Source organism: Nonomuraea sp. AD125B (assembly GCF_041402765.1).
Taxonomy (GTDB): Bacteria; Actinomycetota; Actinomycetes; order Streptosporangiales; family Streptosporangiaceae; genus Nonomuraea; species Nonomuraea bangladeshensis.
In genome coordinates this window covers 393,487-450,447 of the sequence record NZ_JBGLOU010000005.1, presented here as the reverse complement: position 1 = coordinate 450,447, position 56,961 = coordinate 393,487, and the positions used below count along the sequence as shown (strand labels likewise).

The following is a 56,961-nucleotide window of genomic DNA, read 5'->3' as shown; positions in this document are numbered from 1 at the left end:
GACCCTGACCAGCCGGGTCTTCCCGATTCCCGCCTCGCCCTGCACGAGGATGACGGCCGGCGGACCGCTGATGGCGTCGAGGAGCACGTGTAACTGGGCGTCACGTCCGATCAGGCCAGGAGAAGCGAGGCGTGTCATCGGGGTCTCCGTAAGAGCGCAGGTTGACTCCCCCTGTCGGAATACTGTTATCCACCACGGGTCAGGGGTGGTCAACCCCCGCCGGAGGCCGCCCCGTCGGTCCGGGGGCGACGGGCGCCTTGTCGCCGGTCGGCTCCGGCGTCTCGGCCAGGTCCACGCTGTCGCGGAGCTTGGCCGGCTTGAGGAACAGGATGGCGATCACGCCGACCACGGCGATGCCCGCCGAGATCAGGAAGATGTGGCCCCGCCGGCGGCACCGGCCCGGGGTCGGGCAGGTAGATCAGCCGCCGCTGGGCCGGCCACAGCAGGCCCAGCAGCTGGAGCACGACCGCGAGGACGACGAGCGCGGCGCGCGTCAGCGACGTCATCCTCACACCGTACGCGCCGCCGATCAGGCCACCACGTCGCCCGCCTGCACCACGTGGCGCAGGTGGCGGCCGGGCTCGGCCAGCACGCCGACGTCCTCCAGCGGGTCGGCGTCGAGCACCAGCAGGTCGGCGTGCGCGCCCACGGCCAGGGTGCCGATCTCGCCCGCCATCCCCACCAGCTCGGCCGCGCCCGTGGTGGCCGCCCGCAGCACGTCGAGCGGGCTCTGCACCTCCCGGCGCAGCCGGAACTCGTGGTTCTGGTGCCGCTGCATGCCGCCGAGCAGGTCCGTGCCGTAGGCCAGCTTGACGCCGCCGCGCGCGGCCCGCTCCAGCGCGGTCAGCCCGGCCTCCAGCACCGCGTCCACCTTGTGCCAGCTCGCCGCCGACAGCCCGAACGCGCGGCCCTCCTCCTTCAGCGCCCAGTACGTCACCAGCGTCGGCACCAGGAACGCCTCGCGCTCCAGGAACAGCTCCACGCTGCGGTCGTCGATGAGGTTGCCGTGCTCGATCGAGCGCACCCCCGCCTCCAGCGCCCGGTTCACGGCGCGGGCGGTGTAGGCGTGGGCGGCCACGTACCGGTTGGCGGCCTCGGCCTCCTCGACGATCGCGCGCAGCTCCTCCGTCGAGTACTGCGTCGAGTCGATGCGGTCGGTCGGCGAGGCCACGCCGCCGGAGGCCATGACCTTGACGTGGCTCGCGCCCTTGCGCAGCTCGTCGCGGGCGGCCGCGCGGACCGCGGCCACGCCGTCGGCGATCCGGCCGACGCCCGCGCAGCACGGGTGGTCGTCCGTCAGGCGCTCGCCCCGGCCGCGGAAGTCGGCGTGGCCGCCGGTCTGGCTCAGCGCCTTGCCGCAGAACAGCAGCCGCGGGCCCCGGATCAGCCCCTCCGCCTGCGCGTCGGCCAGCCCGAAGTCGGCGCCGGAGTTGTCGCGTACGGTGGTGAAGCCCCGGGCCAGCGTCTCGCCCATGATGCGGGCGGCGTGCGCGGTCACGTACGACGGCGACATCGCGGGCAGCGCGCCGAGGTCCGCGGTCAACGCCGTGACGTGCACGTGGGCGTCGATGAGGCCCGGCACCACGTACGCGCCCGCGCCGTCGATCACCCGCGTCCCGTCGGGGGCGCGCAGGCCGGTGCCCGTCTCGGCGACGCGGCCGTCGGCGCAGCGCAGGTCGCCCTCGGCGTACTCGCCGGTCTCGACGTCGAGGACGCGTACGTTCCTCAGCAGCAGGCTCAACGGACGGCGTCCCGGAGGGCGGGGACGGCCAGCGGGGCCAGCTTCTCGGCCGCGGCGACGGAGGCGTCGTCGTAGGCGCCCTCGGCGTCGAGCAGGTTGAGCACGCCGACGACCTCGCCGTCCTCGACCACCGGCACGTTGATGACCGCGCCGCAGCCCAGGCTCTCGATGAGCGCGTGGTCGGCGAAGATCCCGCGCACCGCGGCCCGGTCCGGCCCGAGGTACGGCCTGCGCCCCTCGATGCACGTGGCCAGCCAGCCCTGCGCGATCTCCACGCTCTTCTCCCCGCCCACCGGGTACTGCTCGGGGTGGCTGGTGTGCACCCGGCGCAGCGCCCGCCGCTCCGGTATCCAGGCCAGCACCGTGAACAGCCGCACGCCGACCTCGTCGCGCACGCGCTCCTGCAGCTCCTCGAACGTCATCTCGTCGTCCCCTCCTTGTCGATCGCGCAGCAATTTATAGTGCAGAACAATGCAATTGCAATGGTCTTTGCAGATTGCTCGCGTGCGGAGGGCGTAGCATGATCGGCGGATCTGGAGGCCGGGGAAGAGGGAACTCGTGAGCGAGCGCGCCACCGACGATCTCGAAGGCTGGCTGCGGAGCCGCACCCCCGAGCGCGGGCTGCGCGGCAAGTCGGCCGCGGTGCTGGAGCTGCTGCTGTCGCAGCCGCGGCGGGCCTCGTACGGGTCGGCGGGGGAGCTCGCCCAGCTCGCCGGCGTCAACGTCGCCACCGTCACCCGCACCGCGCAGGCGCTCGGCTTCGCCGGCTGGCCCGCCCTGCAGCAGGAGCTGCGCGCCCGCTACCTGTCCTCGCTCAGCGCCGGCCAGGTCGCCGCCGAGCACCGCGCCGAGCACCGCGCCGAGAGCCGGGTCGAGGACCGGGTCGAGGGCCGGGTCGAGGGCCGGGTCGAGGGCCGGGTCGAGGGCCGGGCCGGTCGGGTCGCCGCCGACCGCCGCGGCACCGGCTCACCGGGCGCGCGCTCGCTCCGCCGCGACCTCGACGGCCTCGCCGTGCTCAACCGGCGGCTCGACGAGCGCGTGCTGGCCACGATCGCCGAGGCCGTCGCCGCCGCCCGCCGCACCACGATCGTCGCCGACGGCAGCTACGCCGCCGTCGGCCTGGCCCTCGCGCACAACGCCCGGCTCGCCGGCTACCCCGTGCGGGCCGTCACCGCCGGCTCCGAGCTGGCCAACGCCATGGCCGACGTCGGCGAGGGCGACGTGCTCATCGCCGTCAGCTTCTGGCGCCTGTACGAGAACACGGTCCTCGCCGCCAACGAGGCGCGGGGGCGCGGGGCGCGCGTCTTCGCCGTGACGGACGCGGCCAGCCCCGCACTGGCGGCCGCGGCCGAGGAGGTGGTGCTGGTGCCGGCCGAGGGGGAGGCGTTCTTCCCGTCGCTGACCGCCGGCATCGCCGTGGCGCAGGCGCTGGTCACCCAGCTAGCGGCGGTGGACCCGGCACGTACGGGCGCGGCGATCGAGGCCGCCGAGTCCATGTGGACCCGCTTCGGCCTCCTCCACCGCCACCCGTCCCCGCCTGCCCACTGACGCGACGGCTCGACGCGACGGCGGGGTCAGAGCCAGCTGGCGCGGAGGCTGGTGGCGGTGGTGGCCTCGTCGGGGGTGGCGGTGGCGCGGACGCGGTCCAGGAGGCGGCCGACGACCTCGACGATCTCCGGGGCGCGTTCGCGCAGGCCGGTCACGTCGGCCGGGGTCGCCTCGCCCGGGTCGGCGCCGACCTCCTTCAGCACGCCCTCCAGGTCGGACAGCCGCTCGGCGAGCCACTGCAGCGGCTCGCCCGACAGCGCGTGGTCGAAGACGCGCCGGCCCGGCTCCCAGCCGTTCATGCCCGGGTGGTGGTGGGTGCGGTCGAAGCTGCCCGGCGTGCCGGACACCGACTCCAGCAGGTCCACGCGCCACAGCGGGCGCTCGACGGTGATCGGCCGGGCCGAGTAGATGGAGCCCTTGAGTTCGCTCTGTTCGAGCCGGCGCAGCTCCAGGCGTACGCCGCGCTCGGCGCCCTCCTGGCCCCGCTCCGGGTTGGGATCGACGAAGTAGATGTCACTCACGGCCACGCCGATCTGCTCGAAGCCGAACAGGTAGAGCATGGGGAACCACTTCCTTCGCAGATGACAGCCAGGACGCCTCCCGCCCAACGTAACCCGGCGCGCAGGGCCCGGCCAGCCCGGCCCGGCGCCGCTCGCCGACAGGTCGTACATGATCATTTTCCGATACGCTCTCCTGTCCGTCGCCGCACAGTGAGGAGAGGCACATGCCGAAGCGGTTCGCTCGCGTCCTGGCCGTCCTGATGTTGTCCGGCCTTTCGGCCGTCGCCTGCGGGGGCGCCGACGCCCCGCCGCCGTCCCCCGAGCCGAGGCCGGCGCCGGAGAAGGCGGAGATCCGGGTGGGCTTCGTGCCGCTGGCCGACTCCGCGCCGTTCTTCATCGCCCTGCGCAAGGGCTATTTCGCGGAGGAGGGGCTGACCGTACGCGCCGTGGGGGCCACCGGCAGCGGCATGGCGGTGCCGACGCTGGAGACGGGCGGCCTCGACGTCGCGCAGACCGACTACGTCACCACGTTCATGGCCGACGCCGCGGGCAAGTCGCTCCAGCTCGCCGGGGTCATGGCGGAGGCGGCCGAGGACAGCTACGGGCTCGTGGTCCCCTCGGACTCCCCGATCACGTCCGTACGGAAGCTCAAGGGCAGGACCGTCGCGGTCAACAACCTCAACGGGCTCGCCACGCTGACCGTCCAGCGCATGCTGAAGGACGCGGGGCTGGACGCGCATGACGTCCGGTTCGCCGAGGTGCCCTTCCCCGAGATGAGCGGGCGGCTGAAGTCCGGGGACGTGGACGCGGCCTGGGCGGGGGAGCCGTTCCTCAGCGGCCCGGAGGGCCTGCGCCGGCTGACCGACCCCGTGCCCGGCCGCCTCCGGGGCTGGCCGACCAGCGGGTGGATGGTCACAGAGAAGTGGCGGACGGAGAACCCGCGCACCCTCGCCGCCTTCCAGCGGGCGCTGGCCAGGGCGCAGCGGGTGGCCGCCGACCGCAAGGAGGTCGAGGCGGTGCTGCCGACGTACACCAAGCTCTCGCCGCAGGCCGTCGCGCGGGTGTCGGTCGGGACCTTCCCCACGGCCGCCGACCCCGGCCGGCTGCAGCAGGTGGCCGACGTCCTGGAGAAGCACGGCTACCTCAAGAGCCCTCTCGACGTCACGTCCCTGCTGGCCACCACCGGCTGAGCGACCCCTCGGTGCGATCTTCGGCCGCCGGATGTGATGATGACGAAGAGCGTCGGAGCGGGGAGGAAACGATCGTGGCGTCTTTCGCGGGCGGCGCGCTGCCCCCGGACCACGTCATCGTCACGGCCCTGCGGGCGGGCGACGAGGCGATGTTCGCCGCGTTGCTCGACACCTGGTCGCGGGGCATGCTACGGGTCGCCAGATCCTACGTCTCGACCGACGACTCGGCCGAGGAGGTCGTGCAGGACACCTGGCTGGCGGTGATCGGCGCGATCGACGACTTCGAGGGCCGCTCGTCGGTGCGTACGTGGGTCTACCGGATCCTGGTCAACGCCGCGAAGAAGCGCGGCCTGCGGGAGAGCCGTACGCTGCCGTGGAGCGCGCTCGAATCCGACGGCGGGCCGGGCGTGGACCCGTCGCGCTTCCATGCCTTGGACACCGGCCTGCCGGGGAGCTGGAAAGTGCCTCCGGCGGCCTGGCCGACGCCGGAGAACCAGGCGCTCGCCGCCGAGGTACGCGGCCTCATCGCCGAGGCGCTGGCCGAACTGCCGCCCCGGCAGCGCATCGTGATCACTCTGCGCGACGTGGAGGGGTGCACGTCCGAGGAGGTTTGCGACATCCTGGACATCTCACCGGCCAACCAGCGGGTGCTGCTGCACCGTGCCCGGTCAGTGGTCCGGGACCGGCTGGAGGGCTACTTCCGGTCGGTGATGGCGGCAGAATAGGTGAAACGGTTCATGGGCACAGAGGGTAAGGCGGGCAGCGTCGTGAAGCGGTTCACGTGCGGCGAACTGGTGGAAGTCGTCACCGCCTACCTCGACGACGCGCTCGACGAGCAGGACCGCGCCGCCGTAGAGGGCCATCTCGCCTGCTGCGCCGACTGTGGCCGCTACCTCGACCAGCACCGCGCCACCGTGCGCGCCGTCGCCGACCAGCCGCGGGAGCAGCTCTCGCGGCCCGTCCGCGACCGGTTAATGGCGGCCTTCAAGGCCCGGCGCCCGTCGTCCTGAGACTCCCGGAACCGTTCGTCCTGAGATTTCCGGAAGGTCGTCTGTAACGTTCGCGCGGCTCGCGGATCTGTAGCTCCATGCGCCATGCGAGGGGAGCCCGATGACCGCCAGGCCCGCCGCACGCTCACGTCCGCCCGCGATCCCGCCCCTGCCCGCACCCATGCCCGCGCCCCTGCCGGCGGACCTGCCCGGGGACCCGGCGTCTTTCGAAGCAGTGGCCGAGTTCGCCCGCGACTGCTTCCGTGAGCCCGCCCGGGACGGCGGCGGGGGCGGGCGCGTGGGGGTCGAGCTGGAGTTCCTCGTCCACGACCGGGCCGCGCCTGAGCGGCACGTCCCCATCGACGAGATCGCGCGGGCCCTGCCTCCGCTGCCCGGCGGAAGCCGGGTGACGTTCGAGCCCGGCGGCCAGCTCGAACTCTCCGGGCCCGCGGCCCCGCTGGCGGAGGCCGTCACCGCGATGGCCGGCGACCTCGGCCTGGCCCGCCGGGCGCTCGCCGGCGCCGGCCTCGCCCCGGCCGGAGTAGGCCTCGATCCGGTGCGCCAGCCCCGCCGTCAGCTCCGCCTGCCGCGCTACGACGCGATGGCCGAGTTCCTCGGCGGCCCGTACGGCCCGCTGATGATGTGCTCGACCGCCTCCGTGCAGGTCAACCTGGACCTGGGGGAGCGGCCCGGCGTGCGGTGGGAGCGGGCGCACCTGCTCGGCCCCGTGCTCGTCGCCGCCTTCGCCAACTCCCCGCTCGCCGGAGGCCGCCCCTGCGGCTGGATGTCCGGCCGGCAGGCCGTCTGGGAACGCCTCGACCCCACCCGTACGGCCCCCGTCCCCGCCACCGCCGACCCCGCCGAGGACTGGGCGGGCTACCTGCTCGACGCCCGCCTCATGCTGGTACGGGACGGCCCGGACCGCTGCCGCCCGGCCCGCGGCGGCGTCACCTTCCGCGACTGGCTCGCCGGCCGCCCCGGTGCGCCAGGCCGGCCGCCCACCCTCGGCGACCTGGCCTACCACGCCACCACCGTGTTCCCGCCGGTCCGGCCTCGCGGCTGGCTGGAGCTGCGCTACCTCGACGCCCAGCGGCCGGACGTCTGGCCGGTGTGCGTGGCGGTCACGTACGCGCTGATCACGGACGACCGGGCCGCCGACGCCGCGCTCCAGGCCGCCGAGCCGTGCCGCGACCTCTGGAGCGAGGCCGCCCGCCACGGCCTCGCTGTGCCCCGGCTGGCCCGCGCCGCCGAGGCGTGCTTCCGCGCCGCGCTGGAGGCGCTGCCCCGCCTCGGCGCGGGCCCCGTACTGACCGGCGAGGTGGCGGCGTTCGCCGACCGGCACGTGAGCCGGGGCCGCTCGCCCGCCGCCGACCTGATCGAGACGGTGACACGAGGACCGGGCCACCCGCCGGCCTGGCTGACCGAAGGGAAGGACGCATGACCGACCTCAAGGAACGCATCGCCGCCCAGCTCACCGCGGTGCGCGACCGGTCGCTCGCCTACACCGCCGCCGAGGACGACCTGCTCGTCCGCCAGCACTCGCCCCTCATGTCCCCCCTGGTGTGGGACCTCGCGCACGTCGGCAACTACGAGGAGCTGTGGGTGCTGCGGGCGGCCGCCGGGATCACCCCCTTGCGTCCCGAGATCGACGACATCTACGACGCGTTCAAGACCCCGCGCAGGGACCGCCCGTCCCTGCCGTTCCTGGGTCCGGCGGAGGCCCGCGACTACATCGGCGGCGTACGCGGCCGGGTGCTCGACGTCCTCGACGCGGTGGACCTCGCCGACCCGAGCCCGCTGCGCCGCGACGGGTTCGTGTTCGGGCTGGTCATCCAGCACGAGCACCAGCACGACGAGACGATGCTGGCCACGCTCCAGCTCGCCGGCCGGCCGGGCGTGGTCCGCGACGGGGACCTGCCGCCCGGCCTCTCTGCGGGGCCCGAGGAGGTGTACGTGCCGGCGGGGGAGTTCCTCATGGGCACCGACAGCCTGCCCTGGGCGTACGACAACGAGCGGCCCGCCCACCGGGTGGACCTGCCCGCGTACTGGATCGACCGGCTGCCCGTCGGCAACGCCGCCTACGCCGCGTTCATCGAGGACGGCGGCTACCACGACGCCCGCTGGTGGACGCCGGAGGGCTGGCGGTGGCGGCAGGAGAACGGCGTGTTCGGGCCGCTGTTCTGGACCAGGGAGGGCGGCACGTGGTGGCGTACCCGCTTCGGGCGGACCGAGCCGGTGCCGATGGACGAGCCCGTGCAGCACGTCTGCTGGTACGAGGCCGACGCCTACGCCCGCTGGGCGGGCAAACGGCTGCCCACCGAGGCCGAATGGGAGAAGGCCTGCGGCTGGGACGCCGCCGCCGGGCGGGCCCGCCCGTACCCGTGGGGCGAGCAGGACCCGACGCCCGAGCTGGCCAACCTCGGCCACCGGGCGGCCCGGCCCGCGCCGCTCGGCGCCTATCCGGGCGGCGCCAGCCCGTACGGGGCCGAGCAGATGGTCGGCGACGTGTGGGAGTGGACCGCCACCTGGTTCGACGGCTATCCCGGCTTCCGCGCCTTCCCCTACCGGGAGTACAGCGAGGTGTTCTTCGGCCGCGAGTACCGGGTGCTGCGCGGCGGGTCGTGGGCGGCCGACCCGGCCGCCGTCCGCACCACGTTCAGGAACTGGGACTATCCGATCCGGCGGCAGATCTTCACCGGCTTCCGCTGCGCGCGTACCGCGGCGCCGGAGGAGCGCTGATGTGCCGGCACGCCGCCTGGCTCGGCGCTCCCCGCACGCTCGCCGAGCTGATCCACGAGCCCGAGCACGGACTGCTCAGGCAGTCGTACGCGCCGCGGCGGCAGCGCCACGGGACGGTCAACGCCGACGGCTTCGGCATGGGCTGGTACGACCCCGGCCTCGCCACGCCCGAGCCGATCCGCTACCGCCGCTCGATCCCCATGTGGGCCGACGCCAACCTGCCGGGCCTCGCCCGGGTCGCCCGGTCCGGGTGCCTGCTGGCGGCCGTACGGTGTGCCACGGTCGGCATGCCGGTCGAGGAGAGCGCCACCGCGCCGTTCACGGAGGGGCGCTGGCTGCTCAGCCACAACGGGCGGGTCGAGCGGGACGCGCTCCGCGACCTCGCCGAGGGGGCGGAGAGCGCCTGCGACAGCGCCTGGCTGGCGGCGGCCGTCTTCCGCCGCCTCCGCGCCGACTGCAGCCCCACACCGGCCCCCGCCACAGCCAACGCGCTGGGGGAAGCGCTGGCCGAGGTCGTGACCAGCGCCGCCGCCAAGGACCCCGTGGCCCGCCTCAACCTGCTCGCCTGCGACGGCGTCACCCTCGCCGCGACCGCCTGGGGCGACACGCTCTTCCACCGGCCGCACCCGGACGGCGTCCTGGTGGCCAGCGAGCCGCTCTGCGACGGCCCCGGCTGGCAGGCCGTGCCCGACCGGAGCCTGCTGCTCGCCACCGCCGACGGACTGCGCGTCCAGCCGCTCTGACTTCCGCTCACGCCTGGGGAGACCTCGTGCCCGTCAGCCACCAGTCCACCGTCCAGCTGATCAACCACCTCGACCGCGACTACCTGCGCCTGGCACTCGAACAGGACGTCCGCGCCGGCCTGGCCGCCACGCCCAAGTGGTTGCCGCCGAAATGGTTCTACGACGAGGCGGGCAGCGAGCTGTTCACCCGGATCACCCGGCTGCCCGAGTACTACCCGACCCGCCGCGAGCTGGCCATACTCCGCGCCGAGGCGGCCGGGCTGGCGGCGGCGAGCGGCGCGGACACCCTGGTCGAGCTCGGGTCGGGCACCAGCGAGAAGACCGTGCTGCTCCTCGACGCGCTCCGCGAGGCGGGCACGTTGCGTACGTACACACCGGTGGACGTGGACGCCGTCACCCTCCTCGCCGCCGCCAGGCGGCTGGCCGCCCGCTGTCCCGGGCTCGTCGTACGGGCGGTGTGCGCCGACTTCGAACGTCACCTCTCGCTGCTGCCGCGTACCGGCCGCCGGATGGTCGCCTTCCTCGGCGGCACCATCGGCAACCTCGGCCCGGACGCCCGCCGCGCCTTCCTCAAGGAGCTGCGCGGCAACCTGCGGCCGGGCGACACGTTCCTGCTGGGCGCGGACCTGGTGAAGGACCGGGACCGGCTGGTCGCGGCCTACGACGACGCGGCCGGGGTGACCGCCGCCTTCAACCGCAACGTCCTGCGGGTGCTCAACCGCGAGCTGGACGCCGCCTTCGACCCCGACGCCTTCGCCCACGTCGCCCTGTACGACGAGCGCCACCAGTGGATCGAGATGCGCCTGCGCGCCACCCGCGCGATGCGCGTCCCCATCGCCGCGCTCGACCTGACCGTGGACTTCGCCGAGGGCGAGGAGCTGCGTACCGAGATCAGCGCCAAGTTCCGGCCGGCCGGGCTGCGGGCCGAGCTGGCCGCCGCCGGTTTCACGGTGCGCCGCTTCCACACCGACCCGGCCGGCGACTTCGCCCTGCTCCTCGCCCAGGCATGACCTCGCCGCCCACCACCGGTACGGCCTGCCCGGGCGCGGCGTGGCGGGCGGCCCGCGCCGTCCTGCCGCCCGGGCACCTCGACGCGGCCGGCTGCAACGTGCCCGGCGACCGTACGCTCGACGCCGTCATCGGCCACCTCCACCTGGAACGGGAACGCGGCGGCTACCCAGCGGAACCAGACCTCACGGACACCCGCACGGCCCTGGCAGCCTTGACCGGCGCGGCCCTCGGCACGGTGGCGGGCGCAGTGCCGGGCGCGGCCCTCGGCACGGTGGCGGGCGCGGTGCCGGGCGCGGCCCTCGGCGCGGTGCTGGGCGCGGTGGTGGGCGCGGTGCCGGGTGCGGGCCCCGGTGACGTCGCCTTCGCCGAGAGCGGGACCGCCGCCATGGCCGCGCTGCTCGGCGGCTGGCGGCTGCCGCCGGGCAGCCGCGTCGGCCACCTCCGCACCGAGTACGGCAGCACCCTCATGCTCCTGCGCCGCCTCGCCGCCGACCGCGCATGGACCCTCGTCGAGCTGCCCGCCGACGCCGACGGCCGGGCGGACCTGGACGGCCTGCGCGAGCGCCTGTCCGCGGGCCTGAGCCTGGTCACCGTGCCCCACATCGCCTCCCACCACGGCGTCGTACAGCCCGCCGCCGCGATCGGCGCGCTGTGCCGGGCCGCCGGGGTCCCGCTGGTGCTCGACGCCTGCCAGTCGTTCGGCCACGTGGACGTCACCGGCGCCGGCGCCACCGCGTACGTCGGCACGTCCCGCAAGTGGCTCGCGGGCCCGCGCGGCGTCGGCTTCCTGATCGTCCCCGGCCTCACGCCCGCCATGGACGCCCCTTTCCCCGCCCTCCACGGCCACGCCGACGGCGTCCCGCTGCCGGGGGCCGCCCGCTACGAGGGCGCGGAGGCGGCGATGGCGGCACGCGTCGGTCTCGGGGAAGCCGTACGCGAGCACCTGGCACTCGGCCCCGCCGCCGTCCACGCCCACCTGGCCCACCTGGGCCGGACCGTCCGCCGGACGCTCGACGGCGCGGGCGGCTGGCGCGTACGCGAACCACTCGACGAGCCGTCCGCCCTCGTCACCCTCCGCCCGCCGCCCGGGGACTCGGCGGCGGCCGCCAGAGCCCGCGCCGCCCGCGCGAACCTCCTCGTATCCGTGGTCCCGACGGCGAGAGCCCCACTCGACCTCACCGAGCCCGTCCTACGCCTCTCCCCGCCCCCAGGCACGCCCCCGGAGACCTTGACCGCCCTCGCCCGCGTCCTGTCCGAACGCTGATCGCCCTGTCTCAAAGGTCGGCAAGCCGCCCGATCAAGGCGGACCGCCGCTTGTGGCGTTCGCGCAGCCCACCGAGGTAGGCGGCGAACCCGGCCTCGTCGCCCAGCCCTTGCTGCACCACCCGGAGCCGGATCAGCAGCTCCGCCGCCTGGTTGTAGCGAATGTGCTCCGTGTCGGCGAGATAGTCGTCGATGAGCCGCTGGTAGGGGCCGACGACATCGGCGGGCCGTTCGCGCTCCCTCCGCGCGATGAGCGTCAGCCACTGCTCGCCGGGCACCTCGCCGGGAGCGGCGGCCAGCGCCGCCTGCCACGCCTCCTCGTGCGCCCCCTCCGCCGTCAGCACGGTGACCACGTACGACACCTGCCCCTTCGCCCGGAGATGATCGAGCGCTCCGGGCCGCGACGCCTCCCACACCCCGGCCTGCTCGGCGGTCTCCCGCAGCTTCCCGTACCGATCCGGGTCGGGAACGTGCTCGAACGCGGCCTTACGCACCGCGACGGCCTCGCCGGCGTCCCCCCGCTCCAGCAGCAGCCCGACCAGCAGATCGCGCAGCTTCGCCGCGGCGACGGGATCGACCGGCTCGGCCGCCAGCCCGCGCCGCGCCCACTCCTCGGCGTCGGCGGCCCGCCCGTGGTCACGCAGCACGGTGGCGACGGCCAGGAACCGGGCCGTGCTCCGCAGGTCCTCCGCCAGAACGGCCACATAGGCGTCGAGGTCGCCCGCCAGCTCGGCAAGCTGCTCGCGCAACTCCCGTACGCCCCGCTCCGCCGCCGGCGAGCCCTGTCCGTCGCCGGAACACCGCTCCTCCACCAGCCGCGCGCACGCGTCCAGGCCATCGGGCCCGAGCGCGGGCGCGAAGTCCCGCACCGCCACCCGGAGCAGGCCGGGGCCGTCGAGCCACATCCCCACCAGCCAGGCGGCCAGCGCCTGCGGCGGCGGGGGCGCGTCCGCGCAGGCACGCGCGTACAGCCTCATGAGCTCGGCCAGATCGTCGCCGACGATGCCGGAGGAGCCTCCGAGCGCCTCGGCGACCCGCTCGATCGCGCTGCGGAGCCCATCGCGCACGGCGCCCGCCTGCCCGTTCCGCAGAGCCCGCTCACCGTGCTCGATCACCTCACGCACCCGCCGCGGATCGGCCCCCGGCTCCCGCCACAACCCGTCGACCAGCTCACGCAGCTCTTCGGCATCGGCCGCCCGCAGGTAAGCGACCAGCGCCTCCAGATCCTCGTACGGGTGCCGACGTAGAAACCGCCCCAGCCCCCCGGCCAGCTCCGGATACTCCCGCCGCAGCCTGCGCCCACGTTTTACGTCCACGGCGCGCCCTCCCATCTGACTACCGGGAGCATAGAGGTGTCACACGCTGCGTGTTTGCCGTACCCTGAGAGGGCCTTCCAGGACGGCGAAAGACTACTCCGGGGCTTCGGCCCCCCAGAGAGCGTGATCGCAAGATCGCGCTCTCTGTCTTTCCGCAGCATCCCGGTCGCCGCAAGTCTTTTCCGGGCCTCGGCCCCCAGAGGGCGTGGTCCTTGTGATCACGCCCTCTGTTTTGACGCGGACATGGGATGTATGCCGGGGGCAGAGGTCCCGATTCGCGGAAGCCTCGTCCACTCTGGCCGAGACATGGGATGTCTGTTACGTTGCCGCTCATGGACCGCATCGACGCACATCACCACGTATGGGACCTGGCCGCCCGTCCGCACGACTGGCTCGACCCGGAGCCCATGGCCCCCGTGCGGCGGACGTTCACCCTCGACGACCTGGCCGGGCCTGCCGCCGCCGCGGGAGTGAGCCGGACGGTGCTCGTGCAGGTGCTGGCCGACCTGGACGAGACGCGTGAGTTCCTCGGCTTGGCCGCCGCGTCGGAGTTGGTGGCGGGGGTGGTCGGATGGGTGGACCTGACCGCGGACGACGTGGCCGGGACGCTGGCCGCGCTGCCGCCGGGGCTGGTGGGGGTGCGGCACGGGGTGCAGTCGGAGCCGGACCCCGCCTGGCTCAACCGGCCGGACGTGCGGCGGGGCCTCGCCGCCGTCGAGGACGCCGGGCTCGCCTACGACCTGCTCACGCTGCCGCACCAGCTTCCGGCCGCCATCGACACCGTACGGGCGCTCCCGGGGCTGACGTTCGTGCTGGACCATCTGTCGAAGCCGCCGATCGCCTCGGGCGAGCTGGAGCCGTGGCGGAGCCGGGTACGGGAGCTGGCCGCGTCGCCCAACGTGTACTGCAAGCTGTCCGGGATGGTGACCGAGGCCGACTGGGCGGGCTGGCGGGTGGGTGACCTGCGGCCGTACGCGGAGGTGGTGCTGGAGGCGTTCGGGCCGGAGCGGGTGATGTTCGGCTCCGACTGGCCGGTGTGCCTGCTGGCCGCCGAGTACGCGCAGGTGGCCGAGGCCGCCGAGGAGCTGTGTGCGGGGCTGACGGAGGGCGAGCGGGCCGAGGTGTTCGGCGGTACGGCACGGCGGGCGTACAAGCTGCCTGAGGCGGCGGCCGGCTCGCGTTGAGACGCCCCCTGGTACGCCCCCTGGTACGCCCCTTGGTACGCCCCTTGGTACGACGGCTGGAGTAGGCCGGTCGTCTCCCCACGTCCGATGACCGCCGCACGCTTCCGGGACACGGTGGAGTCCTGGCCGTCGCCATCGGAAGGGGAGGCATCGTGATTTATCCGGATTTAAGAGGCAAGGTGGCCCTGGTCACCGGCGGGTCCGGCGGCATCGGCGGAGGCACCGCCAGGCTCCTGGCCGAGCAGGGCATGCGCGTCGCCGTCAACGGCCGCGATCCCGCCGCCATCGCCGCCGTCGTCGAGGACCTCGGGGACGCCGCCATCGGGGTGCCCGCCGACGGCACCGACTTCGCCGCCGTCGAGGCCATGCGCGCCGAGGTCGAACGGCGGCTCGGACCGGTGGACGTGCTGGCGGCCTTCGCCGGGGGCGGCACCGGGCGGCCCGTGCCGCTCGACCGGCTGAGCGAGGACGACTGGCACGCCACCCTGGACGCCAACCTGACCTCGACGTTCCTCGTGCTCAAGAGCGTCCTGCCGGGCATGCGCGAGCGCCGGGCCGGCTCGATCGTCACCATGGCGTCGCTGGCCGCCCGCCTGCCGACGGGGGCCTCGGTCGCGTACACGGCCGCGAAGGCCGGCGTGATCGCGCTCACCCGGCAGCTCGCCCACGAGCTCGGCCCGGCCGGGATCCGGGTCAACTGCGTGTCGCCGTCCACGATCATGACCGAGCGGCTGGCCGGGCGCCTGCCGGAGGAGCACGTACGGCGCCTGCTGGCCGGGCACCCCCTCGGGCGGCTCGGCACGCCGCTCGACGTGGCCCACGTGACGGCCTTCCTGGCCTCCGAGGCCTCGTCCTGGCTCACCGGGCTCACCATCGACGTCGCGGGCGGCACGTGGATGCCGGCGTGACCAAGGTCCCTGCCCAAGGTCCCGCGGGCTTCGGGCCCTAGTGCTCTGCGATCCCGGCGGCGGAAACGGTGTCATAGAGGTGTCAGAGCGACACCGGACCGCAAGCCGGATCCCCCAGAGGAGCCCACGATGGCGACCATCTTCCACCCCCGCACCGTCCACCCCGAAATCGTCGCCACCACCGACACCCCCGCCAAGAACCCCGTCCAGTACGTCTGGGCCGCCGCCCGCGTCGCCCTCGGCTGGGTCTTCCTGTGGGCCTTCCTGGACAAGACCTTCGGCTGGGGCTTCGCCACCCCGGCGGCCAAGGCCTGGATCAACGGCGGCAGCCCCACCACCGGCTTCCTCAAGGGCACCGGCGAGAACGCCCTCGGCGGCCTGTTCACCGCGCTGGCCGGACAGGTCTGGGTGGACTGGCTGTTCATGCTCGGCCTCCTCGGCGTCGGCGCCGCGCTCGTCCTCGGGGTCGGCATGCGGATCGCCGCCGTCGCCGGCGCCCTGATGATGGCCCTGATGTGGGCCGCCGAACTGCCCCTCACCACGAACCCGTTCATGGACGAGCACATCATCTACGCGATCGTCCTCGCCGGCCTGGCCCTCGCCGACGCCGGTGCCACCCTCGGCCTCGGCAACCTGCGGATCGTCCGCGAGCACGAATGGCTCAAGTGACGCCCCGCCCCACCGGTGCCCGGCCCCTCGAAGGGGCCGGGCATCACTGCTGTCCGGGGTCAGCGCAGGGTGGTGACCAGGCCGTACGCGCCGTCCGCCCGGCGGTGGACCACCTGGCCGGCGCCGCTGCCGGCGTCCGCGAAGAACACGTACGGGAAGCCGCCCAGCTCCAGCCGCTCGACGGCGGCCGCGACGCTCAGGCGGGGCGCGGCCTCCGTGGCGACCGAGACGGCCGCGCAGGTCGGCGGCGGCAGCTCGGGCCCCGGATCGAGGCGCACCAGCCGGTAGCCGCCGCCGGTCCGGTGGACGAGGCAGTCCCCGCCGGTCACCGGGTCGACGAAGAGCAGGAAGTCGTGGTCGAGCTGGTCCATCTCCACGACCGCCTCGTCCGGGTCGGCGCACACCGCCGACAGGACTCGGACGATCCGCGGCTCCCCGGCGCTCCGGCCGGCCCGGGGCTTGTCGTGGTGGTGGCGTCCCCGGCGGTTCTCCCAGTCGCGGGTGCTCTCCAGCAGCCGCGTACGCAGCCGGTCGCCGAGCAGGTGGATGGCGGCGCGGGTGGAGGCCGCGCCGGCCCTGGCCCTGATGAGCCGTCCCTGGACGTCCAGCACGGCCTCCGCCGTGCGGCGCTCCTCGGGGCCGGGCGCGGCGGCGAGCGTGACCTTCGCGCCGAGCACCGGCTCGTGCGCGAGCCGGGACAGCTCGGCGACGGTCTGCCTGGCGCGCCTGACGTCACCGGGGCGGACCCCGCCGCGGATCTTGATCTGCACGTCGGCGGGGTCGAGGGCGATGGGCCTGTGCCTCATGGGCGAGCACCTTCTTCGCGTTGATCGCGTTCGGTTGGTGCTACCACCCTCTGACCGGGGATGATCACGCGGCCAGGGACTTTCGTCCCGCCAGGGACGGGACCTTGGCCCCGCCGCGACGGCGGGGCGGGCGCCTTCAGGAGGCGTCGTCTCAGGAGGCGTCGTCGAGCGGGACCAGCTCGAAGCCGTTGACGATCTCCGGCTGGATGCTGATCACCTGGTCCATGCCGCCCCGCACCCACGGCTGGAGCAGCTCCTTGAACCGCTCCGCCTCCTCGGGGTCGGTCACCGGCCTGGCGATGCCGGTGACGATCACGCTCCAGCCCACCCGCTCGTACGGGTCCAGGTCGTCGGCCTCGAACGCGACCACGGCCGCGGCGGGCGCGACCTCCTTGCTCAGCACCGTGCCGGGGTTGGTGCGGATGACCACCCGGCCGTCGGCCACGACGTGATTCACCGGGCGGACTGCGGGGAGCGCGTGCAGGGTGAAGACGACCCGGCCGAACGGCACGGACGCCAGCCGTCGCAGGGCCTCGGCCTCGGACAGTTCCTTGAGATCGCGTGCCGCCGTCATCCGGAACCGCCCATCGCGTTACACATCACCCCTCCATCGTGCCGCCCCGCCTGGGATGCCAGGTAGGGACCAAAGACCCTATCTGGACGGCCCGCCGCCCACGGGAGGAGCCGGGCCCCTTGAAGGGCGGCACGGGCGGGATCACAATCGCCGGCCGTGGGCCCTCGCGTGGATCACTTAGGCGGCCCGCCAATTCATGTCCGGATTCTGTGACACAACTCATGCCGGACGCCCTTTGGCGCACCTAAAAGGCCGACGTTTCCGCAGCTCACAGGGGGTGTGGAGCAAGTGTCCAAGGACTGTCACGATCTATTGTTGGTGATCTGACCGTTATGTGACCTAGTTTCTGACTGTTATATTTTTGGCCATATTCTGCGCCTTGATCGCCGTCTGCACGGTCAGTGTCATTTCCCGATCGCGGACGGCTTTACGTTGCGGAGGCGCCTCTCCACCCCGAGGTGCGCCCCCCGTCAGCGCGAACGGAGAGTAATGGGCAAGTACCTGCTACGCAGGTTGGCGATAAACGTGATCCTGGTCGCCGTGGCGGCCAGTCTCGCGTACATGCTCGCCGCCAGCACGATGAGCCCTCGGGCCGCGTACCAGGGCCGCCAGCCTCCGATCCCCGAAGCGACGATCGACGCCACGCTCGACATGTACAACCTCAACGACAAGGTTCCCGTGCTCCAGCGCTACGCGACCTGGGCCACGGGCGTCGTGCAGGGGGACTTCGGCAAGACCTGGAACGGCGGCTCGGTCAACGACGAGATGGGCCGGCGGATCTTCGTCAGCCTCCGGCTGCTGCTGATCGGCACGCTGCTCGGCTTCGCGATCGGCATCGGGCTGGGAGCCATCTCGGCGGTCAAGCAGTACAAGGCCACCGACCGGTTAATAGGCGTCTCCTCGTTCGTGGTGCTGGCGATCCCCGTCTTCGTGCTGGCGACGCTGCTCGCGATCGCGACGTACAACCTGAACCGCGGGCTCGGGTTCACGCTCATCGAGTACACCGGTGAGTACAACCCGCAGCTGTCGGGCTGGGACCAGTTCCTCAACCGGCTGAACCACCTGATCCTGCCGACGATCTCGCTGAGCCTCGGCTCGATCGCCTTCTACAGCCGCATCCAGCGCAACATGATGCTCGACGTGCTCGGCCAGGACTTCGTCCGCACCGCGCGGGCCAAGGGCCTGCGCCGCAGGACGGCGCTCACCAAGCACGCGCTGCGGACCGCGCTGATCCCGTCCGCGACGTACTTCGCGTTCGCGTTCGGGACGATGTTCACGGGAGCGACCTTCACCGAGAAGATCTTCGCCTGGCACGGCATGGGCGCCTGGCTGGTCGACTCGATCAACGCCCAGGACGTCAACTCCGTCGCCGCGGTGACCTTCTTCACCGCGATCTGTGTCCTGTTCGCCGCCTTCCTGTCGGACCTGCTGGTGGCGGCGCTCGACCCGAGGGTGCGGGTGAGCTGAGATGCGTACCAAGGTCGTCCTGCGGCGGCTGGTGGCCAACCGGCAGGCCCGCTACGGCTCCATCGCCCTGCTGCTGCTGGTGCTGGTCGCCTACATCGGCCCGTACTTCGGCGCGTACGCCTGGACGGAGAAGGACTTCCTGGCCTTCCTGTCGCCGCCCGACGGCGACCACTGGTGGGGCACCACCTCGATCGGCCAGGACATGTACGCGATCACGCTGCGCGGCATGCAGAAGTCGATCGTGATCGGCCTCCTGGTGGCGCTGATCTCGACGGGGCTGGCCGCGATCGTCGGCGCGTTCGCCGGATATTTCGGTGGATGGGCGGATCGGATCCTCATGTGGGGCGTGGACCTGCTCCTCGTCCTGCCCAGCTTCCTGATCATCGCCATCATCTCGCCGCGCCTCAAGTCGGGCTCCTCGTGGCTGTGGTTCGTCGTGCTGCTCGCGGCGTTCTCCTGGATGATCACCTCCCGGGTGGTGCGGAGCATGACGATCTCGCTGCGCGAGCGCGAGTACGTCCTGGCCGCCGTCTACATGGGCATCCCGCGCTGGAAGATCATCTTCCGGCACATCGTGCCCAACCTGTCCTCGCTGCTGATCATCGACGCGACGCTCAACGTCTCCTCGGCGATCATCGGTGAGGCGGCGCTGTCCTTCTTCGGCTTCGGCATCCAGCCACCGGACGTCTCGCTCGGCACGCTGATCGCCGCCGGCTCCGGCAACGCCACCGGCTACCCCTGGCTGTTCGCCTTCCCGGCGGGCGCGCTGGTGCTCCTCGTGCTCAGCGTGAACCTCATCGGCGACGGCCTGCGCGACGCCCTCGACCCCGGGAGCAACTCGTGAGCATCTTGGAGGTCAAGGACCTCACCGTCACCTTCCCCGGCGGCGTCCAGGCCGTGCGCGGGGTGTCGTACGAGGTCGAGCGCGGCGAGGTGCTCGGCATCGTCGGCGAGTCCGGCTCGGGCAAGTCCGTGACCTCGCTCGCGGTCATGGGCCTGCTCCCGCCGAACGCCGTCGTCAGCGGCTCGGCCAAGCTGCACGGCCGCGAGCTGCTCGGCATGGACGACGACGAGCTGGTCAAGATCCGCGGCAAGTCCATCAGCATGATCTTCCAGGACCCGCTGTCGGCGTTCACGCCCGTCTACACGATCGGCGACCAGATCGCCGAGGCCGTGCGCATCCACCAGCGGATGCCGAAGGACAAGGCCGCCAAGCGGGCCGTCGAGCTGCTCGACCTGGTCGGCATCCCGCACCCGGACGTGCGGGCCAAGTCGTTCCCGCACGAGTTCTCGGGCGGCATGCGGCAGCGCGCGATGATCGCCATGGCCATCGCCAACGACCCCGACCTGCTCATCTGCGACGAGCCGACCACCGCGCTCGACGTCACCATCCAGGCCCAGGTGCTGGAGGTGCTGAAGACCGCGCAGCAGGAGACCGGCGCCGGCATCGTGATGATCACCCACGACCTCGGCGTCATCGCCGGCATGGCCGACCGGGTGCTCGTCATGTACGCGGGCCGGCCGGTCGAGCAGGGGCCGGTGGACGACCTCTACTACCGGCCGCGCATGCCGTACACGATGGGCCTGCTCGCCTCGATCCCGCGGATCGACGGCGAGGAGGGGCCGCTGGTGCCGATCGAGGGCAACCCGCCCTCGCCGTCGTCGCTGCCGCCCGGCTGCCCGTTCGCGCCGCGCTGCCCCATGCGGGTGGACATGTGCGACGACGAGGAGCCGCCGCTCATCCCGTTCGGGCCCGGCGGCGGGCGCAGCGTGGCCTGCATCCGCTCCCACGAGATCGAGCACAAGGGCCTGACCGGGGCCGACGTGTTCCCCGTGCCGGTGATCCCGCCGAGCGAGGTGGTCCGGGTGCCGCGCGCCGAGCGCGCGACGGTCCTGGAGCTGGACGACATGATCCGGCACTACCCGCTCATGAAGGGCGCGGTGTTCAAGCGCCGGGTCGGCACGGTCTACGCCGTGGACGGCATCACCCTCGACATCGCCGAGGGCGAGACGCTGGCCCTGGTCGGCGAGTCGGGCTGCGGCAAGACCACCACGCTGCAGCAGATCATGCAGCTCGCGCCGCCGGAGCGCGGCCGGGTGGTGGTGCTCGGCAAGGACAGCGCCAAGATCGACAAGGCGCTGCGCCGGGAGCTCCGCCGGGACGTGCAGATCGTCTTCCAGGACCCGATGGCCGCGCTCGACCCGCGCATGCCGGTCCAGGACATCATCGCCGAGCCGCTGCGCGCCCACGGCCGCAAGGACGTGCGCGCCAGGGTCGCGGAGCTGCTGGAGCTGGTCGGGCTGTCGCCGGAGCACGCCGAGCGCTACCCGAGCCAGTTCTCCGGAGGCCAGCGCCAGCGCATCGGCATCGCCCGCGCGCTCGCGCTGGAGCCGAAGCTGCTCGTCCTGGACGAGCCGGTCTCGGCACTCGACGTCTCCATCCAGGCGGGTGTGATCAACCTGCTGGAGGAGCTGAAGAACACCCTGGGGCTGTCGTACCTCTTCGTCGCCCACGACCTGGCCGTGGTCAGGCACCTGGCCGACCGGGTGGCCGTGATGTACCTCGGCAAGATCGCCGAGATCGGCACGGTCGAGGAGGTCTACGACCGCCCCGCGCATCCCTACACGCAGGCGCTGCTGTCGGCGATCCCGCTTCCGGACCCCGAGATGGAACGCACCCGGAAGCGGATCCTGCTCGAAGGCGACCTGCCCAGCCCGGCGAACCCGCCCACGGGTTGCCGGTTCCGCACCCGTTGTCCCAAGTTCGCCACCCAGCTCAACGAGGCGGAGCGGCAGCGGTGTGTGGACGAAGAGCCCTCGGTTGCTCGGCTGGCGAACGCCGTGGATCACGGCGCCGCCTGCCACTACGCGGAGGAGATCGAGGTCATCACGGCCTCGGACGATCAGGAGGAAAAGTGAAGGTTCGTTACCGGGCGACCGCGGGGCTCGCGGTTCTGGCCCTGGCCGTCGCGGCTTGTGGCGGGGGTGGCGGCGAAGCCAAGAAGCCGAGCACCGAGCAGTCGCAGCAGGCTCAGCAGCAGATGTCGCAGACTCCGGCCATCAGCATCAACGCGGTGCCGTACGAGCAGGTCAAGGACGGCGGCACGCTGACGCTGGCCGTCGGCCAGTGGCCGCAGCAGTGGAACGGCAACCACGTGGACGGCAACCAGTCCGACACGGCGGACATGCTCGACGTGATCATGCCGCAGCCGATCGTGTTCGACGAGCAGGCGCAGTGGTCGGCCAACCCGGACTACCTCTCCGACGTCAAGAACGAGCTGAGCGCCGACAAGCACGTCGTCACGTACACGATCAACGACAAGGCCAAGTGGTCGGACGGCACGCCGATCACCTGGGAGGACTTCGAGGCCGCCTGGAAGGTCAACAGCGGCAAGGACAAGAAGTACAAGCCGGCCTCCACCGACGGCTGGGACCGGATCGAGTCGGTCACCAAGGGCGACACGGACAAGGTCGCCGTCGTGACCTTCTCCAAGCCCTACCCCGAGTGGATGGGCCTGTACTCGCGCTCGCCGCACCTGTACCCGGCCAAGCACATCCTGGACGCGGACAAGTACGAGAACGACTACAAGGGCAAGATCCCCGTCACGGCGGGCCCGTTCAAGGTCGAGAAGATCGACGAGGGCACCAAGACGCTCACGCTGGTGCGTGACGACAACTGGTGGGGCAAGAAGGCCAAGCTCGACAAGATCATCTTCCGTGGCATCGAGTCGCCGGAGGCGCAGGTCAACGCCTTCGCCAACGGCGAGCTCGACGGCGTCGAGATCCCGTCCGGCGCCCCGGCCGAGCTGAAGCGCGCCAAGGAGGTCCCGAACGTGGACATCCGTAAGGCGCTCAGCCCGAACTGGCGGCACATCACGGTCAACAACGTCAGCGCGAACCTGAAGGACAAGACCGTCCGCCAGGCCATCGCGTACGGCATCAACCGTGACGTGATCACGCAGTCCGACCTCAAGGACATGGACTGGCCGCTGCAGACGCTCGGCAACCACGTCTTCATGAACAACCACAAGGGCTACGTCGACAACTCCGGCGACCTCGGCAAGTACAACCTGGAGAAGGCCAAGCAGCTCCTCGACCAGGCCGGCTGGAAGCAGGAGGGCGAGTACCGCAAGAAGGACGGCAAGGAGCTCGAACTGAGCTTCGTCATCCCGACGGGCACCCCGGTCGCGCAGACCGAGGGTGAGCTGACCCAGGCCATGCTCAAGGAGGCCGGGGTCAAGGTCAACATCCGCCCGGTCCCGGTCGACAAGTTCTTCGTGGACTACGTCATCAAGGGCGACTTCGACCTGGTGCCGTTCTCCTGGATCGGCACGCCGCTGCCCATCGGCGGCCTGTCCCAGATCTACAAGACCGGCTCCGAGAGCAACTTCCCCAAGGGCAGCGACCCGGCCCTGGACGAGGCCATCGAGGCGGCCGTGAGCGAGCTCGACCCGGAGCAGGCCATCGTCAAGGCCAACGCCGCGGACAAGCTCATCTGGGACATGGTGCACACGATTCCGCTGTACCAGCGTCCCGACATCCAGGCGGCGAAGAAGACCCTCGCCAACTGGGGCGCGAAGGGCTACAAGTCCTACGACTACTCGATGGTCGGCTTCACCGGCTGATCTCGGTCAACCCCTGCGAAACCCCCGTCCGGCCGTGCGCCGGGCGGGGGTTTCCCCTTGGTGGCGCAGGTGAAAGTTTCACCTTCTCCGGGGCGTTCGCGCTGGTGCCGGGGGAGGGGCGGGCGGCGTGGATGGGCGCGCTGGTGCCGGTGACCTACAGTGCGCTTGGGAGCGCTCCCAAACCGTGCCGGCAGCCAGGGGTGGAGGGTCATGAGAAGCAGGATCGGGAAGTGGGCGGCGGGGGTGGCGGTGACGCTGCTCGCGCTCGCGACGCTGAACGTGCCGGGCACGCCGGCCGGCGGGCCGCGGGCGTACGCGGTGGCGGCACTGCCGTACCAGGATCCGACGCTGCCGGTGCCGACCCGGGTGAGCGACCTGATGTCCCGGATGTCGCTGGACGACAAGATCGGGCAGATGACGCAGGCCGAGCGCGGCTCGGTGAGCGCCGCCGACGTCACCTCCTACCGGCTCGGCTCGGTGCTGTCCGGCGGCGGGTCCGCGCCCTCGCCGAACACGGCCACGTCCTGGGCCGACATGTACGACAGATTCCAGAACGCCGCCCTCGCCACCCCGCTCGGCGTCCCCATCCTGTACGGCGTCGACGCCGTGCACGGCCACAACAACGTCGCAGGCGCCACGATCTTCCCGCACAACATCGGCCTCGGCGCCGCCCGCGACCCCGCGCTGGTGCAGCGCATCGGCCGGGCGGTGGCCGAGGAGGTCTCCGGCACCGGCGTGGACTGGAACTTCGCGCCCTGCCTCTGCGTGGCGCGCAACGACCGGTGGGGCCGTACGTACGAGTCGTTCGGCGAGACCCCCGCCCTGCCGTCCGAGATGACGACGTTCATCACCGGCCTCCAGGGCACCGCGCTGAACGGCCCCGCCTCCGTCCTCGCCACCGCCAAGCACTACGTCGGCGACGGCGGCACCACCGGCGGCGTCGACCAGGGCGACACCCAGCTCTCCGAGGCCGAGCTGCGGGCCATCCACCTGCCGCCGTTCCGGGCCGCCGTCGAGAAGGGCGTCGGCTCGGTGATGATCTCCTTCAGCAGCTGGAACGGCGCCAAGCTGCACGGCCACCAGTACCTCGTCTCGACCGTGCTCAAGGGCGAGCTGGGCTTCACCGGCTTCGTCGTCTCCGACTGGAACGGCATCGACCAGATCGACGGCGCGCCCGGCGCCTCCGCCTCCGACGTGCGCGCCGCCGTCAACGCCGGCATCGACATGGTGATGGCGCCGACCTCCTGGCGGCAGTTCATCGACCTGCTGCGGGCCGAGGTCCAGGCCGGCCGGGTGAGCACCGCGCGGATCGACGACGCGGTCCGCCGCATCCTCACCAAGAAGTTCGAGCTCGGCCTGTTCGAGAAGCCGCTCACCGACCGCTCCTACACCGCGACCGTCGGCTCCTCCGCGCACCGCGCCATCGCCCGCGAGGCGGTCGCGAAGTCGCAGGTCGTCCTGAAGAACAGCGGGAACGTGCTGCCGCTCGCGCCCGGCGGCAAGATCTTCGTGGCCGGCAGGAGCGCCGACGACATCGGGCTGCAGAGCGGCGGCTGGACGATCTCCTGGCAGGGCTCGGCCGGCGCGATCACCCCCGGCACCACCATCCTCCAGGGCATCAGGAACGCCGCCGGCTCCGGCACGACCGTCACCTACAGCCGCGACGGCGGCGGCATCGACGGCTCCTACCGGGTGGCGGTCGCGGTCGTGGGCGAGACGCCGTACGCGGAGGGCGAGGGCGACCGGCCCGGCTCCCTCGGCCTCGACAGCACCGACCTCGCCACGCTCGCCACCCTGCGCGCCTCCGGCGTCCCGGTCGTGGTCGTGCTGGTCAGCGGCCGGCCGCTGGACGTCGCCGCCCAGCTCCCCGGCTGGAACGCGCTGGTCGCCGCCTGGCTGCCGGGCACCGAGGGCCAGGGGGTGGCCGACGTGCTGTTCGGCGCGGTCAAGCCCACCGGCAAGCTGCCCGTGACCTGGATGAGCAGCGCCTCCCAGCAGCCGATCAACGACGGCGACGGCAAGACGCCGCTGTTCCCGTACGGGTTCGGCCTGACCTACGACGGCTCGCCCGGCGACACCACGCCGCCCACCGCCCCCGGCACGCCGTCGGCCGGCGACGTCACCTCGTCGTCGGTCCGGCTGACCTGGGCCGCCGCCACCGACGACGTGGGCGTGACCGGCTACGACGTGGTCCGGGTGACGGGCTCGGGCGAGACGGTCGTGGCCTCCTCCGCCACGCCCGCCGCGACGGTGAGCGGGCTCGCCGCGAACACCGCGTACACGTTCGCCGTCTACGCGAAGGACGCGGCGGGCAACCGTTCGCCCCGCTCGGCCACGGTCGCCGTGACCACCCGCCCCGACGGGGGGACGGGCGGCTGCTCGGTCACGGCGAGCACGCAGAGCCAGTGGGGCAACGGATACGTCGTCCAGGTCACCGTCACCAACACCGGCACGAGCGCGCTCACCGGCTGGGCCGTGACGTTCACGCTGCCCGCCGGCCACCAGCTGACCGGCTCGTGGAACGCCACCCTGACGGCGAGCGGGCAGAGCGTCACCGCCAGGAACGCCGCGCACAACGGGTCGCTGGGGCCGGGCGCGAGCACGTCCTTCGGCTTCCAGGGCAGCCGCCCGGCCGGCGACACGCGCCTGCCGGACGGCTACCGCTGCGGGTGAGGGCTCAGCGGCCGGCGTGCTACCGGTCGAACTCGTGCAGCCGGTCGAACTCGACGAGCGGCGCGGCGGTGCCGGCGAAGGCCCGGTCCACCGCCGCCCGTTCGGCGGCGCTCGGGTTCGCGTTGGTGCAGCTCGTGGGCGCGCTGGAGCCCGACATCAGATCGGTGCACAGGCCGGTGCGCCGGTCGGGCAGGCCGAGGATGTGGCCGATCTCGTGGGCGGCGATGCGGACCGGGTTGTAGCCCTGGGAGGTGGCCTCGCGGCCCATCCAGACCGTGCCGCGGCCGAGGCTGGTCGGCAGGGCGCGGGGCCAGCCGTTGTCGGCGATCACGGTGAAGTGCGCGGGCGTGCCCTTGACCAGGCGCACGTTCGACACGCTGGAGTTCCAGATCGCGGCGGCCTGGTCCACGGCCGAGACGAACTCGGCCGCCCGGCTGGAGTCGTACCGGAGCACCGTGACCAGGGCGGTCGCGCGGGCCGGGGTGGCGACCGCGAGCAGGGCGAGACCGAGGACGAGGGAGAGCACGTGACGTAAGCGTCGGGGCATGGGGGTCCTCCGAGGGGTGGGGGTGGCTGTCACGGTATGCGCGCTCCCGCGCCTCGGCACCTGTCAGATTGCCCCTATCACGGTGTTATGACCTTCGCCGGCGGCGAGTCCGCCGGTCCGGACGGGCACACTCACGTCATGCCCGAAGCTCCCCCCGAACCCAGCCCCCGGCCTGCGCCCGAGCCGGATCTCGAACTCGGCGAGATCACGCCCTCCACCTACTACGCCCACCACGACACCATGGCCGCGGTCGGCTTCCTGACCATGGCCAGGCGGCTGCCCTCGCTCATCGCCGAGGCGCTGCGCCTGGCCTGGTCCGCCAGCCCCCGCGACACCGTGTCCACCGTCTCGCTCAGCCTGCTCGGCGGGATCGTCACCGCGTTCGGGCTGCTGGCCACCACGGGCGCGCTCACCGCGCTGCTCAGCGAGGGCCCGACCCCGGACCGGGTGCTGGCCGCCCTGCCCAGCCTGGTCCTGGTCGGGGCGGCGGCCGTGGCCCGCGCGCTGCTGCAGGCGGGCGCCGGATGGGCCGAGGCGCGGCTCGGCCCGCAGCTCGAACGGGCCGCCGAGACGCGGCTGTACGGGCTGACCAGCAAGGTCGAGCTGATCGCCTACGACGATCCCGAGTTCCACGACGCGCTCGAACGCGCCGAGGGCTACGGCGTGAACACCGTCGGCGTCGTCGTCTCCTCCGCCGTCGACGTCGTCACCTCGCTCGTCGGCATCGCGGCGGCGGCCGGCGTGCTCGGCGTGCTGCACCCGGTGCTGCTGCCGCTGCTCCCGCTGGCCGTGCTGCCCGACGCCTGGGCCGCGATCCGCGCCGCCCGCCAGCGCTACACCACGGTCAACGGGCTCGTCCCGGCCCGCCGGCGCAAGTACATCATCAGCCGTCTGCTGGCCGACCGCGACTGCGCGGCCGAGGTCCGCGCCTTCACCATGCGCGCGTTCCTGCTGCGCGTCTACGACCGGGTGGCGCGGGCCGAGCAGGAGGAGATGCTCAAGCTGGTCAGGCGGCAGACCTTCACCCGGCTGGCCGGGCAGGCGCTCGGCGGCCTCGGCAGCGCCCTGGTCTACGTCGCGCTCGGCGTGCTGCTCGCGGTCGGGGCGATCCCGCTGGCCGTGGCGGGCACCGCGGTCCTCGCCATCCGGTCGGCCCAGGGCTCGCTGTCCAGCCTGCTGTTCACCACCAACACGCTGTACGAGCAGGGCCTCTACTTCACCGACTTCCTGCGCTTCTGCGCCGACGCGGAGGGCCGCCTGGTCCCGCCCCGCCCGCGACCGGCCCCTGAGGGCTTCGACCGCATCACCGCCGACGACCTGACCTTCACCTACCCCGGCGCGGAGGAGCCGGCGTTACGCGGGGTGTCCGTCGAGATCAAGCGGGGCGAGATCGTCGCGTTCGTCGGCGAGAACGGCTCGGGCAAGACCACCCTGTCCAAGATCCTCGCCGGCCTGTACGAGCCCGACACTGGGTCCGTCCACTGGGACGACATCGACCTGCGCGAGGTCGATCCGGAGGCCCTGCGCGCCCGCACCGCCGTCATCGCCCAGGACCACACCCGCTGGCCGCTCACCGCCCGCTACAACATCACGATGGGCACCGACAAGGGCGAGCGGGCCCTGCACTCGGCGGCGAGGGTGGCCGGGGCCGACGAGGTGATCGCCGGGCTGCCGCACGGCTACCGCACCCTGCTCGACCGCCGGTTCAAGGACGGCCACGAGCTGTCCGGCGGGCAGTGGCAGCGCATCGCCGTGGCCCGCGGCTTCCACCGCGACGCCGACCTGCTCATCTGCGACGAGCCCACCGCCGCGCTCGACGCCCGCGCCGAGCACGCGCTGTTCGAGCGCATCCGCGGCCACGCCGACGGCCGCACGGTGCTGCTCATCACCCACCGCCTGGCCAGCGTCCGCCTCGCCGACCGCATCTACGTGCTGGAGCACGGCAAGGTCGTCGAGCAGGGCGACCACGACGCGCTCATGGCCAGGGGCGGCCTCTACGCCGACCTCTACGGCCTCCAGGCCGCCGCCTACCGGTGAGCTACGGCAGCGGGGTGGAGGCGGTGGCGGTGTGGACGAAGGCCAGGCCGTCGAACTCCTCGCCAAGGACCACGGGCTTGAACGCCAGCGAGGCGGTGAGCCGGCCGGCGACCGCGCCGAACGACCGGAAGTGCGCGGTGGTCGCCAGCCACTCCGCCACGGCCGCCGGCCGCTCCCCGCCGCGCAGGTCCACGACGTGGTCGGCGGGGCAGGCGGCGGCCAGCCGCGTCTCCACGGCGAGCGGCGTCGTCGCGGGCGGCACCCGGAACGTCCGCGTCGGCAGCCGGTCCTCCGGCGGGGGAGCGCCGAACCGGAGGAAGCGGGGCCGGCGGCGCAGCCGGGACTTGGGGACGGCACGGAACTCGCCGGAGCCGAAGAGGGCGCCCAGGGCGTAGTAGGCCGCGCCGTGCGCGTCGGCGAGGTGGCGTCCCATGGTGGCGGCCCCGCCGATGCGGCCCTTGCCGATGTGGCCGTTGTGCGCCCACAGCACGACCTTCGCGCCGGGCTCGGCGAGCAGCAGGCTCGCGTTCCCGGCCATGTGGCGGTCGCGGGCCGCGCCCAGGGTCAGCTCGGGGTCGGTGTGCGTGAAGGGACGGCACGACAGCTCGGCGGCCTGACGGGCGACGCGGGCTGCCTCGCGGACCTCGTCGGGGCCCTCCGCCATCACGTGATCAGCCAGCCGCCGTGCCGCGGTCTCGACCTCGGGGCCCAGTGGCTCGTCCCGCCCCCACCGTGACCGGGCCAGCACCTCCAGGGGGCCGAGCAACTCGTCCGCCGCCTCTCCCAGGTGCTCGCGCAGGAGCCGCAGCGCCGCGTCCGGGTGCTGCGGATCGACGCCGACGAACCGTACGGGCCGCTCGGCGGTGCGGTTGTGCTCACGCAGCCACTCGACCACGGCCAGCATCTCGGCGGTGTCGAGCGTCCAGAAGCCCAGCCCGGCGACCACCTGTCCGGCGTCACCGCGGCCGGTGCGCACGTGGTCGTCCACGGCCCGGGCCGCCGCCGCGCTGGCCTCGATCGCGAGGGTGGTGAAGCCGAGCTCCCGCACCAGCAGCTCGGTCAGCCGCCGGCGCAGGGAGAAGAACTCGGCGCTGCCGTGCGTGGCCTCGCCCAGCCCGACCAGCCGCACCCCCTCCAGCGCGGCGCGGAACGGGGCCGGCTCGTCGAGCGGGACCGCCCGCCCGGCGAGCCATCGGGTGATCTCGTCGTGGGTCACGCGCCCAAGTTACTTGCTGAACCCCGCGGTCAGGCCCGCGAGGAGCTGGCGGCGGCCCAGCACGTACAGGACGAGGATGGGCAGCGTGGTCAGCACGACCGCGGCGAGCACCGCCGGCACGTTGATGCTGTACTGGCCCTGGAAGCTCGCCAAGGCCAGCGGCAGCGTGCGCTGCTCCGGGCTCTGCGTCAGGATCAGCGGCAGCAGGAAGCCGTTCCAGATGGCGAGCGCGTTGTAGATGGTCACCGTCACCACGGCAGGGCGGGTCAGCGGGAGCGCCAGGTGCCACAGCGTGCCCCACTCGCTGGCGCCGTCCAGCCGCATCGACTCGAACAGCTCCTTCGGCACGTCCCTGATGAAGTTCGACAGGACCAGCACCGACAGCGGGATCGCGAACGCGATCGACGGCAGGATGAGCGCCAGCAGCGTGTCGTACAGGTGCAGCCTGATGATGATCAGGTAGATCGGGATGACCGTGGCCTGGAGCGGGATGGCCAGCCCCATGAGGAACAGCGAGTTCGTGGAGCGCAGGAAACGGCTGCCGCCGCCGCGCACGATCGCGTACGCCGCCATGAACGAAACCGCGACCGCCGGCGCCACCGCCCCGATCGCCACCACCAGGCTGTTGACGAAGTAGCGGATGAAGCCCGACTCGACGACCATCTGGTAGTTGGCGAGGGTGGGCTCGGCCGGCGGCGCGAACGGGTTCTCGGCGTAGTAGTTGCTCTGCGACTTGAAGCTCGTGACGACGATCCAGTAGATCGGCACGATCACGACGAGCAGCCAGATCCAGCTGATCGCGCCGCCCAGCCAGTTGGGCCGCTCCCCGAGGCGGCGCCGGGGCGGGCGGGCGTGCTGGGCCGCGGTCCGCGACGGCTCCTTGGTCAGCGTCGTCGCCATGTCAGGCCCCTTCCAGCTGGCTGGCGTTCGCGTCCCGGCCGCCGAGCCGGCGCAGCAGGAGCGCCAGGACCAGGCCCACCAGAACCAGGATGCAGGCGATCGCACTGGCCGGGCCCATGAGGTTGGCCTGGAAGCCGCGCTTGTACATGTCGATGGCGAGGACCCGGGTGGCGTCGCCGGGACCGCCCGCGGTCAGCACGAAGATCAGGTCGAAGAACGTCAGCGAGCCGACGACCATGAGCGTCGAGGACGTGATGATCGTGTACTTGAGCTGCGGCAGCGTGATGCTGAAGAACTTGCGCACCCGGCCGGCGCCGTCCAGCTCGGCCGCCTCGTACATCGACCGGGGGATCTGGCGCACGCCGCCCTGGTAGATCAGCGAGTGGAACGGGATGAACTGCCACGACACCACGAAGATGATCACGCCCATCGCCAGGGCGGGCTCGCCGAGCCAGTCCTGCACCAGCAGGTCGATCTGCAGCCCGGCGCCGAGCCCGAAGTTGGGGTCGAGCAGCGCCTTGTAGGTGATCGCGATGGCCGCCGAGCTGAGCAGCAGCGGGATGAAGTACAGCACCGCGAGCACCGCGCGGTAGCGCTGCTGCCCGGCGAGGAACACGCCGATGAGGATGCTCGCGGGCGTCTGCACCAGCCACGACAGGGCCATCACCAGGAACGTCACCCAGAGCGCGTGCGGCAGCCCGGGGTCGGCCAGCACCGCCCGCCAGCTGTCGAAGCCCGTGACGTTGATGTCGCCGAGCCCGTCCCACGAGGTGAAGCTGAGCAGGAGCACCCCGATGAGCGGGATCACGCCGAAGCCGACGAAGAACACCAGGGCCGGGACCGCGAGCCAGGGGAGCGCCGAGGCCCCCCGGCCGCCGGACGAGGCGGCCGGGGGAACGTTCCGCCCGGACGGGAGGGGGATGACGCTCACTTGCCGATGACCGCGTTCATGTTCGAGGTGAACTGCTGCGGCGAGATCGACAGCTGGAACAGCTTGGCGATGTTGTCCAGCAGCACCTCGGCCGCCGTCGGGCTGAGCGCCTGGTCCCAGGACTGCGCGAAGGACTTGGCGTTGACCGCGATGCCGTAGACGAACTTGAGGAACTCCGCGTCCGGCGAGGAGGTGAACATCGAGTCGGCGCCCTTGACGATCGGCACCGCGCCGGTGCCCACCCACTCCTTGGCCGAGGCGTCGCTCATCAGCTCGGTGGCGAAGAACTTCTTGGCGATCTCCTTCTGCTCCGGCGTGGCCTTGGAGGAGATCGACATGTACTGGCCGGGGTTGCCGACCGTGTTGCCGGGGTCGCCCTTGCCGCCGTCGACCGGCGGGAAGTTCATGTAGCCGAGGTTGCCGCCCGAGACGAAGTCGCCGCCGTCGGTCTTCATGCTGCCGTACGTCCAGCCGCCGTGCAGCATCATCGCGGCCTTGCCGGTGTAGAGGAGGGCCTGGTCGGCGTTGGAGTCGGCGGTGATCGAGGAGAAGCCCTTGATGAAGCCGTTGGCCTTGATCAGCTCCTGCATCTTGGTCAGGGCGTCGAGGGCGGCGGGGTGCGACCAGGCGTCCTTCTCGCCGTCGAAGACGGCCTGGAAGACCTCGGGGCCGGCGATGCGGTCGAAGAGGAACTCCAGCCACATCATGTTCGTCCAGCGCGACTGGCCGCCCAGCGAGAACGGCGCGATGCCCTTGGCGTTGAACTTCGGCACCAGGTCCATGATGTCGCCCCACGTCTGGGGCGGCTGCGCGCCGATCTTCTCGAAGGCCCGCTTGTCGTAGTAGAGGACGATGGGCTGCATGGTCTCGCACGGCATCGCGTAGATCTTGCCGTCGATCGTGGCCGCGCCGAACGAGGAGGGGAAGAGCCGGTCCTTCAGCTGCTGGTTCTGCTCGAAGAACGGCGTGAGATCGTCGACCTGGCCGGCCTGCACGTAGCTGCGCAGCGTGCCGCCGCCCCAGCCCCAGATCAGCGTGGGGGCCTGGCCGGCGCCGATGGCGGTCTTGATCTTCGTCTTGAAAGCGTCGTTCTGGAAGGTCGTGCCCTCGATGGTGCCGTTGGGGTTCGCCTTGTTGAAGCGCTCCATGGTCCTGGTACGCACGCCCTCCTGCGGCTGCGTGGACAGGTACCAGTAGGTCGCGCTCTTGCCGCCCCCTCCGCCGCCGGTGCTGGCGGCGGTGCCGGGCTTGGTGGGCCCGGAACTGCCGCAGGCGGCCAGGGCTGCTCCCAGGGGAACGCCCATGGAGAGGCTGAGGAACGTGCGGCGGGAAGTTGTCCTGGTCTCCACGCTGATCTCCGTACTCGAACGCCGGGGGGTTGGGCGCGCGTCCCTTTGAACCAGGGATGCGAGGTGAGCTTGTCGAAACATTTGCGACATGCCGCGTGGCACGCCAATCTAGGTTTCGGCAATGTGCCTGTCAAGACCGCCGCGGTGCGATGCCTCCCTATTCGAACAGGGGTCGAGTAAAGTACGCTGACGCGGCGCTTAGCTGCTCATCTGGTGACGAGGAGGTCTCGCTCAGAGGTCGCTGACGGCGTCGAAACATTTCGAAAAACTAACGCTGATATTCGGCTTTAAGGAGCACCGATGACGGCCGTGGAGCGAACTCCCGAGGTGGGCGCGGGCCGCCCGTGGCAGGACCCCGCCCTTCCCCTTGCGGACCGGGTGGAGGCGCTCCTCGCGGAGCTGACCCTTGAGGAGAAGATCGGCCAGCTCGGCAGCCGGTGGATCGGCAACGACATGCAGGCCGAACAGGCGGCCGGTGTCGACCAGGTTGACGGCGTTGACGAGGTTGACGGCGTTGACGACACCGGCGATGACGCCGCGCTCAACGTGGCCCCCATGCAGGACGTGTTCGCCGCCTCCGGCACCGTCCCGTTCGCCGAGGCGATCCGGCACGGCCTCGGCCACCTGACCCGGGTGCACGGCAGCGCGCCCGTCACGCCCCAGGAGGGCGCCGCCGAGGTGATCAGGTTGCAGCGCCAGGTGATCGCGGCCTCGCGGCTCGGCATCCCGGCCATCGTGCACGAGGAATGCCTGACCGGGTTCACCGCGTACGGCGCGACCGTCTACCCGGCCGCCATCGCGTGGGGCGCGACGTTCGACCCGGAGCTCGTCGAGCGGATGGCGGCGGCGATCGGCCGCGACATGGCCGCGGTCGGCGTCCACCAGGGCCTGTCGCCGGTTCTCGACGTGGTGCGCGACTACCGGTGGGGGCGGGTCGAGGAGACGATGGGCGAGGACCCCTACCTCGTCTCCATGCTCGGCGCCGCCTACGTGCGCGGCCTGGAGAGCGCCGGCGTCATCGCCACGCTCAAGCACTTCGCCGGCTACTCGGCCTCCCGCGCGGCCCGCAACCACGGCCCGGTGCCGATGGGCCGGCGCGAGCTGATGGACATGATCCTGCCGCCGTTCGAGACCGCGATCGCGCTCGGCGGGGCCCGCTCGGTCATGAACTCCTACTCCGACGTGGACGGCGTGCCCGCCGGGGCCGACCCCTGGCTGCTCACCGAGGTGCTGCGCGAGGAGTGGGGCTTCACCGGCACCGTCGTCTCCGACTACTGGGCGGTCCCGTTCCTCGCCACCATGCATCAGGTGGCCGCGGACGCCGAGGAGGCCGGCGCGCTCGCCCTGGCCGCCGGCATCGACGTCGAGCTGCCCGACACCCTCGGTTTCAGCCAGCGGCTGGCCGAGCGGGTGCGCAGCGGCGAGCTGCCCGAGGAGCTGATCGACCGCGCCGCGCGCCGGCTGCTCACCCAGAAGGCGCAGCTCGGGCTGCTCGACGCCGGCTGGACGCCGGAGCTGTCCGTCGCCGGGGCCGGCACCGTGGATCTGGACGGGCCGGGCAACCGGGAGCTGGCCCGCGAGCTGGCCGAGCGCTCGATCGTGCTGCTCGACGCGGGCAGCGCGCTGCCCCTGCCGGCCGAGGACCGGGCCGCGCCGCGCCGGGTGGCGGTCGTCGGGCCGTGCGCCGACGAGCCGCGCACGTTCATGGGCTGCTACGCCTTCCCCAACCACGTGCTGCCCCGCCACCCCGGCGTCGGGCTCGGCGTCGAGGCCCCGAGCCTGCTCGACGCGCTGCGCGCCGAGCTGCCCGGCGCCGAGATCGTCCACGAGCGGGGCTGCGACGTGCAGGGCGGCGACCGCTCCGGCTTCGCCGCCGCGGCCGCCGCCGCCCGCGAGGCCGACCTGTGCGTGGTGGCCGTCGGCGACCTCGCCGGGCTGTTCGGGCACGGCACGTCGGGGGAGGGCTGCGACGCCGACGACCTGCGGCTGCCCGGCGTGCAGGAGGACCTGGTCACCGAGCTGGCCGCCACGGGGACGCCGGTCGTCGTGGTGGTCGTGTCCGGGCGGCCGTACGCGCTGGGCGAGGTGCACGCCGCCGCCGCCGGGCTCGTGCAGGCGTTCATGCCCGGCGAGGAGGGCGGCGCGGCCATCGCCGGCGTGCTGTCCGGACGGGTCCAGCCGTCGGGCCGGCTGCCGGTGCAGATCCCGCGCGGGCACGGCGGCCAGCCGGGCACCTACCTGCAGCCGCCGCTCGGCGCCGACAGCCACGGCATCAGCAACCTCGACCCGACCCCGCTGTTCCCCTTCGGCCACGGCGCCTCCTACACCGCCTTCGCCCTCGACGACCTGCGGATCAGCGACGCAGAGGTGCCGACGGACGGCGAGTTCACGGTGGGCGTGCGGGTGCGCAACACCGGCGGGCGGGCCGGCGACGAGCTCGTCCAGCTCTACCTGCACGACGTCCTCGCCCAGGTCACCCGGCCGGTACGCCAGCTCGCCGGGTTCGCCAGGGTCCGGCTGGAGCCCGACGCGGCGGCCCGCGTCACCTTCCGCGTGCACGCCGACCGCACCGCCTTCACCGGACGTGATCTGAGGCGCATCGTGGAGCCAGGGGACATCGAGGTGCTCGTCGGCACGTCCGCCGCCGACCTGCCGTGCCGCGGCGTGGTCCGGCTGACCGGCCCCGTACGGGCCGTCGGCCACGACCGCCGCCTCGACACGCCCTTCTCCGTGGACGTTCAGGAGGGAATCGATGCCGGCCACTCCTAGGCGCGCCACCCTCGCCACGGTCGCGGCCTCGGCCGGGGTGTCGGTGGCGACCGTGTCCAAGGTGCTCAACGGGCGCAGCGACGTCGCCCCGGCGACCCGCTCGCTGGTCGAGTCGCTGCTGCGCCAGCACGACTACGTGTCGCCGTCGCCGCGCCGGGGCGAGAGCGCCGGGACGGACACGGTCGAGGTGCAGTTCGACTCCTACATCAACGCGTACTCGACCGAGCTCATCCAGGGCCTGATCAACGCGGGGGCCGAGCTGGGCGTCGGGGTCGTGGTCAGCCTCAGGCGGGACGCGGCCCGCCCCGGCCCCTGGGCGCGCGAGCTGGCCGCCGCCGGGCGGCGGGCGCTCATCGCGGTCACCAGCGAGCTGACCAGCGGGCAGCTCACCGCGCTGGCGCGGGCGCGGGTGCCGCTGGTCGTCATCGACCCGCTCAACCTGCCGCGCACCCGCGTGACCAGCGTCGGCTCGACCAACTTCGCGGGCGGGCTGGCCGCCACCCAGCACCTGCTCGGGCTCGGGCACCGGCGCATCGCCTACATCGGCGGCCCGGCCACCGCGGCCTGCAACCAGGCGCGGCTGCACGGCTACCGGGCGGCGCTGGAGGCCGAGGGCGTCGTGCTGCCGCCCTGCTACACGCACTTCGGCCACTTCCGCTACCAGGACGGGCTGACGTACGGCGCCACCGTGCTCGACCTGCCCGAGCCCCCCACGGCGATCTTCGTCGGCTGCGACGAGACCGCGCTCGGCGTCATGGAGGCGGCCCGCGCGCGCGGGCTGCGCGTCCCCGAGGACCTCAGCATCGTGGGCTTCGACGACACCCAGATCGCCCGGATGGCCTCGCCGCCGCTCACCACCGTCCGCCAGCCGCTGCGCGAGATGGGCAGCGTCGCGCTGCGCACCGCGCTGCGCCTGGCGGCCGGCGAGCCCATCGACTCCCATCACGTCGAGCTCGCCACCGAGCTGATCGTGCGCGGCTCGACGGCGGAGGTGACCTGCGCACGTCAGGGCTGAGAGACGCCCCGCCCGGGTAGGACCCGGTGATCGGGGGGTGGGGCGTCATGCGGGCCGGCGACGAGGTCTGTGAGGGGATGCTCGGCGCGCTGCTGCGCGTCGGCCCGCCCGCCTCGCTGGAGGACCTGCCCGAGCTCGTCACCGAGCACGCCGGCCGCGCCGGGCTCGCCCACCCCATGCTGTACGTCGCCGACCTCCAGCAGCAGTTCCTGCTCCCGCTGCCGGGCCAGCGCGACGAGACCGGCGCCCCGCTCCACCGCATCCCCATCGACACGACCATCCCCGGCCTGGCCTTCCGCACAATGGAGCCGATGCAGGCCCGCACCGCCGTGGCCGCGGGCGAGCCCGCCGAGCTCTTCACCGGGGAGGGGCCGCGCCGGCTGTGGGCGCCGCTGCACAGCGGCACCGAACGCCTCGGCGTGATCGGCGTGATCGTGCCGCACGCCGACGGGGACGTCCTGACGCGCCTCACCCGGCTGGCCGGCCTGGTCACCCTGCTGGTGCAGAGCAAGCGCGCGTTCAGCGACGGCTACGCCCAGCTCGTCCGCACCCGTCCGATGGCCCTGTCCGCCGAGGTGCTGTGGAACCTGATGCCCGGCGCGACCTTCGCCAACGACCGGGTGGTGGTCACCGCGGCGCTGGAGCCCGCGTACGAGGTGGGCGGCGACGCCTTCGACTTCGCGCTCAACGGCGACGTGCTCCGGCTGTCGATCTTCGACGCGATGGGCCACGACACCTCGGCCGGGCTGACCGCCACCATCGCGGTCGGCTGCTGGCGCAAGCACCGCCGCGAGGGCGCCGACGTGGTGGCCGCGGGGGAGGCCGTGGACGACGCCATCGCCCGGCAGTTCGGCACCACCCGCTTCGCGACCGGAATCCTCGCCGACCTGGACACGCGGACGGGCCGGCTGGTGTGGGCCAACCGGGGGCATCCCCCGCCGGTGGTGCTGCGCAGGGGCCAGCTCGTCGCCACCCTCGACGCCGCGTTCGGCGCCCCGATGGGGCTCGACCTGGGCCTGCCCACCGAGCCCGGCCGCTACCACCTCGAACCGGGCGACCGGCTGCTCCTCTACACCGACGGCGTCATCGAGGCCCAGGACCCGCAGGGGGAGCTGTTCGGGCTGGAACGGTTCATCGACTTCGTCATCAAGCGCGAGGCCGACGGCGTGTCCGCGCCCGAGACCCTGCGCCGCCTGATCAACACGATCCTCGACCACCAGCGCGGCTGGCTCCAGGACGACGCGACGGTCCTGCTGGTCGAGTGGCGCCCCCCGTCCTGACCGCCGTTACGCGGCCTCGCCAGGCACGTGCGCGCGGACGGCCGCGAGGCACCGCTCCACGGCCGGGCGGGGGTCGAAGGCATACGTGCCCGGCCCGAACAGCTCGAACGTCAGATGCCCCGCGTACCCGCGCCGGTCCAGCGCCTCCAGGTAGTCCGCCAGCGGCAGCTCCCCCTCGCCCCACGCCAGGTGGCCGGTGGGCCGCCCGTCGATGAGGTGCACGTGCCTGACCCGGTCGCCGAGCGCGTCGAAGTAGCCGTCCACGGTGTCGCCGGCGGCGGCCATGGCGACGGTGTCGAGCACCGCACCCAGGTTGGGCGCGCCGACCTCGCCGATCATCCTGGCCAGCCCGGCGGCGTCGTTCACCAGGTTCGACTCCACCCGTTGCAGCGCCTCCAGCACGCACGTGACGCCGAGCGTCGCGGCGTGGGCGGCGATCTCGCCGATCGCGTCGGCCGAGCGCCGCCAGGCGTCCGCCACCGGCTCGTCCTCGAAGCCGCGCCCCGGCGTGAGCAGCAGCAGCTCCGCGCCGAGCTCGGCGGCCAGCTCGGCGGCGCGGCGGAACATCGCGATGCTCTCCTGCCGCAGCCACGCCTCCGGCGAGGCCACGTTGACCGGGTACATCACCTGCTCGGGCGTCAGGCAGCGGACGGCCATCCCGCGGGATTCGGCCGCGCGGCGCACCGCCCGCGCCTCGGCGTCGCTCATCCGCGGCACGTGGAGCTGCGGCGCGATGCCCCACAGCTCCAGGCTCTCGCGGCCGAGCGCGGCGGCGTCGTCGAGGAAGCGCTCGAAGGGCAGATGCTGGTAGGAGAAGTTCGAGCCGGTGAACCGGGCGAGCGACAGTGCCATGAGGACAGACTCCCTTACTTGCCGACCCTACTTGCCGACCCCGTCGGCGAGCTTATTTGCCGACTCCGTCGGCGAGACCCTTGACGATGTAGCGCTGCCCGAACAGGAACAGCAGCACGACCGGCAGCGCCGCGATCACCATCCCGGCGAACACCACCGGGTACTCGGTGCCGTGCTTGCTCATCAGGCTGGTCAGCCCGACCGGCAGCGTCTGCACGCCGGTCCCGCTGGTGAAGACCATCGCGAACAGGTACTCGTTCCAGGTGAACAGGATGTGCAGCAGCACCGTGGAGACGAGGATCGGCTTGCACATGGGCAGCGTGATCCGCCAGAAGCAGGTCCAGCGGCCCGCGCCGTCCATCGACGCCGCCTCGTCCACCTCGCGCGGCAGGTCGATCATGTACGCCCTGATGAGGAACGTCGTGAACGGCACCCGGAAGGCGGTGTAGAGGATGAGCAGCGCCCAGAAGGTGTTGTACAGCCCCATCGCCTGGAACATCTTGACCAGCGGCACCAGCGCCACGGTCGGCGCGAGCATGAGCCCGCCCAGGATGATCCCGGTCAGCCCCTTCCCGAACGGCAGGTCGACCCGGGTCAGCCCGTACGCCGCCCACGCACTGACGAGCACGGTCACGACGGTCGAGGTGACCGTGACCAGCACGCTGGTGCTGAGATAGCCGCTGACGCCCCGGTTCCACGCCTTGGCGTAGTTGTCGAAGCTCCAGTCCAGCGGCAGTGCGAACGGGTCGCCGAACAGCTCGGCGTTCGTCTTGAACCCGTTGAGCGTCATCCACAGCAGCGGGTAGAGCACCACCACCGCGAGGGCCAGCAGGAACGCCCACACGAACACGCGGGCGACCGCGCCGAGGAAGCTCAGCCGCGTCACCACTCCACCCTTCCCCTGCGCGAGGCCCTGAGCTGGGCGATCGCGATGCCGAGCGTGATCACGAACAGCACGGTCGCGATCGCGGCGGCGTAGCCGAAGTTGTTGCGGACGAAGCCGCTGCGGTACAGCCACGTGCCCAGCACCTGCGTGGAGTTGTTGGGCCCGCCGGCCGTCATCACCATCACCTCGTTGAACACCTGGAACGCGCCCGAGACGGTGAGGATGGTCATGATCCCGGTCATCTCGCGCACCAGCGGCAGCGTGACGTGCACGAAGCGGCCGATGGGGCCGACGCCGTCGATGGCGGCGGCGCCGTAGATCTGCGACGGGATGCGCTGGATCGCGACCGCGAACAACAGCGTCGAGTAGCCGAAGCCCTGCCACTGGCTCATCGCGATGATCGCCGCCATCGCGGTGCTCTCCTGGCCCAGCCACGCCTGGGCCAGCTCGGGCAGGCCGACGGCCTTGAGCGCGTGGTTGAGCGGGCCCAGGTTCGGCTCGTAGATGAAGTAGAACAGCAGGCCCGCGACGGTCATCGAGATCGCGGACGGCACGAAGTAGATCGCCCGCAGCGCCCGCTGCCAGCGCTGGCTGCGCACGCTCTCGACGAGCGCCGCCAGCAGCAGCGCGCCGAACACCTGGAACACGATGGAGATCACCGCGTACAGGACGTTGTTGCCGAGCGAGGACCAGAAGACCGGGTCGTCGACGAGCCGGACGTAGTTGTCCAGGCCGACGTACTCCTGGCTTCCGCTGTAGATGTCCCACTTGAGGGTGCTGAACTGGAGGTTCTGCACGAGCGGCAGGTAGACGAAAACGCCGACCAGCACGAGGGCGGGGACGACCCACGCGAGCCCGAGCGTCCTTTGCAACAGGTTGGCGCGCAACTGAGGCTCCTACTTGGCGGACTCGGAGGCCTGGCGCACGCTTTCGAGCACCTTGTCGGCCGTCATGCCGCCGCTGACCATGGCCTCGCCGCCGGCCAGCCAGGCGTCGGCGACCTCGGGCACGGTGACGGTGTCGAGCCAGATGGCCAGCTTGGGCGCCTTGTTGACGAGCTGGATGCCCTCGTAGACGGCCTTGCTGGAGGTCTCGGGCGTGACCGCGCCGACGACCGTGCTCGGCTGCCCGTACGGCGGCGCCGACAGCGTCTTGGCGTTCTCCAGTTCGGTCACGAACTTCATGAAGTCGACCGCGAGCGCCACCCGGGGCGACTTGGCGTTGATGAGGTAGCCCTCCGGCGAGCCTTCGAGCACGCCGGGGTCGCCGGCCGCGTTCGCCGGGACGGGGAGCTGGAAGATGCCGAAGTCGTCCGGCTTGACCTTGCCCGAGGTGGCGTTGTCGAACTCCAGGATCTCCTGGTAGTACATGGCGGCCTTGCCGCCCGCGAACGCCTCCTGCGCGGAGGTGTAGAGCACGCCGTTGGTGCCGCTCTTGGTGTCGGTGCACTCCTCGACCAGCGTCTTGAACTGGTTGAGCGCGGTGACGTAGCCGGGGTCGGCGAGCTTGGCGGTCTCGGGCGCGAAGTCGGCCTCCAGCGTGGCCTGGGGCACGTTGTAGGCGAAGAGCTGCTGGAGGTAGTGGAGCGCGGGCCAGCCGTCCTTGTTGCCGAAGGCGACGGGCTCGTAGCCGGCCTTGCGCAGCGGCCCGCAGGCGGCGATGAGCTCCTCGAACGTCTTGGGCACCTCGACGCCGGCCTTGGCGAAGGCGGCCTTGCTGTAGCCCATGAACTTGCCGTTGCCGTACAGCGGGATGCCGTAGTACTTGCCGTCGCGGGCGAAGGCGTCCAGCGAGCCGGGGCTGAAGGTCTTGCCCCACTCGGTGCTCGGGCCGATCACGCCGGTGAGGTCGGCCGCGCGGCCGCCGCGGATGTAGTTGTCGGCCCAGTTGCCGGTCCAGGTGAAGTAGATGTCCGGCAGCGCGTCGGAGGCGGTGAGCGTCTTGAGCTTGTCCTTGACGCTCTGGTCGGTCTCCTGGATGAGCTCGATCTTCACCTGCGGGTGCCGCTTGTTGTACTCGGCCGCGAGGTTCTCGAAATAGGGGCCGGTCGGGTCGCCGGCGAACTTCGTGAGAACGCTCAGGGTGCCGGAGAACTCCGGCGTGGCGGCGGCGTCTGCCGCGGGTGCCGCCTCCGGCTGCCCGCCGGAGCAGGCGGCCAGCGCGAGTGTGGTCCCGAGGAGTGCCGCGAACGTCGAGAGTGCGCGAGGGCGCATGGGCTTCCTTTCTCCCGCCTTGGTGTTGGCCGACCTTACCGGCGCTCTGATACCGGTACCAGACCCAGTGGCGAAGATCTTTTCTTCGTTGCTCCGCCGTGACCTTTTCCTCCCAGCAAAGTCCCAGCTAAAAGCAGCCGGACTCGACTCACGGGTTGACGCGGCGCGGAACGCTGTGCCAACGTGGCCCCGCCTGATACCGGTATCAGAGTCGCGAAAGGACACCCTCATGCTCGGATTCAACGAGCCGGAATTCCTCGCCCAGTCGGCGAGCGCCGTGGCCCTCCGGCCCCAGATCGAGGAGCTGGTGGACCGGCTCGTGGACCAGGGCTTCGACACCCTGCTCCTCGTCGGCGCGGGCGGCACGTACGCGCAGATGTGGCCCTACGAGCACCTGGCCCGCCGCTCCTCCACGCTCGACGTGCGGGCCGTCATCGCCGCCGAGCTGATCGTCTCCGGCGACGCGCGGCTCGGCGAGCGCACGGTCGCCGTGTTCACCTCGGTCTCCGGCACGACCGACGACAGCGTCCGGGCCATCGACTACTGCCGGTCCAAGGGGGCGTACACGATCTCCTTCACCGGCCACCCCGACTCCCCGGTGGCGACGAAGGCGGACATCGCCCTGGTCTCGCAGCCGAAGACCTGGCCGTTCGACTTCCAGCTGCTGCTCTTCATGACCCGCCTGCTGGCCCGCCGGGGCGAGTTCGACGGCTACGAGCGCTTCGCCACGGAGCTGGCCGGCATCCCCGAGATCCTCGTCGAGGTCGCCCGGCAGGCCGAGCCCGTGGCCTCCGCCTTCGCCGAGGACCACAAGGACGCCGACTACCACTTCCTCATCGGCGGCGGGAACCTGTGGGGCTTCACGTACCTCTACTCGATGTGCATCCTCGAGGAGATGCAGTGGCTGCGCACCACCCGCGTGCACAGCGCCGAGTTCTTCCACGGCTCGCTGGAGCTGCTGGAAGAGGACACCAGCGTGATCATCTTCCAGGGCGAGGACGAGACCAGGCCGCTCACCGACCGCGCCGAGGCGTTCGCCCGCCGCGTCTCCAAGGACGTCACGGTCTTCGACACCCGCGACTACCCGCTGACCGGCATCAGCCCCGAGTTCCGCGGCCTGCTCGCGCCGCTCGTGCTCGATACCGTCATGAGCCGGGTCAGCAAGCACCTGGAGCGCGTCCGCGACCACTCCCTCGACCTGCGCCGCTACTACCGCGTCATGGACTACTGAGGCGACCATGAGAGTGCTGGGCTTCGGCGACAACATCGTCGACCGATTCGTCGACCGGGGGGTCGACTACCCGGGCGGCAACAGCGTCAACGTCGCCGTGTACGCCCGGCGTCTCGGCGCCGACTCCGCCTACCTGGGCGTCTTCGGCGACGACGACCTCGGGACCTTCCTCGGCGGCGCCATCGCCGCCGAGGGGGTGGACGCCGGCCGCTGCGTCGTCCGGCGGGGCGAGAGCGGCGTGTCCCACCTGCGGGTGGACGACGGGGAGCGGATCTTCCTCGGCTGGAACGGCGGCGGCGTCACCGTGCGCGAGCCTCTCGCGCTCGACGACGCCCTGCTCGGCTACGTCGCCGGCTTCGACCTCGTGCATTCGAGCGTCTACAGCCGCAGCGAGCCCGAGCTGCCCAAGCTGGCCGCGCTCGGCGGCCCGCTGGTCAGCTTCGACCTGTCCAGCGAGGAGGAATACCGCGACCCCGCCTACCTCGACCGGGTCTGCCCGCACGCCGACCTCGTGCTGCTGTCCTGCTCCCACCTCAGCCCGGCGGCCACGGAGGAACTGCTGGCCGAGGCGGTGCGCAGGGGGGCCGGGCTCGCGCTCGGCACCCGCGGGGTGGACGGCGCGATGGCCGCCGACGGGCGGGTGACCGTCTCCGGCCCGGCCCGGCTGGTGGACGACGGCGCCCTCGTGGACACGATGGGGTGCGGCGACGCCTTCCTCGCCGGGTTCGCGGTGTCGCTGCTGCGCGGCGGCTGGGCCAGGGGCGCGCGGCCCGCGCCCGGCCTGATCGAGCGGGCGCTGGAGGACGGCGCGCTGGCCGCCTACGACCAGTGCTTCGTCGAGGGCGCCTTCGGCCACGGCCGGCCGAGCCCCGTGGCTAGCATGTGACGGGCTGATCAGGAACGAGGGACGACAACCATGGCGACTGAGCGGGGCCAGGCGGGGCCGACGATCTCCGAGGTGGCGGCCGAGGCCGGGGTGGGCCGCGCCACGGCGGCCCGCACGCTCGGCGGCTACGGCTACGTCAGCCCCGAGCTGCGGGCCCGGGTGCTGGCCGCGGCCGAGAAGCTCGGCTACCGCGCCAACGCCCTGGCCCGCAGCATGTCCACCGGCGTGAGCCACACGCTCGGGGTGATCGTCGCCGACATCGGCAACCCGTTCTTCGCCGGGCTGCTGCGGGGTGTCTCCGACACCTCGCGGGCCCGCGGGTTCGACGTGATCGTGCTCAGCACGTACGAGAACCTCCAGGAGGAGGTCGCGGCCGCCAACGTGCTCATCGACAAGCGCGTGGACGGCTTCATCGTGGCCTCGGCCGCCCTCCAGCGCGGCCAGGTCGCCCACCTCAAGGCCGCGCTGGACCGCGGCATCCCGGTCGTCCTGGTCGACCGCGCGGTGACGGCGCTCGACCTCGACGCCGTCGTCATCGACAACCGCGACGCCGCCCGCGAGGCCGTCGAGATGCTGATCGCGGCGGGGCACCGGCGGATCGGGTTCGTGTGGGGGCCGCGGGTGAGCGAGCCGCCCGCGACCCGGCGCGAGCTGCTGGCGGCGGCCTCCCGCAACCTGTGGACCGACGGCGAGCGGCTGCGCGGCTACCTCGACGCGCTCGACGACGCGCACATCCCCTTCGACCCCGAGCTGGTCATGGTCGGGCCGAAGACGGAGGAGCGGGTGGTGCGCGAGGTCGGGCGCATGCTCGCGCTGCCCGACCGGGTCACCGCCGTCTTCTGCACCGAGACCGACGGCATGACCGGCTCGCTGCGCGCCCTGCGCGCCGCCGGGCTCTCCTACCCCGACGACGTCTCGCTCGTCGGCTTCGACGACAACGCGTGGGCCGCGGTCATGGAGCCGCCGCTCACCATGATCGCGCAGCCCGTGCACCAGCTCGGCGCCAAGGCGGCCGAGGTGCTGCTCGACATCCTCGGCGGGGCCGAGCCGGCCCGCGAGATGCACACGCTGCGCTCGCGCCTGATCCGCCGCGCCTCGGTCGCGCCGCCGCCGGGAACGCCGAGGGTCAGCGGGAGCTCCACCTGACCTCGTACGGCTTCAGCTCGTACTCCTTGCCGTCCACCTCCGCCGTGGCGGCCCCGTCCGTGGTGTTGACCAGCACCAGTTGCTCCGGCTGGGCCAGCACCCTGACCTTCGGGTCGGAGGAGGAGACGTCGTCCAGCTTCGCCCCGGCGGGGAACCACTTCACGAAGTTCTCGATGAGCCGCTGCGTGGCGGACGGCGCGCCGGTGCGCGGGTCCCACAGGCAGCCGTTGCAGGCGGTGTCCTTGGTCTGCGGGTTCCAGTAGAGCGCGGTGGCGGCGCCGCTGCGCGCGAACTCCATCATCGAGGCGGCCTGCACGGCCAGGCGCTTGCCCTCCGGCCATTTGGTGCCGTTCTCGGGCTGGAAGTACCACTCCGACCACCAGATCGGCATGTCGCCGGTCTTCTCGCGCAACCAGGTGGTGATCGCGCTGAACTTGCTCAGCGCGCCGAACTCGTCGGGCAGCAGCTCGTGGGCGTCGGTCGGGGAGGCGCCGTCCACGACGATGAAGTCGGCGCCCTTCTTGTGCTCGTTCCAGTAGTTGAACGCGTCGAGCACGTTCTGGTTGACCACGCCCCAGTCGCCGCGCAGCTCCGAGCGGCCGCTCCTGTTGCTGTCGAAGCCGAGGTACGGGCCGCCGACCTTGGCGTCGGGGCGGACCGCCTTCACCGCGTCGTACACCTTGTTGTACAGCTGCGTGTAGCCCTTGTAGTCGGCGGGCCTGCGGTGGTCCTTCCAGAAGCCCTTGAACTCGTTCCAGACCATGAAGTACTCGACGTCGCGGTAGCGCTCGGCGACCGTGGCGGCCAGCCTGGCGAAGTCGTCGAAGTGCTCGGGGTAGGGGGCGTCCTCCAGGTGCTCGGCCCAGCCCTCCCCGGAGGTCGGGCCCTCGGGGCCGCCCTTCATCCAGTCGGGGGCGCAGCAGAGGGTGATGACCTGGGTGCCGCCGGACGCCTTCATGAAGCCCGTGCGGCTGTCCAGGTCCTCCCAGAAGAACTCCTGGCGGCGCGGCTGCGGGTTGAGCGCGCCGAAGCCCATGATGTGCTGGTTCTGCAGCATGGGGGTCTGTGAGAGCGAGCCGGCGACGGTCTGCTCGAAGCGCGGGTTGATGTTGTTGGCGCTGGTGCCGGTGTGGGTGAAGCCCCAGCGCGGCCAGCCCGGGTCCACGGCGGGAGGCTTCGCCTCCACGGACGGCTGCGCGGGCGCGGTCGCCTGCGGCTTGGGCTGCCCGGCCTCCGGCTCCACGCCGTCGCCGGGGCCGCATCCGGCCACGATCATCGCCAGCGCCACCGCGGCGATCGCTCCTGCCGGCCGCCTCCACATCGTCTTCCCGCTGTCCGAAGCCACCTGGATCCACCCGTTTCTGATGATTCGTCGTTGTGAGCATCGCACGGCAGAGCCCGTGCGGGGATCCCGGATCTGCTCGGGCGCCGGCGGGCGGCTCATCCGCGCACCCGCAGGTCCGCGAAGAGCGCACGGTGGTCGGAGCCGGGAAGATCGTGGATCCGTACGGCGACCGCCCCCGCGCGGCCGTCGGTGAGCACGTGGTCGATGGCCACGAGCGGTGGGAACCGGCGCATCGGCCAGGTCGGCACGAGCCCCTGGCCGGTCGCCGCCGCGGCGTCGGTGTAGCCGGTGTCCAGCAGGCTCCGGAACACGGCGTGGTCCAGCGTCGCGTTGAAGTCGCCGGCCAGGATGCGCGGCGGCCCGGTGGCCGGCGCGGGCGGCAGCGTGGCCACCCCGGCGTGCCACTCGGGCACGGTCGAGGGCACCGGCGCGACCGGGTGCACGACGACCACCTCGACCGCCTGGCCGCCGGGCAGCGCCACCTCGGCCACCGGCATGTGGTGCCCGACCGGCTGGAACAGCCCGGTGCGCTCGCGCAGCGGGTAGCGGGCGTACAGGCCGCTGCCCACCGGCCCCCAGGTCGCCGGCTTGGCCACCTGGTAGGGCAGCAGGCTCTCCAGCCCGGCCGCCCGCAGCCGCTCCTGCTCGGCGAAGGTGAGCTCCTGGAGGCTCAGGACGTCCACGTCATGGTCGCGGACCAGGCGGACGATCGTCTCCGCGTCGCCGCGGCCGCCGTTGAGGTTGGCCGTCAGCAGCCGGAGCGGCCGCCCCTCCGCCGGCGCGGCGGACGCGACGGCGCGCGGCACGACGCACCAGGCCAGACAGACGCACACGGCCAGCATGACGGCGATCGCCGCCCTGCTCCGCAGGGCCACCGCGAGCCCCAGCGTCAGCAGCGCGGCGAGCGCGAAGTACGGCGTGAACGAGACCAGCGGCACCAGCAGCGCCCCGGTCTCCAGGCCGCCGAGCCGCACGGCCGTCCCCGCCGCGAACAGCACGGACACCGCCACGGCGATCCGCCCCACCCACCGCCGGCGGGGCCGGGACCGCGTGGTGGCCCCGCCCGCCACCTCTTGCGTTAACACAGCCACGCACTCTAGGCGGCCTTCATGAGATTTCCATGATGGGCGGGGCGGAGAGTGACGGGGTTTTTACGGCAGGCGGGCGGGAGGCGCGGGCGGGGCCGGGTCGTCGGCGGGGTCGCGGAAGGCGCAGGAGAAGACGTGCTCGCCGGAGCCGACGACGATCGGCCCGCCCCCGCCGCTCTCCCCGGCGTCCTCCGCGTCCTCCGGGAGGTGGACGGTCGCGGTCGTGTTCGGGGGGACGACCACGCGCAGCTCCAGGCGCCCGTCCGCGCGGGACCAGCCGGCCTCGGCCCGCCCGTACGGCGTGTCGAGCGTGGCCCGCGCCCGCGACAGCCCGCCGCCCGGCTGGGGCCGCACCAGAAGCTCCCGGTAACCGGGCGCGCCCGGGGCGAGACCGGCCACGGTGCGGTGCAGGAAGTCGGCGACCGCCCCCAGCGCGTAGTGGTTGAAGGAGGTCATCTCGCCCGGGTTGACCGAGCCGTCGGGCAGCAGGCTGTCCCACCGCTCCCAGATCGTGGTCGCCCCCATCGTCACCGGGTACAGCCACGACGGGCACTCCCGCTGGAGGAGCAGCCCGTACAGGCCGGCGTACGCGCCCGCCGAGGCCAGCGCGTCGCAGATCAGCGGCGTCCCGACGAACCCGGTGCCGATCCGGTGCCCGTCGGCGGCGACCAGCTCGGCCAGCCGCCGCCCGGCCCGCTCCCGCTGCCCGGCCCCGTCGAGCAGGTCCAGGCGGAGGGCGAGGGCGTAGGCGGTCTGGGTGTCGCAGGCGAGCCGGCCCGACGGGGTGACGAACTCGCGGCGGAAGGCCGCCCGCACCTCCTCGGCCAGCTTCCCGTAGCGGGCGGCGTCGCCGTCGTGCCCGAGCAGCGCGGCCGTGTCCGCGACCACCCGCGCCGACCAGGCGTGGTACGCCGTGGCCACCAGCGCGTGGTCCGTGCGCGCCCGTCCGGGGTCGTCCGGCGGCGCGGCCGGGTCGAGCCAGTCGCCGAACTGGAAGCCCTCGTCCCACAGGTGGTCCTCGCCGGCCAGCCCGGTCACCTGGTCCACCCAGGCCGTCATGCTCGCGTACTGGGTGCGCAGCACGCCGAGGTCGCCGGTGCGCTCGTACAGCGTCCACGGCACGAGCACGGCCGCGTCGCCCCAGGCGGCGGTGGGCTCGGGCGGGAACATCAGCGGCACCCACGGCACGTACGGCGGCACGGTGCCGTACTCGGCCTGCTCGGCGGCGAGGTCGGCGAGCCAGGAGGACAACGCCCCCGCGCAGTCGTAGAGGAAGGCGGCGGCCGGGGCGAAGACCTGGAGGTCACCGGTCCAGCCGAGCCGCTCGTCCCGCTGCGGGCAGTCGGTGGGCAGGTCGACGTAGTTGCCGCGCATGCTCCAGCGCACGTTCGCGTGCAGCCGGTCGAGCAGCGGGTCCGAGCTGTCGAAGTCGCCGATGGGCCGCAGGTCGGTGTGGCAGACGACGGCCACCACGTCACCCGGGTCCAGGTCGCCCGGCCAGCCGTCGAGCTGCGCGTAGCGGAAGCCGTGGGTGGTGAAGCGCGGCTCCCACTCCTCGCCGTCCGCGTCGCCGCGCAGCGTGTAGCGATCGAGGGCGGCGGCGTTGCGCAGCGGGCGCAGCGCGAGCGCGCCGTCCTCCAGCACCTCGGCGTGGCGCAGGGTGACGGTGTGCCCGGCCGGGCCCTGGACGCGGATGCGCAGCCGGCCGGCGATGTTCTGCCCGAAGTCGAGGATGGTCTCGCCGGACGGGCCGGTCAGGACCTCGGCCGGGGCCAGCGTCTCGGTGCGGCGCACGGGCGGGCCCGTGGGGGCCACCAGCAGCGCGGCGTCGTGGGGGAGCGCGTCGGCGGGCAGCCAGGCCGCGTCGTCGAAGCCGGGCCGCGACCAGCCGGCCGGCTCCAGGCGGGCGTCGTGGTGCTCGCCGTCGTACAGGCTCGCGGCGGTGACCGGACCGGGCGCGCAGCGCCAGGAGCCGTCGGTGACCACGGTCTCGGTGCCGCCGTCCGCGTAGGTGATCTCCAGTTGGGCGATGAGGGCGGTGCGGTCGCCGTAGAGGCCGGTCCTGCCCTCGCGGAAGCCGACGCGGCCCCGGTACCAGCCGTCGGCGAGGGTGGCGCCGATGGCGTTGGGGCCCTCCTGGAGCAGGGCGGTGACGTCGTGGGTGCGGTAGCGCAGGCGGTGGCCGTAGCTGCTCCAGCCGGGGGCGAGCACGTCGTCGCCGATCACCTGGCCGTTCAGCTCGGCCTCGTACAGGCCGTGCGCGGTGACGTACAGGCGGGCCCGCTCGACGGGGCCGCGCAGGGTGAACTCGCGGCGCAGCAGCAGCGCGGGGCCGTCGGGCGGGCCCAGGAGCTCCAGGGGCGGCGCGGCGGCCGAGGCCCGCCAGTCGGCCGGCTCCAGCAGCCCGGTCTCCACGTACGACCAGTCGCTCCACTCGCTGGCCGAGCCGTCCGCGCCGTGCACGCGCACCCGCGCGCCACGCCGCTCCCGCGAGCCGAGCGCCGGCCCCGGCCAGGGCACCAGCACCGACTCCACGGACTCGACGCGGCCGGTGGCGAAGCCGTCGCCGAGCTCGATCTCGTACGCTTCCTGGACCCAGTCCCGGAGGTCCGTGGTGACGGTCCAGGACAGGCGGGGCTCGGGCTCGCCGACGCCGAGCGGGTCACGGTGGTGTTCGAAGGATGGTGCGGAAACGTGCAGAGAGGTCATGTCATCCCTTGATGGCGCCGGCCGTCATGCCGGCGACGATCTTGCGGTTGAAGAAGACGAACAGCAGCAGCGGCGGAATCGTGATCAGCACGATGTCCATGAACAGCAGGTTCCATTGCGTGTTGTACTGGCTCTGGAAGTTGTAGAGGGTGACCTGCACGGTGGCGTTGTCGTCGCCGGGCAGCAGGTAGAGCGGGTTGACGAAGTCGTTGAAGATGTTGACCGAGCTGACCAGGATCACGGTGATCGTCACCGGCCGCAGCAGCGGGAAGATCACCCGGAAGAACAGCCGGAAGCCGGTGCAGCCGTCGATCTGGGCGGCCTCGTCCAGCTCGCGCGGGATCGCCGCGACGAACGCCCGGAACAGCAGCATGGCGAACGACAGGTGGAAGGCCACCTCGGCCAGGATCATCCCGGGCAGCGTCTTGAACAGCCCGAGCGCCTGCAGCAGCCAGATGGTCGGCACCACCGCGGGCGGGATGATCAGCCCGGACAGCACCAGGAAGTCGGCCGCCTTCGCGACCTTGCCCGGCCGGCGTTGCAGCACGAACGCGGCCATCGCCGCGAAGATCACCAGCAGGGTGACCGAGGCGACGGTGATGACGGTGCTGTTGACGTAGGCGCGCAGCAGCACGTAGTCGCGGGCCTCGACGACCGCCATGAAGTTCTCGACGACCGGCCAGCTCGTCGGCCAGGCGAAGTCGAGGTCGACGGCCTGCGTCTGGTCCTTGACCGCGGTCAGCAGCATGAGCGCGAAGGGGACCAGGAAGATCACGGTGGCCGCGACCAGCACGACCGCCTCCACGCCGAGCGAGCGGATGCCCTTTCTCACATCGCCACCTGCCTCTTGCCGAGGTAGTAGTTCAGCGGCACGGCGATGGCCGTGACGATGAGGAACAGCAGCACGTTCCCTGCCGTGGACAGGCCGAAGAAGCCGGCCTGGTACTGCTTGTAGATGATCGAGGCGATGGTGTCGCTGGTGAAGCCGGGCCCGCCGCGGGTCATCGTCCAGATCAGGTCGAACGAGCGCAGCCCGCCGATGAACGACAGGATGATCACCGAGTAGGTCGCCGGCCAGCTCAGCGGCAGCGTGATGTGCCGGAAGCGGTGCCAGGCGCTGCCGCCGTCCACGGCGACGGCCTGGTAGAACTCGGTCGGGATCGACATGATGCCGGCGATGTAGATGACGGTGGCGAGGCCCACGCCCTTCCACACGTCCACCAGCGCCACCGACAGCAGCGCGGTGCCCGCGTCGCCGAGCCAGTCGCGGCCGTCGATCCCGACCAGCGCCAGCGCCTGGTTCACCAGGCCGGTCTGCGGCTTGAGCAGCATGCTGAAGGTGATGCCGACCGCGACCGTGGACACCAGCGTCGGGAAGAACACCACCGAGCGCAGGAAGCCGCGCAGCCGCAGCTTCGAGGTGAGCAGCACGCCGAGCAGCAGCCCGAGCACCACCTTCAGCCCGCTGGTGAGCACCGCGTAGACGAGGGTGTTCTGGAAGCCGACGCGCAGGTTCTGCTCGGCGAGGAAGTCGCGGAAGTTGTCCAGGCCGACGAACTCGCTGTCGAACAGGGTCCAGCGGGTCAGCGCGAAGTAGAACGCCATCACCGTCGGCACCAGGAAGATCACCAGGAACACGACGGCGGCCGGCAGGTACAGCGCGTACGGGTACGCCGACCTGCGCCTGGCGGCCTGTCCCGTCACCACCCCGCGAGCCCCAACTGCTTGGCCTGCTTCTCGACGTCCTTGTCGTACTGGGCGGCGCCCTCCTCCGGCGGGGTCAGCCCCGAGCCGACGGCGACGGTGATCTGCTCCAGCGACGGGCCCTTCACCGGCGAGACGAACTCCAGGGCGGGCGCGGTGCGGCCCTCGTCCACGTACGTCTGGAGGTCCTTGGCCACCTGGATGGCGTCGTCGGGCAGCTTGGCGCCCTCGACCCGGTACGGCCCGGCCGGCTGGACGGCCTTGTTCATGGCCTCGGCGGCGGCCGGCGAGGCCACGTAGGCCAGGAACTTCTTGGCCGCGTCCAGCTTCTCGGTGGTCTTCGGGATGTAGACGCCGGCCGGCTCCCAGAGCGTGGCGCCGTTCTTGGCGGCGTCGGCGCCGGGGATGCCGAAGAAGCCGATGTCGGTGGCGGCGGCCGGGGTCGTGGCCACCAGCGGCGGGACCTGCGCGCTCAGCATCGGGTAGTGCGCGCCCTTGCCCTCCACCAGCAGCTTCATGCCCTGGTCGGCGGTGGCCGAGCCGAAGCCCTCCTGGAGGAGGCCCTTGGCGTGCACCTCGGCCAGGTGGTCGAAGCCCGCTCGGGCGGCCGGCGTGGTGGCGAACTTGGCCTTGTTGGCCGTGTAGTCCTGCGCGAAGCCCGGCGCGGCGGCCTGCACGTTGTAGTAGTCGCCGAGCACGAAGAGCTGCGAGGTCCAGGTGTCCTTGAACGTGGAGATCACCGGCGCGATCCCGGCGGCCTTGATCTTGTCGTTGTTGGCCATGAAGTCGGCCCAGGTCTTGGGCACCTCCAGGCCGAGCTTCTCGTAGACCTTGCGGTTGTAGAGGATGCCGCCGCCCATGGCGGTGCCGGCGGGCACGCCGTACGCCTTGCCGTCCTGGCTCACGACGGGCAGGAAGTCCTTCTGCACGTTGGCGAGCGCCGGGTCGCCGGTCAGGTCGACCAGGGTCTGGCCGGGGTTGAGCGCCTGGAGGAGCGAGCCGGAGTTGTACCAGAACACATCCGACATGTCGCCCGTGGAGAGCCGGGTCTTGACGATGTTGTCGCCCTCGCTGCCTCCGGGGCGGATCTCCGTCTCTATCTTGATCGTGGGGTTGGCCTGCATGAAGGCGTCCGTGAGCGCCTTGGCGGTGCTCACGGTGGCCTGGCTGTTGTCGACGAGGAACTTCAGTGTCACCGTGCCGCCGCCGGACGAGCCGGCGTCCGAGCCCGAGCCGCAGGAGGTCAGGGCCGCGATCGTGAGAACGGCCAGCGCCGCTCCCATGGTGCGGTGAGAGGTCTTCACAATGCCCCTCCGGGTCCGTTGAATCGTTTTAACAACCCCCGATGCGAGTTAACGTAGGCGTCATCCGCCGACACCGTCAAGGGCGAATTTGGGGAACGATCCCCAATCGTGATCCTGCGAGAAGCCGGTGGATCTGCACATCAGGACCAGGAAATGGGTAACGTTCCCCATGACCGGAGCGGAGGAGCTCGCATGGCAGAAACCGGTGGCCGCGGACGCCGGGTGACGATCGCCGACGTCGCCGACCACGCCCAGGTCTCCACCACCTCGGTGTCGAAGGTGCTGCGCAACGCCTACGGCGTCAGCCCCGCCACCCGCCTTCGCGTCCAGGCCGCCATCGACGAGCTCGGCTACCGGCCGCACAACGCGGCGCGGGCGATGCGCGGGCGCACGTTCACCATCGGCGTGCTGCTGCCGCACATCAGCAACCCGTTCTTCGCCGAGATCCTCGACGGGCTCACGGAGCAGCTCGGCGGCACCGACTACCAGGCGATCATCATCCAGGGCGGCCGGGACGACGCCTCCGAGCGCCGCGCCGTGGACGCCCTGGTCGACCGGCAGGTGGACGGCATGCTCATGGTCGCGCCGCTCAGCTCCAAGTCACGCCTGGAGGAGGTGGCCGCGGGCACGCCCACCGTCGTGCTCGGCCCGCACGAGCGCTCGACCGTCTACGACTCGGTGAACGACGACGACGAGGCGGGCGCCGAGCTCGTCGTCGAGCACCTGATCAGGCTCGGCCACCGCCGGGTCGCGCACATCGCCCAGCAGGACGCCGGCCGCGGCCGGCCGGCCACGACGCTGCACGTCATCAGGGAGCGCACCTACCGGCGGGTCATGACCGAGCACGGCCTGGCCGCCGAGATCGCCGTCGCCACGACCTCCTACACCGAGGACGGCGGCTACCGGGGCATGCGGGAGCTGCTGGCCCGCGACCCGCGGCCCACCGCCGTCTTCGCCGGCGCCGACCTCGCGGCCTTCGGCGCGCTCGCCGCGCTGCACGAGGCGGGCCTGGCCGTCCCCGCCGACGTCTCGCTCGCCGGCTACGACAACACCCGCTCGTCCGGGCTCGCGCACATCGCGCTCACCACCGTCGACCAGGACGGCGTCGTGATGGGCCGCACCGCGGGGCGGCTGCTGCTCGAACGCATCGAGGGCCGTACGTCGTCGGTGCGCTTCTCCGTCACGCCGACCCTGATCGTCCGCCGTACGACGGCGCCGCCCTCAGAATCGTCTCAGGTGAGCTGAGTACAACTGGGGCATGAGCCGAGCCGCCCCCGCCGCGAAGGTGCTGGTCGTCGACGACGAGCCGAACATCCGTGACCTGCTGTCCGAGGCGCTGGAGCTGAACGGCTTCGCCGTCAGGACCGCCGCCTGCGGCCGGCAGGCGCTGGAGGCGGTGGCGCGCGAGCGGCCCGACCTGCTCGTGCTCGACGTGATGCTGCCCGACCTGGACGGCTTCGCCGTGGCCAGGCGGCTGCGCGCGGCGGCGGACGGGCCGCTCGTGCTGTTCCTGACCGCCAAGGACGCCGTCCCCGACCGCATCGCCGGGCTGACCGCGGGCGGCGACGACTACGTCACCAAGCCGTTCAGCCTGGAGGAGGTGGTGCTGCGCATCCGGGCCATCCTGCGCCGCGCCCGCCCGCCGGAGGAGCAGGCAGGCGGCGGCGTGCTCCGCTACGCCGACCTGGAGCTCGACGAGGAGGCCCATCTCGTGCGGCGGGCCGGGCGGCAGATCCATCTCTCGCCCACCGAGTTCAGCCTGCTCCGCTACCTGATGATCAACGCCGAGCGGGTGGTGAGCAAGGCGCAGATCCTCGACCGGGTGTGGGAGTACTCCTTCGACGGCGACAGCCGCATCGTCGAGTCCTACATCAGCTACCTGCGCCGCAAGATCGACCGGGACGGCCCGCCGCTCATCCACACGCTGCGCGGCGTCGGCTACCGCCTCCAGGGGCCGGGGGAGGGGACCTCGTGAGAGCGGCGGACGCGCGGGGCGCCTGGCCGCTGCGGCACCGGCTGCTGGCCGCGCTGCTGGGGTTGTGCGCGGCCGGGCTGGCGGTGTTCGCGGCGGCCGGGGTGCTGCTGCTCGACCGGTCGCTGCTGTCGCGGGTGGACGCGCAGCTCGCCGAGACCGTACGGTCCTTCGCCTTCCGCCCGCCGCCGATGCCGCCGCCCGTGCCGCCGTCCGCCCGCCCCGGCGACGTGGAGCTGCCCACCCAGTTCAGGATCGCCTTCTACGCCCCCTCGGGGCTGCTGCTCCGCGAGCTGCCCGGCGGGGTCGCCGACCGGCCGGCCATCCCCGCCGGGCTGGTCGAACGGCCGCCGGCGGGCGCGGTCACCGTCGCGGGCCGGGACGGGACCGGCGACTGGCGGGTGCTGGTCAGGGCTCTGCCGGACGGCGGCCGGGTGACGGTGGCCATGTCGCTGGAGCCGAACCGGGCCACGGTGCGGCAGTTCCTCGTCATCGAGCTGGTCGCGGGCGTGCTGGTGCTGGCCCTGCTCGGCGCGGTCGCGCTGGCCGTCGTACGGCTCGGGCTGCGCCCGCTGACCAGGATGGAGCGGACCGCCGAGGCCATCGCCGCCGGGGAGATCGACCGCCGGGTCGGCGACACCGACCCGCGCACCGAGACCGGCCGGCTCGGCCGCGCGCTCAACACCATGCTCGAACGCCTGGCCAGCGCCCTGCGCGAGCGCGAGACTTCGGAAGGGCGGCTGCGCCGCTTCGTCGCCGACGCCTCCCACGAGCTGCGCACGCCGCTCACCTCGATCCGCGGCTTCGCCGAGCTCTACCAGCACGGCCAGGCCCCGCGCGACCCGGCCGTCGAGCGGCTGCTGCGCCGCATCGAGGGCGAGGCGGAGCGGATGGGCGTGCTGGTCGAGGACATGCTGCTGCTGGCCCGCCTGGACCGCGAGCCCGCGCTGGAGCCGGCCGCCGTGGACCTGCGCGTGCTGGCCGGTGACGTGGTGCACGCGGCGCAGGCGCGCGAGCGCGACCGGCCGATCCGGCTGGCCGTCTCCGACGAGCCGGTGTTCGTGCTCGGCGACGAGCACCGGCTGCACCAGGTCATCGCGAACCTGGTCGGCAACGCCATGACCCACACCGCCGCCGGCACGCCGGTCCTGGTGCGGGTCGAGCGGCGGGCCGCGACCGGGCCGCCGCCGGGGGTGGCGGGGGTCGAGAGGTGGAGCGCGGCCGGGCCGCCGCCGGGGGTGGCGCGGGTCGAGCAGTGGAGCGCGGCCGGGCCGCCGCCGCCGGGCGTGGCGCGCTCGGGTGACGGCCCGGCGCCGGACGTTGAGGCCGCGCTGGTGGAGGTGCGCGACGAGGGGCCGGGCATCGACCCCGAGCACCTGCCGTACGTCTTCGACCGGTTCTACCGCGCCGACCCCAGCCGCGCGCGGCACCACGGCGGCACCGGCCTCGGCCTCGCCATCGCCGCCGCGCTGGTGAGCGCCCACCACGGCCGGATCGAGGCCGGCGGCGCGCCGGACGGGGGGACGACGTTCCGCGTGCTGCTGCCGCTGCACCACCCCGACGACTGAGGGCTCCGGTCAGAGCCGGTGGGTGGCGTCGCTGCGGTAGTCCGTGTACGTGTACGGGTTGTCGAGG

51 protein-coding genes (2 of these 51 cut by a window edge) are annotated in these 56,961 nt (G+C 72.5%); 27 read left to right on the top strand and 24 right to left on the bottom strand.

Annotation, left to right across the window (positions count from 1 at the left end):
• From ACBR40_RS16550 to ACBR40_RS16535, 4 genes are all read right to left on the bottom strand, one after another.
• On the bottom strand, positions 1-138 hold the beginning of the coding sequence (locus ACBR40_RS16550) for an AAA family ATPase (protein WP_371249282.1). Its footprint begins 2,766 nt before the window's first position; the window shows 138 of its 2,904 coding nt (coding positions 1-138); it begins with the start codon at positions 136-138; the stop codon falls past the left edge of the window.
• A 61-nt stretch (positions 139-199) separates the two neighbouring features.
• On the bottom strand, positions 200-340 hold the full coding sequence (locus ACBR40_RS16545) for a hypothetical protein (RefSeq protein ID WP_371249281.1): 141 nt from the start codon (positions 338-340) through the stop codon (positions 200-202).
• A gap of 189 nt (positions 341-529) precedes the next feature.
• On the bottom strand, positions 530-1,741 hold the full coding sequence (locus ACBR40_RS16540) for an amidohydrolase family protein (RefSeq protein WP_371249280.1): 1,212 nt from the start codon (positions 1,739-1,741) through the stop codon (positions 530-532).
• Positions 1,738-2,163: a GAF domain-containing protein gene (locus tag ACBR40_RS16535; RefSeq protein WP_344204560.1), complete on the bottom strand. Its 426-nt coding sequence runs from the start codon at positions 2,161-2,163 to the stop codon at positions 1,738-1,740. The genes ACBR40_RS16540 and ACBR40_RS16535 overlap by 4 nt, the downstream gene beginning before the upstream one ends.
• 136 nt (positions 2,164-2,299) lie before the next feature.
• Between ACBR40_RS16535 and ACBR40_RS16530 the strand changes: the two genes are divergently transcribed.
• Positions 2,300-3,289 carry a MurR/RpiR family transcriptional regulator gene (locus ACBR40_RS16530; RefSeq protein WP_371249279.1) on the top strand — a complete coding sequence of 330 codons (990 nt, stop codon included), beginning with the start codon at positions 2,300-2,302 and terminating at the stop codon, positions 3,287-3,289.
• Positions 3,290-3,315: 26 nt separating this feature from the next.
• On the opposite strand, the gene ACBR40_RS16525 is transcribed toward ACBR40_RS16530, so the two are convergent.
• Positions 3,316-3,849: a hypothetical protein gene (locus tag ACBR40_RS16525; protein WP_364451760.1), complete on the bottom strand. Its 534-nt coding sequence runs from the start codon at positions 3,847-3,849 to the stop codon at positions 3,316-3,318.
• A 164-nt stretch (positions 3,850-4,013) separates the two neighbouring features.
• On the opposite strand from ACBR40_RS16525, the gene ACBR40_RS16520 reads away from it, so the two are divergent.
• From ACBR40_RS16520 to ACBR40_RS16485, 8 genes are all read left to right on the top strand, one after another.
• On the top strand, positions 4,014-4,979 hold the full coding sequence (locus tag ACBR40_RS16520; RefSeq protein ID WP_371249278.1) for an ABC transporter substrate-binding protein: 966 nt from the start codon (positions 4,014-4,016) through the stop codon (positions 4,977-4,979).
• A 74-nt stretch (positions 4,980-5,053) separates the two neighbouring features.
• A complete protein-coding gene (locus ACBR40_RS16515) occupies positions 5,054-5,704 on the top strand; it encodes a sigma-70 family RNA polymerase sigma factor (protein WP_344204554.1) in 651 nt (216 codons plus the stop codon).
• Between the two features lie 12 nt (positions 5,705-5,716).
• Positions 5,717-5,989 (top strand): zf-HC2 domain-containing protein, encoded by a 273-nt coding sequence (locus ACBR40_RS16510; protein WP_344204553.1) that lies wholly within the window; start codon positions 5,717-5,719, stop codon positions 5,987-5,989.
• Between the two features lie 160 nt (positions 5,990-6,149).
• Positions 6,150-7,409: an ergothioneine biosynthesis glutamate--cysteine ligase EgtA gene (gene egtA / locus ACBR40_RS16505; RefSeq protein WP_371249333.1), complete on the top strand. Its 1,260-nt coding sequence runs from the start codon at positions 6,150-6,152 to the stop codon at positions 7,407-7,409.
• Positions 7,406-8,707: an ergothioneine biosynthesis protein EgtB gene (gene egtB, locus ACBR40_RS16500; protein ID WP_371249277.1), complete on the top strand. Its 1,302-nt coding sequence runs from the start codon at positions 7,406-7,408 to the stop codon at positions 8,705-8,707. The genes egtA and egtB overlap by 4 nt, the downstream gene beginning before the upstream one ends.
• The gene (gene egtC / locus ACBR40_RS16495; RefSeq protein WP_344204550.1) at positions 8,707-9,450 is read left to right on the top strand and encodes an ergothioneine biosynthesis protein EgtC; all 744 of its coding nucleotides are present in this window, start codon (positions 8,707-8,709) and stop codon (positions 9,448-9,450) included. Before egtB ends, egtC begins: the two co-directional genes overlap by 1 nt.
• A gap of 26 nt (positions 9,451-9,476) precedes the next feature.
• On the top strand, positions 9,477-10,460 hold the full coding sequence (egtD, locus tag ACBR40_RS16490) for an L-histidine N(alpha)-methyltransferase (protein WP_371249275.1): 984 nt from the start codon (positions 9,477-9,479) through the stop codon (positions 10,458-10,460).
• Complete coding sequence (locus ACBR40_RS16485; RefSeq protein WP_371249274.1) at positions 10,457-11,725, top strand: aminotransferase class V-fold PLP-dependent enzyme; 1,269 nt, start codon at positions 10,457-10,459, stop codon at positions 11,723-11,725. Before egtD ends, ACBR40_RS16485 begins: the two co-directional genes overlap by 4 nt.
• Before the next feature lie 10 nt (positions 11,726-11,735).
• On the opposite strand, the gene ACBR40_RS16480 is transcribed toward ACBR40_RS16485, so the two are convergent.
• Complete coding sequence (locus ACBR40_RS16480; RefSeq protein WP_371249273.1) at positions 11,736-13,040, bottom strand: DUF6880 family protein; 1,305 nt, start codon at positions 13,038-13,040, stop codon at positions 11,736-11,738.
• Between the two features lie 332 nt (positions 13,041-13,372).
• Between ACBR40_RS16480 and ACBR40_RS16475 the strand changes: the two genes are divergently transcribed.
• The 3 genes from ACBR40_RS16475 (at position 13,373) to ACBR40_RS16465 (ending at position 15,801) form a co-directional block, all read left to right on the top strand.
• Complete coding sequence (locus tag ACBR40_RS16475) at positions 13,373-14,224, top strand: amidohydrolase (protein ID WP_371249272.1); 852 nt, start codon at positions 13,373-13,375, stop codon at positions 14,222-14,224.
• Positions 14,225-14,376: 152 nt separating this feature from the next.
• Positions 14,377-15,132 (top strand): SDR family NAD(P)-dependent oxidoreductase, encoded by a 756-nt coding sequence (locus tag ACBR40_RS16470; RefSeq protein WP_371249271.1) that lies wholly within the window; start codon positions 14,377-14,379, stop codon positions 15,130-15,132.
• Between the two features lie 129 nt (positions 15,133-15,261).
• Positions 15,262-15,801, top strand: coding sequence for a hypothetical protein (locus ACBR40_RS16465; protein ID WP_371249270.1), 540 nt, complete (start codon positions 15,262-15,264; stop codon positions 15,799-15,801).
• A 59-nt stretch (positions 15,802-15,860) separates the two neighbouring features.
• Here the strand turns inward: ACBR40_RS16465 and ACBR40_RS16460 are convergent, their stop codons facing one another.
• The gene (locus tag ACBR40_RS16460; protein ID WP_371249269.1) at positions 15,861-16,607 is read right to left on the bottom strand and encodes a sigma 54 modulation/S30EA ribosomal C-terminal domain-containing protein; all 747 of its coding nucleotides are present in this window, start codon (positions 16,605-16,607) and stop codon (positions 15,861-15,863) included.
• Positions 16,608-16,758: 151 nt separating this feature from the next.
• Positions 16,759-17,181 (bottom strand): pyridoxamine 5'-phosphate oxidase family protein, encoded by a 423-nt coding sequence (locus tag ACBR40_RS16455; protein WP_344204542.1) that lies wholly within the window; start codon positions 17,179-17,181, stop codon positions 16,759-16,761.
• 489 nt (positions 17,182-17,670) lie between these two features.
• Between ACBR40_RS16455 and ACBR40_RS16450 the strand changes: the two genes are divergently transcribed.
• The 5 genes from ACBR40_RS16450 to ACBR40_RS16430 all read left to right on the top strand — a co-directional run bounded on the left by ACBR40_RS16450 (position 17,671) and on the right by ACBR40_RS16430 (position 25,946).
• Positions 17,671-18,648 (top strand): ABC transporter permease, encoded by a 978-nt coding sequence (locus ACBR40_RS16450; protein ID WP_344204540.1) that lies wholly within the window; start codon positions 17,671-17,673, stop codon positions 18,646-18,648.
• 1 nt (position 18,649) lies between these two features.
• Positions 18,650-19,492 carry an ABC transporter permease gene (locus tag ACBR40_RS16445; RefSeq protein ID WP_344204539.1) on the top strand — a complete coding sequence of 281 codons (843 nt, stop codon included), beginning with the start codon at positions 18,650-18,652 and terminating at the stop codon, positions 19,490-19,492.
• Positions 19,489-21,567: a dipeptide ABC transporter ATP-binding protein gene (locus ACBR40_RS16440; RefSeq protein WP_371249268.1), complete on the top strand. Its 2,079-nt coding sequence runs from the start codon at positions 19,489-19,491 to the stop codon at positions 21,565-21,567. Before ACBR40_RS16445 ends, ACBR40_RS16440 begins: the two co-directional genes overlap by 4 nt.
• A complete protein-coding gene (locus ACBR40_RS16435) occupies positions 21,564-23,273 on the top strand; it encodes an ABC transporter family substrate-binding protein (protein WP_344204536.1) in 1,710 nt (569 codons plus the stop codon). The genes ACBR40_RS16440 and ACBR40_RS16435 overlap by 4 nt, the downstream gene beginning before the upstream one ends.
• A gap of 210 nt (positions 23,274-23,483) precedes the next feature.
• Positions 23,484-25,946 (top strand): glycoside hydrolase family 3 N-terminal domain-containing protein, encoded by a 2,463-nt coding sequence (locus ACBR40_RS16430; protein ID WP_371249267.1) that lies wholly within the window; start codon positions 23,484-23,486, stop codon positions 25,944-25,946.
• A gap of 19 nt (positions 25,947-25,965) precedes the next feature.
• Here the strand turns inward: ACBR40_RS16430 and ACBR40_RS16425 are convergent, their stop codons facing one another.
• The gene (locus ACBR40_RS16425) at positions 25,966-26,472 is read right to left on the bottom strand and encodes a snapalysin family zinc-dependent metalloprotease (protein WP_371249266.1); all 507 of its coding nucleotides are present in this window, start codon (positions 26,470-26,472) and stop codon (positions 25,966-25,968) included.
• A gap of 159 nt (positions 26,473-26,631) precedes the next feature.
• Here ACBR40_RS16425 and ACBR40_RS16420 point away from each other — a divergent pair, with 159 nt between their 5' ends.
• On the top strand, positions 26,632-28,530 hold the full coding sequence (locus tag ACBR40_RS16420) for an ABC transporter ATP-binding protein (protein ID WP_371249265.1): 1,899 nt from the start codon (positions 26,632-26,634) through the stop codon (positions 28,528-28,530).
• 1 nt (position 28,531) lies between these two features.
• On the opposite strand, the gene ACBR40_RS16415 is transcribed toward ACBR40_RS16420, so the two are convergent.
• From ACBR40_RS16415 to ACBR40_RS16400, 4 genes are read right to left on the bottom strand one after another with little or no spacing between them, the layout of a single operon-like run.
• On the bottom strand, positions 28,532-29,746 hold the full coding sequence (locus ACBR40_RS16415) for an erythromycin esterase family protein (RefSeq protein WP_371249263.1): 1,215 nt from the start codon (positions 29,744-29,746) through the stop codon (positions 28,532-28,534).
• 9 nt (positions 29,747-29,755) lie between these two features.
• Positions 29,756-30,646 carry a carbohydrate ABC transporter permease gene (locus tag ACBR40_RS16410; RefSeq protein ID WP_371249261.1) on the bottom strand — a complete coding sequence of 297 codons (891 nt, stop codon included), beginning with the start codon at positions 30,644-30,646 and terminating at the stop codon, positions 29,756-29,758.
• A 1-nt stretch (position 30,647) separates the two neighbouring features.
• A complete protein-coding gene (locus ACBR40_RS16405; protein WP_344204529.1) occupies positions 30,648-31,577 on the bottom strand; it encodes a sugar ABC transporter permease in 930 nt (309 codons plus the stop codon).
• A complete protein-coding gene (locus ACBR40_RS16400) occupies positions 31,574-32,926 on the bottom strand; it encodes an extracellular solute-binding protein (protein WP_344204528.1) in 1,353 nt (450 codons plus the stop codon). Before ACBR40_RS16400 ends, ACBR40_RS16405 begins: the two co-directional genes overlap by 4 nt.
• 300 nt (positions 32,927-33,226) lie before the next feature.
• On the opposite strand from ACBR40_RS16400, the gene ACBR40_RS16395 reads away from it, so the two are divergent.
• From ACBR40_RS16395 to ACBR40_RS16385, 3 genes are read left to right on the top strand one after another with little or no spacing between them, the layout of a single operon-like run.
• Positions 33,227-35,695 carry a glycoside hydrolase family 3 N-terminal domain-containing protein gene (locus ACBR40_RS16395; RefSeq protein ID WP_371249260.1) on the top strand — a complete coding sequence of 823 codons (2,469 nt, stop codon included), beginning with the start codon at positions 33,227-33,229 and terminating at the stop codon, positions 35,693-35,695.
• Positions 35,679-36,710: a substrate-binding domain-containing protein gene (locus tag ACBR40_RS16390; protein WP_344204525.1), complete on the top strand. Its 1,032-nt coding sequence runs from the start codon at positions 35,679-35,681 to the stop codon at positions 36,708-36,710. Before ACBR40_RS16395 ends, ACBR40_RS16390 begins: the two co-directional genes overlap by 17 nt.
• Positions 36,711-36,736: 26 nt before the next feature.
• Positions 36,737-37,990 (top strand): PP2C family protein-serine/threonine phosphatase, encoded by a 1,254-nt coding sequence (locus tag ACBR40_RS16385; RefSeq protein ID WP_371249259.1) that lies wholly within the window; start codon positions 36,737-36,739, stop codon positions 37,988-37,990.
• 6 nt (positions 37,991-37,996) lie between these two features.
• On the opposite strand, the gene ACBR40_RS16380 is transcribed toward ACBR40_RS16385, so the two are convergent.
• Genes ACBR40_RS16380 through ACBR40_RS16365 form a run of 4 tightly spaced genes read right to left on the bottom strand, consistent with a single transcriptional unit; the run spans position 37,997 to position 41,941 of the window.
• Positions 37,997-38,842, bottom strand: a complete 846-nt coding sequence (locus ACBR40_RS16380; protein ID WP_371249258.1) for a sugar phosphate isomerase/epimerase family protein — start codon at positions 38,840-38,842, stop codon at positions 37,997-37,999.
• Positions 38,843-38,894: 52 nt separating this feature from the next.
• Complete coding sequence (locus ACBR40_RS16375; protein WP_344204520.1) at positions 38,895-39,728, bottom strand: carbohydrate ABC transporter permease; 834 nt, start codon at positions 39,726-39,728, stop codon at positions 38,895-38,897.
• Positions 39,725-40,615, bottom strand: a complete 891-nt coding sequence (locus ACBR40_RS16370; RefSeq protein WP_344204518.1) for a sugar ABC transporter permease — start codon at positions 40,613-40,615, stop codon at positions 39,725-39,727. The genes ACBR40_RS16375 and ACBR40_RS16370 overlap by 4 nt, the downstream gene beginning before the upstream one ends.
• A gap of 9 nt (positions 40,616-40,624) precedes the next feature.
• Positions 40,625-41,941: an ABC transporter substrate-binding protein gene (locus tag ACBR40_RS16365; protein WP_344204516.1), complete on the bottom strand. Its 1,317-nt coding sequence runs from the start codon at positions 41,939-41,941 to the stop codon at positions 40,625-40,627.
• A 229-nt stretch (positions 41,942-42,170) separates the two neighbouring features.
• Here ACBR40_RS16365 and ACBR40_RS16360 point away from each other — a divergent pair, with 229 nt between their 5' ends.
• The 3 genes from ACBR40_RS16360 to ACBR40_RS16350 are packed head-to-tail and all read left to right on the top strand — an operon-like array spanning position 42,171 to position 45,204.
• A complete protein-coding gene (locus ACBR40_RS16360; RefSeq protein ID WP_344204513.1) occupies positions 42,171-43,172 on the top strand; it encodes an SIS domain-containing protein in 1,002 nt (333 codons plus the stop codon).
• A gap of 7 nt (positions 43,173-43,179) precedes the next feature.
• Positions 43,180-44,058 (top strand): PfkB family carbohydrate kinase, encoded by an 879-nt coding sequence (locus ACBR40_RS16355; RefSeq protein WP_371249257.1) that lies wholly within the window; start codon positions 43,180-43,182, stop codon positions 44,056-44,058.
• Between the two features lie 30 nt (positions 44,059-44,088).
• A complete protein-coding gene (locus tag ACBR40_RS16350) occupies positions 44,089-45,204 on the top strand; it encodes a LacI family DNA-binding transcriptional regulator (RefSeq protein WP_344204508.1) in 1,116 nt (371 codons plus the stop codon).
• On the opposite strand, the gene ACBR40_RS16345 is transcribed toward ACBR40_RS16350, so the two are convergent.
• The 6 genes from ACBR40_RS16345 to ACBR40_RS16320 form a co-directional block, all read right to left on the bottom strand.
• Positions 45,185-46,549, bottom strand: a complete 1,365-nt coding sequence (locus ACBR40_RS16345) for a xylan 1,4-beta-xylosidase (RefSeq protein ID WP_371249256.1) — start codon at positions 46,547-46,549, stop codon at positions 45,185-45,187. The two genes, ACBR40_RS16350 and ACBR40_RS16345, sit on opposite strands and share 20 nt — an antisense overlap.
• A 95-nt stretch (positions 46,550-46,644) precedes the next feature.
• Complete coding sequence (locus ACBR40_RS16340; protein ID WP_371249255.1) at positions 46,645-47,634, bottom strand: endonuclease/exonuclease/phosphatase family protein; 990 nt, start codon at positions 47,632-47,634, stop codon at positions 46,645-46,647.
• Between the two features lie 66 nt (positions 47,635-47,700).
• The gene (locus tag ACBR40_RS16335) at positions 47,701-50,346 is read right to left on the bottom strand and encodes a family 78 glycoside hydrolase catalytic domain (RefSeq protein ID WP_371249254.1); all 2,646 of its coding nucleotides are present in this window, start codon (positions 50,344-50,346) and stop codon (positions 47,701-47,703) included.
• Position 50,347: 1 nt separating this feature from the next.
• Positions 50,348-51,178: a carbohydrate ABC transporter permease gene (locus tag ACBR40_RS16330; protein ID WP_364458806.1), complete on the bottom strand. Its 831-nt coding sequence runs from the start codon at positions 51,176-51,178 to the stop codon at positions 50,348-50,350.
• Entirely contained in the window at positions 51,175-52,053 is an 879-nt protein-coding gene (locus ACBR40_RS16325) for a sugar ABC transporter permease (RefSeq protein WP_344204496.1), read from the bottom strand. The genes ACBR40_RS16330 and ACBR40_RS16325 overlap by 4 nt, the downstream gene beginning before the upstream one ends.
• Entirely contained in the window at positions 52,047-53,354 is a 1,308-nt protein-coding gene (locus ACBR40_RS16320) for an ABC transporter substrate-binding protein (protein ID WP_371249253.1), read from the bottom strand. Before ACBR40_RS16320 ends, ACBR40_RS16325 begins: the two co-directional genes overlap by 7 nt.
• Before the next feature lie 192 nt (positions 53,355-53,546).
• Between ACBR40_RS16320 and ACBR40_RS16315 the strand changes: the two genes are divergently transcribed.
• Genes ACBR40_RS16315 through ACBR40_RS16305 form a run of 3 tightly spaced genes read left to right on the top strand, consistent with a single transcriptional unit; the run spans position 53,547 to position 56,894 of the window.
• On the top strand, positions 53,547-54,599 hold the full coding sequence (locus ACBR40_RS16315) for a LacI family DNA-binding transcriptional regulator (protein WP_371249252.1): 1,053 nt from the start codon (positions 53,547-53,549) through the stop codon (positions 54,597-54,599).
• A 13-nt stretch (positions 54,600-54,612) separates the two neighbouring features.
• Positions 54,613-55,329, top strand: coding sequence for a response regulator transcription factor (locus tag ACBR40_RS16310; RefSeq protein WP_371249251.1), 717 nt, complete (start codon positions 54,613-54,615; stop codon positions 55,327-55,329).
• On the top strand, positions 55,326-56,894 hold the full coding sequence (locus ACBR40_RS16305) for a sensor histidine kinase (protein ID WP_371249249.1): 1,569 nt from the start codon (positions 55,326-55,328) through the stop codon (positions 56,892-56,894). Before ACBR40_RS16310 ends, ACBR40_RS16305 begins: the two co-directional genes overlap by 4 nt.
• A 9-nt stretch (positions 56,895-56,903) precedes the next feature.
• Here the strand turns inward: ACBR40_RS16305 and ACBR40_RS16300 are convergent, their stop codons facing one another.
• Positions 56,904-56,961: the 3' portion of an amidohydrolase family protein gene (locus ACBR40_RS16300; protein WP_371249248.1), read on the bottom strand. Its footprint extends 1,388 nt past the window's final position; only the last 58 of its 1,446 coding nucleotides appear in the window; its start codon lies off the right edge, out of view; it ends in the stop codon at positions 56,904-56,906.

What these genes read in the sequence shown, in the direction of transcription:
- ACBR40_RS16455 (WP_344204542.1), bottom strand. Translation starts at nt 17,181, where the DNA reads ATGACGGCGGCACGCGATCTCAAGGAACTGTCCGAGGCCGAGGCCCTG.
- ACBR40_RS16365 (WP_344204516.1), bottom strand. Translation starts at nt 41,941, where the DNA reads ATGCGCCCTCGCGCACTCTCGACGTTCGCGGCACTCCTCGGGACCACA.
- ACBR40_RS16310 (WP_371249251.1), top strand. Translation starts at nt 54,613, where the DNA reads ATGAGCCGAGCCGCCCCCGCCGCGAAGGTGCTGGTCGTCGACGACGAG.
- ACBR40_RS16510 (WP_344204553.1), top strand. Translation starts at nt 5,717, where the DNA reads ATGGGCACAGAGGGTAAGGCGGGCAGCGTCGTGAAGCGGTTCACGTGC.
- ACBR40_RS16395 (WP_371249260.1), top strand. Translation starts at nt 33,227, where the DNA reads ATGACGGCCGTGGAGCGAACTCCCGAGGTGGGCGCGGGCCGCCCGTGG.
- ACBR40_RS16335 (WP_371249254.1), bottom strand. Translation starts at nt 50,346, where the DNA reads ATGACCTCTCTGCACGTTTCCGCACCATCCTTCGAACACCACCGTGAC.
- ACBR40_RS16410 (WP_371249261.1), bottom strand. Translation starts at nt 30,646, where the DNA reads ATGGCGACGACGCTGACCAAGGAGCCGTCGCGGACCGCGGCCCAGCAC.
- ACBR40_RS16535 (WP_344204560.1), bottom strand. Translation starts at nt 2,163, where the DNA reads ATGACGTTCGAGGAGCTGCAGGAGCGCGTGCGCGACGAGGTCGGCGTG.
- ACBR40_RS16360 (WP_344204513.1), top strand. Translation starts at nt 42,171, where the DNA reads ATGCTCGGATTCAACGAGCCGGAATTCCTCGCCCAGTCGGCGAGCGCC.
- ACBR40_RS16525 (WP_364451760.1), bottom strand. Translation starts at nt 3,849, where the DNA reads ATGCTCTACCTGTTCGGCTTCGAGCAGATCGGCGTGGCCGTGAGTGAC.
- ACBR40_RS16380 (WP_371249258.1), bottom strand. Translation starts at nt 38,842, where the DNA reads ATGGCACTGTCGCTCGCCCGGTTCACCGGCTCGAACTTCTCCTACCAG.
- ACBR40_RS16430 (WP_371249267.1), top strand. Translation starts at nt 23,484, where the DNA reads ATGAGAAGCAGGATCGGGAAGTGGGCGGCGGGGGTGGCGGTGACGCTG.
- ACBR40_RS16420 (WP_371249265.1), top strand. Translation starts at nt 26,632, where the DNA reads ATGCCCGAAGCTCCCCCCGAACCCAGCCCCCGGCCTGCGCCCGAGCCG.
- ACBR40_RS16450 (WP_344204540.1), top strand. Translation starts at nt 17,671, where the DNA reads ATGGGCAAGTACCTGCTACGCAGGTTGGCGATAAACGTGATCCTGGTC.
- egtB (WP_371249277.1), top strand. Translation starts at nt 7,406, where the DNA reads ATGACCGACCTCAAGGAACGCATCGCCGCCCAGCTCACCGCGGTGCGC.
- egtC (WP_344204550.1), top strand. Translation starts at nt 8,707, where the DNA reads ATGTGCCGGCACGCCGCCTGGCTCGGCGCTCCCCGCACGCTCGCCGAG.
- ACBR40_RS16475 (WP_371249272.1), top strand. Translation starts at nt 13,373, where the DNA reads ATGGACCGCATCGACGCACATCACCACGTATGGGACCTGGCCGCCCGT.
- ACBR40_RS16520 (WP_371249278.1), top strand. Translation starts at nt 4,014, where the DNA reads ATGCCGAAGCGGTTCGCTCGCGTCCTGGCCGTCCTGATGTTGTCCGGC.
- ACBR40_RS16350 (WP_344204508.1), top strand. Translation starts at nt 44,089, where the DNA reads ATGGCGACTGAGCGGGGCCAGGCGGGGCCGACGATCTCCGAGGTGGCG.
- ACBR40_RS16315 (WP_371249252.1), top strand. Translation starts at nt 53,547, where the DNA reads ATGGCAGAAACCGGTGGCCGCGGACGCCGGGTGACGATCGCCGACGTC.
- ACBR40_RS16460 (WP_371249269.1), bottom strand. Translation starts at nt 16,607, where the DNA reads ATGAGGCACAGGCCCATCGCCCTCGACCCCGCCGACGTGCAGATCAAG.
- ACBR40_RS16355 (WP_371249257.1), top strand. Translation starts at nt 43,180, where the DNA reads ATGAGAGTGCTGGGCTTCGGCGACAACATCGTCGACCGATTCGTCGAC.
- egtA (WP_371249333.1), top strand. Translation starts at nt 6,150, where the DNA reads ATGCCCGCGCCCCTGCCGGCGGACCTGCCCGGGGACCCGGCGTCTTTC.
- ACBR40_RS16445 (WP_344204539.1), top strand. Translation starts at nt 18,650, where the DNA reads ATGCGTACCAAGGTCGTCCTGCGGCGGCTGGTGGCCAACCGGCAGGCC.
- ACBR40_RS16465 (WP_371249270.1), top strand. Translation starts at nt 15,262, where the DNA reads ATGGCGACCATCTTCCACCCCCGCACCGTCCACCCCGAAATCGTCGCC.
- ACBR40_RS16485 (WP_371249274.1), top strand. Translation starts at nt 10,457, where the DNA reads ATGACCTCGCCGCCCACCACCGGTACGGCCTGCCCGGGCGCGGCGTGG.
- ACBR40_RS16390 (WP_344204525.1), top strand. Translation starts at nt 35,679, where the DNA reads ATGCCGGCCACTCCTAGGCGCGCCACCCTCGCCACGGTCGCGGCCTCG.